Origin of the sequence: Rhizobium vallis (genome assembly GCF_003985155.1) — a bacterium.
GTDB lineage: Bacteria > Pseudomonadota > Alphaproteobacteria > Rhizobiales > Rhizobiaceae > Rhizobium > Rhizobium vallis.
Genome location: NZ_ML133700.1, coordinates 57,672 through 112,618 on the forward strand (window position 1 = coordinate 57,672; position 54,947 = coordinate 112,618).

Below are 54,947 nucleotides of genomic sequence, written 5' to 3' on the forward strand. Positions count from 1 at the left end.
CGGCGGCAGGCTGACGCGGCTGCTGGCGCGGGGCTACTGCACCTTCTTCCGCGGCACGCCGTTGCTGATCCAGCTGTGGCTTCTCTATTACGGGGTGGGCTCGTTGTTGCCTATGATCCCCGGCATCCGCCAGAGCCTGTTCTGGCCGATCCTGCGCGAGGGCTTCTTCTTTGCGGCCGTCAGCTTCACGCTGAATTATGCGGCCTACGAGGCGGAGGTGTTGCGCGGCGCGCTGCTTGCCGTGCCCAAGGGCGAGCTCGAAGCCGGGCGGGCCTTTGGCCTGTCGCCCTGGAAGCTGACCCGCCGCATCTGGCTGCCGCGCGCCATTCGCATCGCCCTGCCGACCATTGCCGGAGAGATCGTCATGCAGCTCAAGGCGACGCCGCTCGCCTTCACGGTGACGGTGATGGATCTCTACGCCGTGGCAAACAAGGTCCGCCAGGACACGCTGCTCGTCTACGAACCCTTGATCGTCGTCACTCTCTTCTATCTCGCCCTGACCGCTGTGATCGCCCGTGCTTTTCGAGGTCTCGAAGCGCAGGTGCCGGTTCGCCGCTAGGCCGGCGGATAGGGGACTGGCCATGAACTCGCTTACGCACGAACCAGGTGCATCTCGCCCACTTTGTTATGAAAAGCCCACCGCCGGCGACGGCGCGACAGACTGAATGGAGACCTCTTCATGAGCACGACCCGAATTCTCGATGGCGGCATGAGCCGCGAGCTGCTGCGGCTCGGCGCCGAACTGAAACAACCGGAATGGTCGGCATTGGCGCTGATGAACTCGCCTGACATCGTGCGCGAGGTGCACGAGGAGTTCATCGCCGCCGGCTCTCAGGTCATCACGACAAACAGCTATGCGCTCGTGCCCTTCCATATCGGCGAGGACCGGTTCCGGAAGGAGGGTGCGGAACTGATCCGTCTCGCCGGTCGCCTGGCGCGAGAGGCCGCCGATACCGTCACCGATCGGAAGGTGGTGGTCGCCGGTTCGCTGCCGCCGATCTTCGGCTCCTACGAGCCGCAGAACTTTGATCCTTCACGGGTGCAGGATTATCTCAAGGTGCTCGTCGAAAACCTCAATCCGTTCGTCGATATATGGCTCGGCGAGACGCTGAGCCTGATCGCCGAGGCAGAGGCCGTGCGCAAGGCGGTGGCGGCATCGAGCAAACCGTTCTGGATTGCCTTCACATTGGCGGATGACGAGGCAGCCATGAGAGGCGGCGAACCGAAGCTTCGCTCCGGCGAAAGCGTCGAGGATGCGGCGTCGTGGGCGGTTTCATCGGGCGCGGAGGCTTTCCTGTTCAATTGTAGCAAGCCGGAGGTCATGCAGGCGGCCGTGGAGACTGCGGCACGTGTCTTCGGGAAGGTGGACGCTCAGATCGAAATCGGCGTCTATGCCAATGCTTTCGAAGGGGAAACAGGCGAAGCGGCCGCCAATGAGGGCCTGCACGATACCCGCGACGACCTGAACGACGATGCCTATTCGCGTTATGCCTGCGCCTGGGCCGAGGCCGGCGCGACGATCATCGGCGGCTGCTGCGGCATCGGGGCTGCTCACATTCATCGCTTGAGGAACACGCTTCTGAGCTGAACGCCGGAGAGCCAGACCGTCGGCCGCTAACACAGCTCTTCACGCCCCGACTCTTCCGGTGACGGGGCTGAGGGCGCCCTATTCCGCTATTTGGGCCGATTTCTGGAGTTCGAGGAGAAGCTCGATCAGCTTCGGGGCCATGACCCTGATTTCCGAGAGGTGGACGGCGCTCAGTCGCGTCAGAAGCTCGTCCGCCTTGTCGGTCAGGAGAAGCGTCTGGCGACGCCTGTCGGCCGGATCTGCATGGCGTTCAACCAGTCCGGCATCAGACAGCCGCCCGACGAGCTCGGTCGCCGTGTGGGGCGCGATGATGAGCCGCTCGGCCAGCATGCCGATGGTCATCGCTTCGCCGCCGCGTTGTCCCTTGATCGCGAGCAGCGCCTGATGCTGCTGGACCGGCAGTCCTTCCGACTGTGCGGCAGATGCGCTGAAATCCATGAACTGGCGAAGCGCAAATCGGAGGTCGGCGAGAGCTTCGTAATCCTCTTGTCTCAGCGGCGGCATGGTTTTTTTCAAAGCTATTCTCCTCTGCCGCAACGGCTGCCAAGGTCGGGAGCCCTTCCGCCATCTCGAATAGATGGGCGGGCGCCAGCCGGTCAAGTGAGGCGTCTCCTGAGACATTTTCTCCTCCACGCTTTCATCCATTGATTTATATCGTATCACGATATATTGACGCCACTTAAGCATACCCATTTCCGCGTAGCAGAGGCTTTTATGGCGCAGCATCAACCCAGCAACCGGCCACACGATTTCACCGGCGGTCTTTCCCGGCGCGAGGCCGGAGACTTCACCACCGACCGGCGGGTCCTCCTGCTGGTCGGTATGTCCATCATCGTCGGCACTGCTGGCGCCTTTGCAGCCTGGTGTCTCGTCAGCCTCATCGCGCTCGTGACGAATGCCATCTGGTTCGGAGAGATCGGCATCCACCCCGCCTCTCTGGCCGCCGTGCCGCGCTCGCTGTGGGTGGTGTTGGTTCCGCCGCTGGGCGGCCTCGTCATCGGGCTGATGGCCCGCTTCGGGTCGGAGAAAATCCGCGGCCACGGCATTCCCGAAGCGATCGAGGCCATCCTGATCGGCGGCAGCCGCATGTCGCCGAAGGTCGCGGTTCTGAAGCCGCTGTCCTCGGCAATCTCTATCGGAACCGGCGGCCCGTTTGGCGCCGAGGGGCCGATCATCATGACGGGCGGGGCGATCGGATCGCTCTTCGCGCAATTCTTTCACATGAGCGCGGCCGAGCGGAAGACACTGCTGGTCGCCGGTGCGGCTGCGGGCATGACGGCCATCTTCGGCTCGCCGATCGCCGCGGTCATGCTGGCGGTCGAACTGCTGTTGTTCGAGTGGAAACCGCGCAGCTTCATTCCCGTTGCCGTCGCCGCCTGCGTTTCGATCTGCTGGCGTCCACTGCTGTTCGGCACCGGCCCGCTCTTTCCGACCCATTTCCAGGTAGCCCTGCCCTGGTGGGGGATTTTCGCCTGCGCTGTCATGGGCATCATTTCTGGGCTGCAATCGGGATTGCTGACGACGCTGCTCTACAAGATCGAGGACCTGTTCGAGGGCTTGCCGATCCACTGGATGTGGTGGCCGATGCTCGGCGGCCTCGTCATCGGCCTCGGCGGCCTCATCGAGCCGCGGGCCATGGGCGTCGGCTACGATATCATCGACGGCTTGCTCAACAACCGGCTGCTCGCACCGGCTGTCATGTCGATCCTGCTGGTAAAGACCGTCATCTGGCTGTTTGCTTTGTCTTCGGGCACCTCGGGCGGCGTGCTTGCTCCGCTCCTCATCTTCGGCGGCGCTCTCGGCTGGCTGGTCGGCCTCGTCATGCCGGGCAACGATCCCGGTTTCTGGGCGCTGCTCGGAATGGCGGCGATGATGGGCGGAACCATGCGCGCGCCGCTGACGGGCACCTTCTTTGCGATGGAGATCACCGGCGACGTCAGCACGCTCGTTCCGCTGCTTGCCGCAACGGTGGTCGCCTATGCCGTGACGGTGCTTCTGCTGCGCCGCTCGATCCTCACCGAGAAGATCGCGCGCCGCGGGCAGCACATCACCCGCGAATATGGCGTGGACCCGTTCGAGCTGTCCCGGGCAAGGGAGATCATGATCAGCAATGTCGACACGCTCCCCGTCACAATGACGGTCGGAGAAGCCTGCGACTTCTTCGCCTCCCGGCAGAAAACACATCGGATCTATCCGGTGGTCGATGCGGCGGGCAAGCTGACCGGCATCGTCACGAGGGCCGACGGCCTGCTCTGGCAGGGGAATTCGGAGCTTGCCGCGCAGACGCTAGCGGAACGTGTAACCGACGCTTCCGTCCCCGTGGGGCATCCGGACGATACGGTCGCATTCATCGCCGATCTGATGCTGTCGACGGGCGACGGTCGCGTTCCGATTGTCGATCCCACCTCGGGCAAACTGTGTGGCCTGATCGCCCGCAAGGACCTGCTGCGGCTGCGCAGCTCCTACAGGTCGGCGGAACTGGATCGGCGGCCCTATCTGACAGCAGGAGCGAGGGGCAAGCCATGATGGCCGCCTGCCGTTTCTTCCGCGCCGCTTGCCATCCACTCGGTCTCGCCCTATAGTCATCATAGTCATTCTGGTCACGAGGTGAGCGATGCAGTCATCACGGCAAGACGATGAAAGCTGGACCGTTGCCAGTGCAAAGGCGAAGCTTTCCGAGGTCATCGAACGCGCACAATCCGCACCTCAGACAATCACGCGAAACGGCAAGCCGAGCGTGGTTGTCGTTTCTGCCGAGGAATGGCAACGGAAGACCGCGCGCAAGGGGACGCTTGCCGAATTCCTGATGGAGTCACCGCTACGCGGCGCAGATCTGGACCTTGAGCGTCAACATGACGAACCGCGTGATCCGGCTCTGTGAGGCTTCTGCTTGATACCAATATCCTGTCCGAGGTGACGAAGCCGAACCCCAGTGCGCGCGTCTTGGAATGGCTGGATAGGCTCGACGAGGATCGCTCCTTCATCAGCATCGTGTCGATCGCAGAGATCAGGCGCGGCGTTGCCCTGATGGATAAGGGACGAAAACGCGACGTGCTGGCCGAATGGCTTGCCCAAGATCTGACGCAACGCTTCGAGCGTCGCATCATTCCAGTGGATGAACCGGTTGCTCTCGCCTGGGGAGACCTCATGGGTCTTGCAAAGCGGAGCGGCCGCGGCCTGTCGTCGATGGACGGCCTCATCGCTGCGACCGCTATTGCTCACGGTCTCACTCTCGCTACGCGCAACACCAGAGATTTCGAGGGCTTCGGGATCGAACTTGTCGATCCCTGGATCGAGTGAAACACCTTGAATCCGCAAGACTGAAATCAGCGGACAGGTTCATCGGTAAAGGCGCCCGCAACAGCAGCCTTCAATGCAAGCCGAAGAGGTTCAGCAACTCCTCACGGTGTCGGACGAATTCCGGGGCGCTGCGGTCGCGCGGGCGGGGCAGATCGATTTCGATCAGGCGCGGCTCGCCGCCCTTCTCCCGCGGCAGGATCAGGATCCGGTCGGCGAGGTAAATCGCCTCTTCGAGATCGTGGGTGACGAGAATGGTCGTCACGTCCTCGTCGCGCCAGATCCGTGCGAGTTCCTGCTGCATGCTGATCTTGGTCATCGCATCGAGTGCGCCGAGCGGTTCGTCGAGCAGCAGGATCTCCGGCTGGACCGCAAGCGCCCGGGCGATGCCGACGCGCTGCGCCATACCTCCCGAGAGCTGCCGGGGATAGGCCGCTTCGAATTGCTGCAGCCCGACGAGCTTGACATAGTGGCGTGCCCGCCCCCTCGCCTGCTCGCGCGATAGACCTCTCGTTTCCAGGCCAAAAGCCACGTTGTCGAGCACATCAAGCCAGGGAAGAAGGCGCGGCTCCTGGAAGATGACGGCGCGCTCGGCGCCGACGCCTCTTATCGCCTTGCCGTCGACCAAGACCTCTCCGGTATCGGAATCCTCAAGTCCGGCCAGAACCCTGAGGAGAGTCGTCTTGCCCGAACCGCTGGCGCCGACGATGGCGAGGCTTTCGCCGGAGCGGACGTCGAGATTGATATCCTTGAGAACCTGCAGGGGTTTCCCGTTCAGCCTGTAGGATTTGGAGAGGTGACGGATTGTCACCTCTCCGCGGCGAATGTCCTCAGCGACGCTCATTGTGGTTCCTCAGTTGCTCGCCGGCTTGGCGTCGGCCGTATAGAGGATGTCCTTGGCCGCCAGCTGGCCCTGCTTCAGCTTGCCTTCGCGGACCAGGACGTCGATCCAGAACTGGATGTCGCGCTCGACCGGCAGGCCGCCGGCGCGCACGCCATAGCCGCGGAAATACTGTGCGATATCAGCGTTCTCGCCGCGCTCGGCGAGCGCTTTGGCGAAGATCTTCTTGGTTTCCTCGGGATGTTCACGGGCATAGTCGAGGGCGCGGGCCGACTGTTCGACGAAGATCTTGGCTGCCTCGGGATGCTGCTGAATGAAATCCCGACGCAAGACCACGAAGCCCCCGGCGATGTCACCGAGCACGTCGGTATCATCGAAAACCGCGCGCAGCCCGCCATTCTTCAGCGCCGCACCTTCGAAGGTCGTCTGCCAATAGCCGAAGGCGGCAATATCAACCTGCTTGGAGCGCAGAACCTGTTCCAGCTGCGGCCCGGGAACGACGACCTGATTGGCGGAGTCGCTCGGCAGGCCGACGGAATGCAAGGCCTCGCGGATGGTGTAGTCGAGATGCGCGCCGAGCGTGTTGACCGCGATGCTCTTGCCGGCAATGTCCTTGATGCTTTTGATCGGGCTGTCTTCCAGCACGTAGAAAGTCGACTGCACCTCGTCGTTGATCCCGTTCGACGGATAAGCAGCGACGAAGTTGTTGCCGCCGATGATCGAATTCAGGACGGCGGAGGTGGCAGCGCTGCCGATCTCCACATCGCCGGATGCCAGGGCAATGAGGGAGGCCGGGCCGCCCTGGGCATAACCGACATTCTCCAGCGTGATGCCCGTATCTTTGAAATAACCGAGTTCGGCGGCGAGTTCGTGGGCGGCAAGACCGCCTTGGCTCGCAAGATAGCGCAGTTTTACCGTGTCGGTGGCTGCCGCCGGCGTGGCAAGGCCGAGAGCGATTGCGGCGGGTAGCAGAAGGTTGCGGGGATGGAATGTCATGGGGGTGTCCTTTCGGAAGAGGAAAATTGGGGGAAGCAGGTCAGGCGCTCGGCTGAGACCAGCGGCAGAGATGGCGCTGCAGGAGAACGAGCAGGGCATTGGCGGTAAGGCCGAGGAAGGCGAGCAGAAGGATCGCCGCAAACATCAGCGGGATCTGGAAATTGTACTGGGCGTTCATGACCTGGAAGCCGATGCCCTTGTTGGCGCCGATCATCTCCGCGGCGATCAACAGGAGAAGCGCTGTCGTGGCAGAGAGGCGCAGGCCGACGAAGATCGCGGGCACGGACGCCGGCAGGATGACGCGGCGGAAGATGGTCAGCGGTCCGGCGCCATAGGTCCGCGCCATTTCGATGAGCTTCTTGTCCACCTCCTTGACGCCGCTGATCGTGGCGAGCAGGACCGGAAACAGCGTCGCCCAGAAGATCATGAATATCTTGGACGTTTCGCCGAGACCCAGCAGGAGGATGAAGACCGGATAGAGTGCCAGCGCCGAGGTCTGGCGGAAGAGCTGCAGGATCGGATCGAGCGCCTGTTCGACGATGCGAAACTGGCCCATGAACAGACCAAGGGGAATGCCGATCACGACTGCGAAGGCAAAGGCGGTTCCGGCTCGTTGCAGGCTGATCGCGATATCATCGAGCAAAGCGCCATTGGCAAGGTTGGTCCAAAGAGCGGACAGGATCACGTTTAAGGGTGGGAAGACGGCGGGATTGACCCAGCCCCTGGTGCTCGACACCTGCCAGAGCACGAGGAAGGCGACGAGAAGGCCGTAGCGCGGCAAAAGCGATGCCAGCACCCCGCGCACACGGGAGGCGAGACCGGAAACATTGCTTTCGCGGCTCTTCAGGCGGCCGAAGCTTCTCGGGAGAGTCTGGTTGATTTCATAGGCCATGGTTTGCTCCTCACTCTGCTGCTTGCAGAGCTGCGCGTCCGGCAGCCCATCGGTTGGTCGGGAAAGGCAGGCCCAGGTTTTCCCGAAGCGTCTTGCCCTCGTAAGCCGTGCGGAACAGGCCGCGGCGCTGCAGTTCCGGGATGACCAGATCGACGAAGTCGTCGAGCGCCGTCGGAAGCCAGGGCGGCAGAATGTTGAAGCCGTCTGCAGCTTCGTTCTCGAACCATGTCTGCAGCGTGTCGGCGATCTGTTCGGCGGTTCCGACGATGGTGTAGTGCCCGCGGGCGGATGCGATCCACTGATAGAGCTGGCGGATGGTGAAGTTGTTTTCGTCGGCGATCTGGCGGATCAGCGCCTGGCGGCTCTTCATGCCTTCCGTCGGCGGTGCGGGCGGAAGAGGCCCGTCGAGATCATAACCGTGCAGGTCGAGCGTGCCGCCGGTCAGGCCGTTGAGCAGGCCGATCCCGTCCTCTTCGACGATGAGCGAGGTCAGGCGGTCGTATTTCTCACGCGCCTCGGCCTCAGTCCTGCCGACGAAAGCCGATACGCCGGGCATGACGAGGATGTGATCGGGGTTCCGGCCGAGGCCGCGGGCGCGCGCCTTGATATCCCGATAGAACTCCTGGGCGGTTTCGAGATGCTGATGGGCGGTGAAGATGACCTCGGCCGTCGCTGCGGCAAGGCCTCGCCCGTCGTCGGACTGCCCGGCCTGAACGATAACGGGATGTCCCTGAGGCGAGCGCGAGACGTTGAGCGGACCGCGCACGCTGAAATGCTCACCGCGGTAGTCGGTATCGTGGAGCTTCGCAGGGTCGAAGAACACGCCGGATTCCTTGTCGCGTATGAACGCGTCGTCCTCGAAGCTTTCCCAGAGTTTGCGGACGACTTCGACATGCTCGGCGGCGCGGCGATATCGCTCGGCATGCGGAAGCTGCGTTTCGCGGTTGAAATTCTGTGCCGTGAGGTCGCCGGTCGTGGTCACGACGTTCCAGCCGGCGCGGCCCTCGGAGATCAGATCCAGCGAGGCGAACTTGCGGGCGGTCGTATAGGGCTCCTCGTAGGTGGTCGAGGACGTCGCGATGAAGCCGAGATGGGTGGTGAAAGGCGCAAGGGCGGAGAACAATGTCACGGGTTCAAAGCCGGACACGCGGGCATTGCCGCCTTCGCGCGCTCCGCCGAAACCGACAGCCAGTCCGTCGGCCAGGAAATAGGCATCGAAGAGCCCACGCTCGGCTGTCAGAGCGAGTTGTTTGTGAAACTCGAAACTGGTCGCGCCGTCGACTGGCTGGTCGGGATGCCGCCAGGAAGCAACATGCTGTCCGCCACCGGGAAGAAATGCTCCAAGCCTGATTTTCCGTGTCATTCCGCATCCTCTCCATTTGCCGTCGACAGCCTGGTCTTGTTCAGGGCCAAAGTTTAATTTGGCTGCCGATTGCTAAAATACGTTTCCCATAGATTTTATAGAGAAACTTAATTTCATAGTTTCGGAGGCAGAGTGAATAGATTTGCGGGATAAGCTTGAAACTCGAAATCAACCATCGGGGCAGCCCCGGAAAATGCGCCCTGCGACCGATCCTTGAGGTCTTTCGATCGTGGATTGACGGACACGCGGACCCTGCGAGCCCGGCCAGGAGGCCGCGCCAGCGTGACACAATTTAAAGGAATATGCGGAAAAGGTCCGGTTTACGAACGAACCGGTGTGCCTGGTATCGGAGTTCAGCTGCGCTCGGAGCGTCAGCCTCGCTTTGATCGTGCCGGGGCATGGCCCAGACCGGTGGCGGCTTTTTTCAGGCAGTCTAGGTAGCGGTCGCGGTTCGCGATGCCGTCGTCGCGTGGTGTAACGAGGCAGAGCGTTGCGGCTGCATGGCCTTCTTCGTCGCGCACCGGCACGGCAAAACAGTGCGTGAAGCTGTCGACGATGCTGTTGAAGGTGAAGAGGCCTTCGCGCTCGGCCTGGCGCACTTCGGCGATGAAGGTTTGCGCGTCGAGCCATTCGCCGTTCGGCAGGCGGAAATCCTGGGGCGGAATGAAGTTCAGGATTTCCTGATCCGACAGATGCGCAACCAGCAGCCGGCCCGACGCGGTCCACGGGATCGGCACCGATTGGCCGACATCCGTCGAAATGCGGAATGGCCGCGCGCCTTCGCGCATGCGCACGACCGTATATCTGTTGCCATCGAGCATGCAGAACTGCGCCGTTTCCCGCGTCTCGTCGGCAAGCTGTTCCAGCGTCGCCTCGCATTCACGGGTGAAATCGAAATGGTTCTCGTAGGCGGCACCCAGGAAATAGAGCTTGCGGCCGAGATAGACACGCCCTTCGCCGCCGGTGAATTCGAGAATGCCGTTGCTCAGCAACAGATTGACGAGCTCGTAAACCGACGAACGGGGCGCGCCGATCTGCGCGGCGATTTCGTTCGGCTTCAAGGCCTGCCGTTTCTGGCGCAGGAAATCGAGGATTTCGAAGGCGCGGTCGAGCCCGCGGGCGCGCTTGCCGATTGCTTCGTCCTGAATTGCGTCCATTGCCATCGATCCCTGTTTTCGTCCGGCCAAGCTTTTCAAACCCTCTGCCGTATCTGTCAACCGATCCTGTCATTCCCAGCGAATGAAATTTTTCCGCCCCTCTTGCGAGGCCGAAAAAACGGCATAAGATCGCCTCGTCCGGTATTTAGATCATATGTACATTATATTGGACAAATGGGAGATGGCAAGCCGTCAGCGCTGCCACACACAAAAAAGGGGATCGACATGAAGCATATTGAAAAGAGCATTTCCGCCTCGCTGCGCCGCCGCCTTTTCGCGGGCGCTGCCGCAGCTGCGGCCCTTCTCGCCTTTTCGGCCGGCACGGCGTCCGCCGCCGCCAACTGCATCAAGGGTGACCGCAAGGCGCCTTACACGATCGGCTGGGCGAACATCTATTCGGTGCCGACCTGGATGAAGCAGACCGAAGGCACCATCAAGGCCGAAGTGGACGAGCTGAAGAAGGCGGGCCTGGTGAAGGACCTGGTGATCACGGACGCACAGGGTAACGCCCAGACGCAGATCCAGCATATCCAGTCGATGATCGATGCCAATGTCGACGCCATCGTGGTGATCGCCGGCTCCTCCACGGCGCTCGATCGGGTCATCTCAGACGCCTGCGACAAGGGCATCGCGGTGGTGAATTTCGACAGCCTCGTCGATACCGACAAGGTGACCGCCAAGATCAACACCGATTCCAATGAATGGGGCGCCACCGCTGCCAAGTGGATGGTCAGCCAGCTCGGTGGCAAAGGCAAGATCATCATCATGAACGGCCCGGCCGGCATTTCGGTGAGCGACGACCGCCGCAAGGGCGCCCAGCCGGTCCTCGATGCCAATCCCGGCCTAAAGGTGATCACCGAGACGAACACGGAATATAACGTCGCGCCGGCCCAGGAAGCGATGACCAGCCTTCTCTTCGCCAATCCCGAAATTGATGGCGTTCTGTCGCTCGGCGGCGCGCTGTCTGCCGGCTCCGTCATGGCCTTCGAACGGCAAGGCCGCGAACAGGTGCCGACGACAGGTGAAAACGCAAGGCAGTTCCTGGAGCTCTGGAAGGAGAAGGGCCTGAAGGGCTGGGCGACGATGCAGCCCAACTGGCTCGGCGCGCTTTCCGTCTACACTGCCGTGCAGGCGCTGCAGGGCAAGGACGTCCCGGCCTTCGTCAAGGTGCCGCTGCCCGTCATCGACGACAGCTCGATCGGCAGCTACCTCGCACGGGCCGACAAGTTCCCGGCCGACGGTTATATCTACTCCGATTACGACAAGGCGCTTTTCGACAAGCTGCTCGCCAAGTAATCCCGGGTTGAGGAAACCGTCATGACGGAAGAAAGACCCCTGCTGGAAGCCCGGCAGGTGTTCAAGGGATTTTTTGGCAATCCCGTTTTGAAGGGCGTCGACATCGCCCTTCGTCCGGGCAGGGTTCACGCCCTGCTCGGCGAGAACGGCGCCGGCAAATCCACATTGATCAACCTCCTGTCGGGCGCCCTCCAGCCCGACAGCGGTTCCATCCTCGTCGACGGCAAGCCCGTCGGGCGCTTCAGCCCGGCGGCTGCACGCGCGGCCGGCATCGCCGTGGTGCAGCAGGAACTGAGCCTGACGGCCAGTCTCTCGATTGCCGAAAATATCGGGATCGGCGCGTTTCCGCGCCGGTTCGGCCTCATCGATTACGGAGCGCTTCATCGCGGCGTGCGTGAGGTCTGCGACATGGTGGGCCTGACCGAACCGCTTGACATGCCGGTTGCCGATCTCGCGCTCGGCCGCCGCCAGATGGTCGAGATCGCCAAGGCGCTATTCCGCAAGCCGCGCGTGCTCATTCTGGACGAGCCAACCTCATCGCTCTCCGCGCACGAAGCCGGCATCCTTGCCCGCCTGATCGGGACGCTCAAGGGTCGCGGCACGGCGCTTCTCTATATTTCCCACCGCCTGAACGAGGTGCAGGCGCTGTGCTCGCATGTCACGGTGCTGAAGGACGGTCTGGTCACGGCCGACCAGTCGCTCTCCGGCATCGACGGCGAAGGGCTGGTGCGTCTGATGGTCGGTCGCGAAACTGGCGATCTCTTTCCGCCGCGCACCGCCGCCAAGCCCGGCGAAATGCGCATCAGCGTCGGAGGCTTTTCCGCTGGCATGGTGCGCGAGATCGGCTTTTCTGCCCGCGCCGGCGAGATCGTCGGCATCGGCGGGCTCGTCGGGCAAGGGCAGGAAGACCTGCTGCTCGGCCTCTATGGCGCCATTCCAGCCGCAGCCGCCCGGGCGGAGATTTCAGGCAAACCCGCCCTGCCCGCCAGTGTCGGCGAGGCGAATGCGGCGGGCATCGTCTACGTTCCGGCCGATCGCAAGCACGAGGGGCTGGTGCTGCCGCATTCCATCGCGTCCAATCTCACCCTGCCCTCGCTCGGACGACTGGCCCGCAGGGGCTTGCGCGACCGGCAGGCGGAAAACGGTCTGATCGCCGATCTCGCGCGGCGTCTGACAATCAAGGGCGACACGGCGCGCCCTGTGCAGGCGCTTTCCGGCGGAAACCAGCAGAAGGTGGCGCTCGCCAAATGGCTGCCGCTCGACCCTTCCGTGCTGCTCCTCAACGACCCCACACGCGGCGTCGACATCGAGACCAAGCGGGAGATCTATTTGATGTTGCGCGCCTTCGCAGCCGAAGGACGGCTCGTCATTCTGGCGAGCTCCGATACGCCGGAACTCGTGCATCTCTGCGATCGTGTCGTGGTTCTGCGCGAGGGACGTGTCGCTGCGACGCTGTCGGGAGATACGATCAGCGAAGGGGCGATCGTCGGCGCGGCGATGGGCATCGCGACCGCGACACAGGGAGCTGCGGCATGAGCACAAGTTCGTCATCCCAGCTCTATGGCTCCGTCCAGCTTCGCCGCAACCGCGGCCTCGGTGGCCTCTACCTTGTCGTCGCCGCCTTTCTCATCCTCTATGCCGTGCTCTTTCCCGGTATCCTTTCCATCGGCGGCTTCTCGAAGTTCACCCAGAACTGGTTCCCGCTCGCGCTCGTCACCATGGCGCAGGCGCTGCTGATGCTGAACGGCGGCATCACGCTGGCGATAGGACCGCTGGTCAGCCTTGGAGCGGTGATCGCCGCCACCACGATGGAAGGAGCGCTCGGCGTGCCGGGCGGCATTCTCGCGGTCGCCCTCGCCGGCCTTGCGATCGGGGCGATCATCGGTGCCATCGTCACCTATCTTCGGCTTCCGGCAATCATCGTGACACTTGCCGGCTCCTTCATCATCAGCGGGGTCGCTCTCATCCTGCTGCCGCGGCCCGGCGGCTTCATTCCCGATTGGCTGTCGACGGCGCTCGCCGGGCACACGCCCGTCGCCTTCCTGTTGCTCGTCGTCATTCTGTCGCTCTGGAAAGTCTTTCTCGCCACGCCACTCGGCCTCGGCATCTATGCGGCCGGCGATAATCCGGTCGGCGCATTCCGCTCCGGCGTCCCGGTCAAGCGGGTGAAGGTCGCAGCCTTCGCGTTCTCCGGTCTCCTCGCCGCGCTGACCGGTCTCTTCGTCGCCGCGCAGACGGGATCGGGCGATCCCGTCATCGGCACGCCCTTCACGCTGAACTCGATCGCTGCCGCCGTGCTTGGCGGCGTCGGCTTCCTCGGCGGCAAGGGCACGATGCGCGGCGCGATCTGCGGCAGCCTGCTGCTTTCGGTGATGATCAACGTCATGTTCTTCCTGGGTTTCCCGCCGGTCGCCCAATATGTCGCTCAAGGGTTGATCATCGTCGGGGCGGTCGCCGTTCCCGAACTTCTCGGCGTATGGAGGGCAAGGCGATGAACATGATCAGATCCGCGTTCCGCAATCCGCCGCTGCTGACCTTGCTTCTGGTCGCGCTCGTCTGGATCGTCGCAAGCTTCACGCTGCGCGGCTTCGGCGCCTATGGTCACCTGCGCTACCTGCTCGAACTTGCCGCGGTGATCGGCATCGTCGCGGCCGGCCAGACGCTCGTCATCCTGATGGGCGGCATCGATCTTTCCGTCGGCGCGGTCATCACGGTCACGGCGATCCTGCTGCCGCTGATTTCGCCGGCTTGGGACCCGACCGGCCTTGCCGGCATCGCGGCCGCCCTTGCCATTGCCACCGGCATCGGCCTGATGAACGGCGCGGGTGCTGCCTATCTTCGCGTGCCGCCGATCATCATGACGCTCGCCATGGCGACTTTCCTGCAAGGGCTGCTCGTCATCGTCGCCGGCGGCAGTGCGGTCACCGTCAGCAACCCGGCGGTCATTCTGCTCGGGCAGGCGCGGCCGCTCGGCATTCCCTCGGGCATCCTATTGTGGCTGGTCGTCTCGGCTGTCGTCCTGCTGCTCATCCACCGCATGCCGATCGGCGCACGTTTCCTGGCGCTTGGGGCAAACCCGCTGGCTTCGCGGCTGTCCGGCGTCAGCGTCACGCGCAACACGCTGATCGTCCATACGCTTTCAGGCTTTTTCGCAGGGCTTGCCGGCATTCTCGTGCTCGGCATGAACCGCCAAGGCTATGTCGGCATCGGCGACCCTTATCTCTTGACCTCGATCGCCGCCGTCGTGCTCGGCGGAACCTCCATCCTCGGGGGCCGCGGCACCTATGCCGGCACCATTCCGGGAGCGATCCTGCTTGTGACGGCGACGGCGCTGATTACCGTCGTCAATGCCTCGCCCGGCTGGCGGTCGATCATGTTCGGCACGCTGATCCTTGCCCTCCTCCTTGTTTCCGGCCGCGAGGCGCGCCGATGACGAAACCTTATGACGGGCCGGTGATCGATCCGCATCATCATCTCTGGGATCTTGCCCTGCAGCGTCATCCCTGGCTGGAGAAGGCGCGGGCATCCGGCGAGGAGATGGTTTTCGGAAACCTCGCGTCGATCCTGCGCGACTATGGTATCGAGGATTATCGCGCCGATGCGGCGCGCCAGAACGTGGTTGCGACCGTCCATGTCGAGGCCGGCTGGTCCGACGAGCATCCGCTGGAGGAAAGTCGCTGGCTGGATAGCCTCGACCGCAGCTCCGGGGTGGCGCATCGTTATATCGCGCGTGTTCCCCTCGACGGACCTGATGTCACGCGCCTCGTCGAGGCGGAAGCGGCGAACCCCAACGTCGTCGGCATCCGCGATATCCTGAGTTGGCATCCCGAAACGTCAAAGAGTTTTGCGCCGCGCCCCCACCGCATGAGCGACCCGGCCTGGCGGGCGGGGCTTGCCGAAGTGTCTCGGCTCGGGCTGGTCTTCGACCTGATGCTCTATCCCTGGCAGATGGACAAGGCGCTCGAGCTCGTGCAAGCCTTCCCGGAAACGCTGTTCGTGCTCAATCACGGCGGCAGTCCCACTGATCGGACCGAAGACGGCATGGCTCTTTGGCGGCGCGGCCTGCGGGCGCTCGGCAACGAGCCAAATGTCCGCCTGAAGATCTCCGACCTCGTCGCCTACGACAATGACTGGACGCTCGAAAGCCTGCGGCCGGTGATCGAGCATTGCCTCGATTGTTTCGGCCCTGAACGTTCGATGTTTGCGAGCGACTTTCCGGTGGCGGGGCTGCACGCCTCTTTCGACGAGATCTATCAGGTCTTTCGCACGATCTCCGCGCAACTGTCTTACGACGAGCAGCGCGCTTTGTTCTTTGCCACCGCCAACGACACCTATCGCCTCGGCATCGCCGATGCCGCTGAGGCCCGGAGGGCCGCTATGTCCGACCTTCATATCGCGACCGAGAACGTGCTGATCGACAACAGGGTGCGCGGTTTTCCGCCGGGCAGTCCGCCTCTGCCGCTCGCGGCAATCGGCGCGCAGGGGTGGAAACCCTATGACGGCAGGATGGCCCTGCCGCTGATCTCGCTCGACCGGCAGGCCTTCTCCGACAACACCGAAATGATGATGATCTACGTCAAAAGTCAGGGGGTCGAAATTGCTCCGCACGCCAAGACACCGATGTCGACGGTGCTGGCCGATGCGCTTGTCGCGGCAGGCGCCTGGGGCACGACGGTCGCCGATATTCGTCAGGCCGCCGTCCTGCTCAAGGCGGGGCAGCGCCGCCTGATCCTCGCCAACGAGATCGGCGGAGCGGCCGCCGCTCGCCGGCTTGCCGCGCTGCTTGGCCAATATCCCGATGCCGAGCTGCATATTTTCGTGGACTCGATAGAGCTCGTCGATGCTCTTTCCTCCGCGTGGCAGGAGCGCAGCGATTTGCCGCCTCTCGGGCTGATGGTGGAGTTTGGCGCCGGCCGCGCCGGTATTCGCAGTGCTGACGCCGCCAGCTCGATCCTCGACGCGATCATTGCCGCCGAGACGCCAGCCTTTCGGCTGAGCGGCATCGCCGCCTACGAGGGCGCGGCCGCGACCGCCAATGCTGAAGAGACGGTGTCTCGGATCGACGCGCTGATGGCGATGACATCAGATTTCCTGCCGAGGGTGCGCGCCCGCCTCGGCAACGAGCGGCCGCTCCTCGTCACAGCAGGCGGTTCGGTGTTTTTCGACATCGTGATTGCAAGGCTTTCAGCCGCCGTTGCGGCCGATCCCGCCTGTCGGCTCGTGCTACGCAGCGGCGCGATCTTCTTCCACGATCATGGCATCTACGAGCGCGGCCTTGCCAGCCTCGACGCGCGCGGCGGCTTGCGCATTCGCGGCGAAAGGATTTCCGCGGCTGCGGGTTTCCGTCCCGCATTGCGGGTCTGGGCCGAGGTGCTGTCCCGGCCGGAGCCAAGGCTTGCGATCTGTGGCTTGGGGATGCGCGACGTGGCCATGGACCAGGGCATGCCACGGCCGTTGGCGCTCTATCGCAACGGCGCCCGTCTCGCCAATCTCGACGGCGCCGAAGTGCTCCGTCTCAACGACCAGCACGCCTTCGTCGCCCTTGCTGATGGCAGCGATATCGCGGTGGGTGACGTCATAGAGTTCGGCATCTCGCATCCCTGCACCTGCCTTGACCGGCACGCCATTCTCTACGGCCTCGACCCCGACCAGTCGGTGACGGCCGCCTATCTCACCAGCTTCGGCTGAACTCTCCTTCCAAAAGCAAGAAAAGGAAAACCTGCATGATCCAGCGTTACCAAAAAGGTTCCCGCATGAGCCAGGCCGTCAGCTACGGCGGGCTCGTCTATATTGCCGGCCAGGTCGCGGAAAACCGCAAGGCTGATATCGAGGATCAGACCCGCGACGTGCTCGCCAAGATCGACGCCCTTTTGAAGGAAGCCGGCACCGACCGTTCGCGCCTCATCGCCGTCAACGTCTTCTTGCCGGCGATCGTCGATTTCGAGGCAATGAACGGCGTCTATGATAGCTGGATCGACATTGAGAATCCCCCGGCCCGCGCCTGCGTTGAAGCGCGTCTCGCCGATCCCGATCTGCGCGTCGAAATGACCGCGGTCGCCGCCCTCTGACGGTACGATCATCGCCCGCATTGGAGACATCATGCATAGCGGCCTCGTCAATCCGATCGATTTTTCGCAAGAGGGCCGGCAGGCCGGCCACCTCACCATTCCCTATTCGATTGACCGTTCGCCCTATTATCAGATCCGAATTCCGATCCTTCACCTCAGGAATGGCGAGGGGCCGTCGCTGCTGCTGGTGGCGGGAAACCACGGCGACGAATATGAGGGCGAACTCCAACTCGGGCGGCTGATGCGGCTGCTGAAGGCTGATGAAATCCGCGGCGCCGTCACCATCCTGCCGATGGCGAACCTGCCGGCGGTGATGGCGGCCAAGCGCAGCTCGCCTTTCGACGGCGGCAATCTCAACCGCGCCTTTCCCGGTGATCCCACGGGGTCACCGACGGCGCGCATGGCACATTTCCTGGAGCATGAACTCTTTCCCCGCCATGACGCCGTGCTCGACCTGCATTCCGGCGGTACGTCCATGGCCCACCTCCCCTGCACCCTAATCGAGCGGCAGGCAGATGCTATCCGCTTCGAGCGCTCCATTTCGCTGATGCGCGCCATGGGCGCTTCGCATGCCTTCATCGCCGACAACGGACCGGCCGCGCCGACCTCGATGGGCGCTGCCGGACGGGCGAAAACCATCGGCCTTTCCGGCGAGTTCGGCGGCGGCGGAACCGTGACGCCGGAGACCATGGCCTTCACGGCTGCGGCAATCGACCGGCTTCTCATCGCGCTCGGCATCGTCGAGCGGCCCATTCTGTCACGCGCGCCGCCCGCAGAACCTGGGCCGCTGCAGCTTCTTTCGCTCTCCCGCCACAGCCAAGGCATCTATGCGGATCGCAGAGGCTGGTTCGAGCCGGCTGCGGCACTCGGCGCAACCGTGTCCGCCGGCGACCTCGCCGGATGGTATCATGATCTCGAGTGTCTTCAGCAGCCGGAGGAAGAGTTGCGCTTTGCCGAAAGCGGCATCGTCATCTCCCACAGGCTGCATTGCGACAGCCAGGCCGGCGACTGCTTGATCCAGGTCGCCGAACCCATCGCATCCTGAGAGTTTGGACGAAACGCCGATCCCGCATCCCTCGCGGAACCGGCGCGATCCTCAGGTGATGGTGTCGACCGCCGCCTTGACCCAGTCCAGCCGCTTTGCCGGTATGAGGCCGTAATTGTAGAAATTCACGCCATCGGCGCCGGCATCGACGGCCGCCTTGGCGCGTGCGGCCAGGATCGCCGGTCCGCCGACCTCGGGATAGAAGACGCGCAAGCCAACGCCGAGGAACTTTTCTGGTCCGATCGCCGCCCGGCCGGTGCGGATGACGTCGGCGACGGCAGTCGGTTCCATGTCGTAGCAGCAGAGGATCGCCCCGTCGCAGAGCTTGCCGACCGCGGCGAGATCAACGCCGCCGAGCCAGCCGTCCTTCAAATCGATGAGCACGATGCGGCTCGCGGGATCCGCCGCAGCCTTGATTTCGCCGATCAGGCTGGTCACCGGTTCGCTGCGCCAGGCGAGATAGGCATGCAGGTCGGGATAGTCGCGGAATGTGTCGATGCCGGCGGCGGGAAAGTCGGGGAACTGCCGTTCCGGAACGACACGTTCGCAAAGTTCAGCGATGAAGCGTGCGACCGTCCTGCGCGCGCCTTCGGCCGGCACGCCGGCCTTTGCAGCGCGCACCGTGCAATGGTCGCAAAAGCAGAGCGACAGCAGGAAATCGTCTTCGGCATTCAGGCCGACGCCGTCTTTCTCGTGATGGTACTCGTGCGCGAAGCCCATGAAGTTCGGGCTTTCCAGCTCCACCATATCAGGCCGGTAGTTCGTGGTGATATCGCGGACAAGGGTGACAACATAGTCCCTCGCCGCCGGGCTGGAGGGGCAAAGATTGTAGTAGTTCGGATTGCCGAAGGCGTTCCGCGTCACGTCAGCCGGATGCAGCATACCGAGACGGCTATTGTGAAGACAGACAGTCCAGCAGGAAACCTTGAGGCCGGTCATCTCTCGCCCCCTGACCAGTGCGTCCAGCATATCGCCGCGCTCGGCGACATTCGCAGCCATCAGCGGCCAGATCACCTTGTCCTGCCACAGGCTTTCATCCGGCCGGAAATACACCGTTCCGTCCTCGGGAAAATAGGCCTTCTGTTTGGGACTCCGCGGCTGAAGGAACCGGCCGGCATGATAGGAAGTCGCCAGGCTGACCGTGCCGAGGCCCGCCCGCCCGCGAAGCTCGTCTGCAAAGGCGCTAAGCCCTTGGTCCTGGATGTCCCAGGGATAAGTCCACATGGAAAGATGCATGGCGCGCTCCCGTCAGCTCTGTCCGCTTTATAGAACACGCGTCCATAATAGTGTCCAGATCGATCTTTGAGGCGATGCGCCGGGAGCAGCGGGTTCTGGATATGGCGGCTGGCCGGAAGGCTCACCGCCATAGAAGAGGCAAGCTGGAAGCAATTGACGTATCGCCTCAGATGTCGACGACGAGGCCCTTGGCCTTCAGCACCGGTTCCAGCTTGCTGACCTCGATGACCGACTTGCCCTCTTTATACGCCGCGATATAGCCGGCTTCGGCGTCTTCGCGGGCCTGCGACAGCCTGGCGACCTCTTGTGCCTCTTGCCTGCGCACGACCACCAGTCCGTCGGCGTCTCCGACGATGATGTCGCCGGGATTGATGATCTGGCCGCCGACGATGATCTGGTCGTTCACCGCCGCAATGGTTTCCTTCACCGTCCCCTTGATGCAGACGCTGAGCGAGAAGACCGGGAAACCAAGTTCCCTCAGCTGAAGCGTGTCGCGCACGCCGGTGTCGGTCACGAGACCGCCGACGCCCTTTGCGAGGCAGGCATTGGCGAGGACGTCGCCGAAGGAGCCGGCCTCCTCGTATTCGCCCGCCGATACGACGATGATGTCGCCCGGCTTTGCGTAGTTGATGGCGAGCTGCAGCATGATGTTGTCGCGCGGCGCGCATTTCACGGTGAATGCCGGGCCGCACAATTTCATGCGGTAATCGACAGGCTTGAGGCGGGAGGAAAGCGCGCCGCGGCGCCCTTGGGCTTCGTGGATGGTCGCGGGTGAAAATTTGGAAACGGCCTCGATGTCAGCTTTGCTGGGCCGTTCAGCGATATCTTTTATATGGATCATGGTGCCTCACATCGTTGGCAGACGGCGGGCATATCCCGCCGCCTTATCTCGGTTGAATTGTCATCGGGAGGTTCCGAGACCGGTCGGTCTACGGGATCGGGTCGAACTTCAGCTGCGTGAGCGGCACCACCTTGTCGGTGCGGGTCATCTTGTACTCGGTGTTCGGGCCGAGCCACTTGTCCCAGATCTTGTTGATCTCGCCGGACTCGTCGAGCTTATGCAGGATCTCGTTGACCTTGGCGGTCAGCGCCGGCTGGTCCTTGGCCATGCCGATGCCGATCGGCTGGAACAGCATCGGCTCCTCGATCATCCGCATTTCCTTGCCCTTGCTCTTCGAATCATTGACGAACTTGGTCGTCGTCATGGTGTTGGCCACCATGCCGCGCGCCTTGCCCTGCTGGACGGCGAGATAGGCGGAAGCCGTATCCTGGAATGTCAGCGGATCGGATTTGTTGAGCTTGATCGACATTTCGGACGTCGAGCCCTTGGTCGAAGCGAGGCGCTGGCCTGCGTAATCGGCCTTCGTCTTGCCGGCGTCGTCGGCCGGCACGATCAGCATTTCCTTGGCGAGATAATAGGGATCGCTGAACTGGATCTGTTCGGCGCGGCTCTGGGTATAGGCAAGATTGGCAACGGTGATATCGACGCGCCCGAGCTTGACTTCAGGGACGCGCGCCTCGACCGAGACCGGCTTGATTTCGGCTTTGACGCCCATTTCCTTGGCGATGGCGCCGCAGAGATCGACGTCGAAGCCGGCCATTTCGCGGGTCTTCGGGTCGGGCGAAGCGAAGGGAGGAACATCGGCGAAAGTCGCGCAGCGCAGGGTCTTTGCTGACATGATATTGTCAAGCTGATCGGCTTTGGCGGGCACGGCGGCGGCCATGCCGGCAAATGCGACGGTGAGGCTTAGGCATTTCCAGTTCATTGCTGTTCTCCTTTGTTTTTGGTGATTGGTATCAATGCCTGAGATCAGCGAGAAAGCGCTGAGCCCTGGGATGGCGTGGATTGTTGAAGAATTCTTCGGGGGTCGCCATTTCGATGATCTGGCCGGCATCGATGAACCAGATCCGATCCGCGACGTCGCGCGCAAAACCCATTTCGTGGGTGACGCAGAGCATGGTCATGCCCTCGGCCGCGAGGCTCTTCATGACGGCCAGCACTTCCCCGACCATCTCGGGATCGAGCGCGCTCGTCGGTTCGTCGAACAGCATCACCGGCGGTTCCATGGCAAGAGCGCGGGCGATCGCCACACGCTGCTGCTGGCCGCCGGAGAGCTGGCCGGGATAAGCCCGCGCCTTGTCGGCGAGGCCGACCCGATCGAGAAGCTTGAGCGCCTTGTCATGGGCGACGTCAGGCGCCACGCCCTTCACGCGGATCGGCGACATCGATACGTTTTCGGCGACCGAAAGATGCGGAAACAGATTGAAGTTCTGAAAGACGAAGCCGATCCGGCTGCGCAGCGCGTTCAGTTCCCTTGCCCGCATCGAGGCGTGAATATCTTGCCCGTCCAGCGTGATCGATCCGCTGTTGATCTCCTCGAGGCGGTTGATCGTGCGAATCAGCGTGGATTTTCCCGAACCTGACGGTCCGCAGATGACCACGACCTCTCCGCGCGCGACTTGCGCATCGATGTCCTTCAGAACCGGATAATCGCCGTAACTCTTGCAGACCTGTGAAAGCCTGATCGTCTGCGATTCCTGCGCGGAAACTGACATGCTCATAGCTGCTCCGATATGATTTTCGCCGGCGAGACCGGGGAGGCGGCAGGCTGGCTGGAAAGCCCCGCACGCCGCCGCGTGATGCGTCGCTCGAGGCGATTTGCGAAGTAGGTGAGCGTCCAGCAGATGATGAAGTAGACGATCGCCAGGATGAGGAAGACCTGGAAAGGCTGCGTCAGGAGCTGGTTGTTGACCTGGCTTGCCGCAAAGGTGAGGTCCGGCACGTTGATCACATAACCGAGCGTCGTGTCCTTGATCGTCGAGACGAACGTGGAAAGGATGCTCGGGATCATGTTGTAGAGCGCCTGCGGCAGGATGACGAAGCGCATCGCCCCGAAATAGCCGTGGCCCAGCGCCCGCGCCGCATCCATCTGTCCGGGTCCGAGCGCGACAATGCCGGCACGGACGACCTCGCTCAGGAACGCGCTCTGATAGACCACCAGCGTCGTCAGCATCGTGATGAAGCTCGGCACATCGGCGCCGGTCAGCAGCGGAACGAGGAAATAGCTCCACAGGATGAGCATCAGCAGCGGCACGCCCCTGGTGAAATAGACCAGGGCGGTGACCGGCCAGCGCAGCAGCGGCGACTTGGAGAGCCGGGCCAATGCGAACAGGATGCTGGCCGGAAAGGCGAGAGCGATGCTGAGCGCCGAAAGGATCAGCGTATTGGCGAGCCCGCCGAGCGGTCCGTTCGGATATTGGCCGATCAAGAGCAGCAGCCAGTAGTCCTGGATGATGACGATCATGTCGTGGATCATGCGCGCGCACTCCGGGCAGGATCTGCGCGCATCGACAGATAGGCGCCGATGCTCATGATCACGAGTGAGAAGAAAAGGTAGAGGACCGTACCGATCAGGTAGATCTCGAAGGTCCGGAAGCTGAGGTTTTCGATTTCCTTGACCGCATGCGTCAGTTCCGATGCGCCGATGACGACGGCGAGGCTGCTGTTCTTGAACAGGGAAACGCTGTGATTGATGAGCGGTGGCAGCGCGTTGCGCACGCCTTGCGGCATGATGACGAAACGCATGGCCGAGAGATAACCGTGGCCGAGGGCACGCGCCGCCTGCATCTGGCCGGGGCCGACCGAGCGCACGCCCGAACGAAGATCTTCGCTGAAATAGGCGGCCTGACAGAGCCCAAGCCCGATCACCGCGAAGATCGCCTCCGCATTATGGCTTGCGAGCCATGTCGCAACCCCGCTCGGCATCAGCGTGAAAATCCCGAAGTACCACAGCATTAGCTGCACGAGCGTCGGCACGTTGCGGTGATAGGATACGTAAGCGGCGACGATCGGATCGCCGAAGCGAAAGGGCGACAGACGCAAAGCCAGCAGCAGAAGTGCGAGCCCCATCGCCAGCAACCAGGAACCGGCATAGATGATGAAGGTCATCTCGATGCCCTGCAGCAGCATGGCAACGAAGTCGGGATTGTCCAGGATTGCCGACAGGTCGAAGCCGCTCACGGGTTTGGCTCCCCGGATCGATCGGTCTTTACAGGAGCTTGCGGCTTTGCCGTCTGCAAGCCGCCCATGACCTGAAGCGTCGGCGTGATCTCCATGTGTCCGATGTTGACGGCGACGGGGGCTGCTATGGCGAAGGCGATCGCATCGGCGATATCGGCTGCCTGCGGCAATTCGAAGCCGTCGATGAAGCGTTCGCGGATGCTGGGATCATCGCCGTGGACGTGATTGAAAATGTCTGTGGCGACCCGGCCCGGGCAGATTTCCGTGACCCGCACGCGCTTGCCGAAAGCGTCGATACGCAGCTGGTTGGACAGCATGCTCACCCCTGCCTTGGTGGCGTGATAGGATGAGTTGCCGCCGAAATTATAGGCGCCGGCGATCGACGAGATGTTGATGACGTGGCCGCGGTCCCGCGCCACCATGCCAGGCACGACAAGGCGGCAGATATGCAGGACCGCCCGGAGATTGACGTCGACGAGGAGATCGATGTCGCCCTCGTCGGCTTCCAGGAACTTCTTCGGCCGGTCGACGCCGGCATTGTTGACCAGAATATCGAAGTCCACGCGACCCGTGAGCTCGACCAATGCCTTGCGGTCGGTGACATCGATGACGTGGGCGATACAGCCGGTCCGCTCGGCCAGCTGCTGCAGCGCTTCGGCGCTGCGTGCAATCGCGTGGACTTCGATGTTCTCCCGGCGGAGCCGTTCAACCACGGCTGCGCCGATACCGGAGGATGCGCCGGTGACCAGTGCGGTCTTGTAGTCGGAGAATGGCATGGTCGTTCCCTTGTTGTTGATCGAGACAGTAGCGAAGCTTTAAACCCTTGCCTAAGACCGATTATCTCTGGAGCAATAAGCAACGGTTATGGAGCCGGGACCGGGCTGGCGAAGAAGAGAAAGAGGTAGCGCCGGCGTCACTTCATAGTGTCCTTGCCTCGCTCAAGCTGCGAACGAGCAACGGCGTCGCGTTGCAAAAGCAATGCGCGTCTGCAAACATGTTATGACGCAGACCAGAACGGTACCCCGATCCTCATGGACATCAGACGCCTCAAATCCTTCATCGTGATCGTCGACAGCGGCAGCATCACGCGAGCGGCGGACCTATTGCATATCGCCCAGCCGGCCCTCAGCCAGCAGCTTGCCGCACTCGAGGAGCATTTCGGCCACAAGCTTTTGATCCGAAGCCAGCAGGGCGTCAGCATGACCGATGCCGGCCATGCGGTGTATCGCCATGCCCAGATTATCCTCCGGCAGATGGAGCAGGCGCAAGCGGATGCTTCCGCCGCAGGCAATTCGCTGGCCGGGCGCGTTTCCGTCGGCCTCGTGCCCTTCAGCAGTGCCGCCACGCTCTCGGTCGACCTCCTGGCGGAGACCAGGAAACGGCATCCCGGCATCCTTCTGCATCTGACCGAAAGCGTCGGACAGACCTATAGCCAGATGATCATGAACGGCCGGCTGGAGATGGCGCTTCTGCATGGAACCGGGCCGATCAAAGGTGTGCGGTTCGAGCCGATCCTGAGCGAAGAGTTTTTCCTGGTCGCCCATCGGGACTTTGCCATCGAAGCGGATGCGAAGCCAGTTGCGGTTAGCGGTCTCGACGGGATCCCGATGCTGTTGCCGCCGGCTTATAATTTCGTACGCCGAGCGGTCGATACAGCCTTCACGCGCACCCGCAGCAATCTGAAGGTCGTTGCGGAAGTCGAAATCGTGCGCACGCTTGCCCGCGCCGTGGGCAGCGGCCTCGGCGCGACGATCATGCCGAAGGCCATCGCCGATCGCATCGTATCGGAATCGAGCGAGCCGCTGATCTGCCGGCTCGTCTCGCCGCGGATAGAGGAAACGCTGTCGCTTTGCGTTTCCGACCAGAATCCCCTGTCGGAACCGGCTCTTGCCGTCCGAGACATCCTTCTTGAGCTGACGGCCCGGCTGAAAACGTAAGGCGCGTCGCTCGTCAGCGCATGTCCCGGCAGAACTGCGCTATGCGCGCGCAGCCCTCATCGAGTTTCTCCATGCTGGTAGCGTAGGAAATGCGGAAGAACGGGCTCATTCCGTAAGCCGCTCCTTGCACTGTCGCGACATGATGCTCCTCCACGAGACCCATGACGAAATCGACATCGGTCTCGATCTTTCGCCCTCCCTTGCTGGTCTTGCCGATCAGCTCCGATATGTTGGGATAGATGTAGAAGGCGCCTTCCGGCTTGTGGCAGCGCAGCCCTTCGATCTCAGACAATTTTTCGAGCACGAAGTCGCGTCTCTGCTTGTAGATCGCGGCACGCTCCTTCAGCAGATCCTGAGGCCCGTCGAGAGCCGTAGTGGCGGCAGCCTGGGTGAGCGTCGCGATGCCGCCGCCATTCTGGCCGTTGACGTTGCTGACGGCAGAGATCAGGTCTTTCGGCCCGGCGCAGAAGCCGAGCCGCCAGCCGGTCATGGCGTAAGCCTTGGAGACGCCATTCATCGTCAGCACGCGGTCATAGAGCCTCGGCTCGACCTCGGCGATCGTGCAGAACTGGAAGTCGTCATAGACCAGGTGTTCGTAGATATCGTCGGTCATGATCCAGACATTGGGATGGCGCAGCATGACCTCGGCGATGGCGGCCATCTCCGCCCGGGAGCAGGCGGCACCGGTTGGGTTGTTCGGGAAATTCAGGAAGAGCCATTTGGTGCGCGGCGTGATCGCCGCCTCCAGATCCTCCGCGCGCAGTTTGAAGCCGGTCTGCTCGTGGCAGGGGACCGCCACCGGAATGCCGCCCGCGAATTTGACGATGTCGGCATAACTGACCCAGGACGGTGTCGGAATGACGACCTCGTCGCCCGGATTGCAGGTTGCCAGCATGGCATTGAAGATCACCTGCTTGCCGCCGCCCGAGACGACGATCTGGCTGGCATCGTAGTCGAGATTATTGTCGCGCTTGAACTTCCGGATGATGGCGGCCTTCAGCGCCGGCGTGCCGTCCATCGGCGGGTATTTCGTATCGCCGGCAAGCGCTGCCGCATGGGCCGCTTCGATCGCATGCGCCGGGGTGGGGAAATCCGGTTCGCCTGAGGAAAGACTGACGACCTTGATGCCCTTGGCGGCCAGTTCCCGGGCGCGCTGGGTCATGGCGGCGGATGCGGATATGGAGACGTTTTTCAAGCGGTCTGCGATGACGGCCATCGACATGGTCCTTCGATGAGAGATTGAAATGGGAAGACCGCCGCAGGCGATCAGGATTGCGTCAGTCGGCGAGTTCGGCGGCGGGAGCGAGCGTCGCACCCGTGGCTTCGATCTCGCCGCGCACGATGCCGGCAAGCGCCAAAGCACCGGGCGTATCGCTATGGACCAGAATCGAGCGTGCCGGCATCTCGATCACGGCGCCATCGATCGTCTCGACCGTGCCTTCGAGAAGGAATTTTCGAACGCGTGCACGCACCGCGGCTTCGTCCTTGACGAGGGCTCCTGCAAGCCCGCGAGCGACAAGTCTGCCCTCGGCGTCATAGGCCCGGTCCGCAAGGAAAAGCGCCAGCGTCTTCAAGCGCGCGCGTTTGGCCGCCTGCTGGATCTCGCTGCCTGACGTGACGAAGACGACGAGACTGGCATCCACGGTGGCGATCGCATCCATCATCAAGTCGGCGATAACAGGATCGCGATTGACCATATTGCCCATGGCCCCGTGGAAGCTGATATGGGAGACGGTGACGCGCTCGGCTTTGGCGATCGCCATCAGCGCGCCGAGCTGGTAGAGCATCTGCTGGCGAAGCTCGTCTGCCGGAAACGGTATTTCGCGCCGGCCGAATCCCAGCCGGTCGGGCAGGCCGGGATGCGCGCCGATACCGACGCCGTTCAGCTTTGCCAGCCGGACCATGCGGCCCATCGTATCCGGGTCGCCGCCGTGGAAACCGCAGGCGATATTGGCCGACGAGACCAGTTTCATCATCGCTTCGTCGTCGCAGAGCCGGTAGGGACCAAATCCTTCGCCCATGTCGGAATTCAGATCGATCTTCATCAGTTCCTCCTTTTGAGGGGTGCGACTAGGCCATCGCCTTCAGGGCACGCTTGACCATCCGGGATGTCTGCCTGACGTCCTCGACATAGCGGGCGACAGCCTGTTCCACCCTGCGCGCCTCCGCATGCGTCGAGCGAACGAACTGAAGGCGAGTGCCGATGCGGGCTTGGCCGAGTCTCCAGAGATCGCATTCGATCACGCCGGCGATCTTCGGATATCCGCCCGCCGTGTTCGCATCACTCATCTGCACGATCGGTTCGCCGCCGGGCGGCACCTGGATCACCCCGGGCACGACGCCGTGGGAGCGCATCTCGATGGACGTCGTCGGCGTGATGGGTTCGCCGGAGAGGCGATAGCCCGTCCGGTCGCTGCGGGAGGAGATCCTCCAGGTCTGGTTCCAGAAGGCCTCGCCGTCCCCTGCGAAAAGGTCATGCTCGCCGGCCGGAAGCGCGCGGATAGACAGTGTGCCGTCAACGGGAGCCGGGAAGATATCGCGCAACGCTGCCGCCGGCTCGACGACAGCCAGGCCGGCTGCGGGCATCAGAGCGATATCCGCGTCCTCGCCGAGCGCGATCCTGTCGCACTTTGCCAACGGCCGTCCGTCATTGCCGCCGAAGTTGCCGCGCAGCGACGTGCTTCGCGATCCCATGACGACAGGGATATCGAGCCCTCCGCCGAACGAAATATAGGATCGCGCAAGCCGCGGCGGCTGTAACAGATCGAGAACCTGTCCGGGCTCCGCGACATAGGCGCACCAGGCAGGCAGTTCCGATCCGTCCAGATGAGGATTGCCGTCGGCGCCGGTCACGGCAAAGGCCGTGCGCCGCTCGAACCGTAGGCGGAACGGGAAAGTCTGCACCTCGATCACGGCCGCATTTTCGTCATTACCGACGAGAATGTTCCCGATCCGCACTGCAAGCGGATCCATCGCGCCGCTCGCCGACACGCCGATGTCGCGATAGCCGGGGCGTCCCAGATCCTGCACCGTGTTGAACGACCCGCTTTCCAGGATCTCGATCATAGCTCGACCCTCGCCGGCAGGAACCGCACCGTATCTCCGGGCGCCATCATCGCCGGGTTCGGCGATGCAGGGTCGAACATTTCGAGCGTCGCGAAGCCGATGGAATTCCAGCCGTTCGGGCCTGTGAGCATGGCGACGCCGGTCTGCATGCCGCCGATGGTCACGCAACCCTTCGGCATATTCAGCGATGGCACGGTCTTTCGCGGCATGTAGATGCGTGGGTCGAGGCCATGCAGATAGCCGAAGCCGGGCGCGCTGCCGACGGCAAAGACACGGTAAGTCGCTTCATGATGGATGCGGACGACCTCGTGGTCGCTGAGACCCGAGAGATCGCAAAGAGCGGGAAGATCTGTCGCATATTCGCCGCCATAGGAGACCGGAATCTGGATGGTCTTGCCTGCGAGATCGATGCTGCGCGCATTCTCCCACGCCTCCAGCAGTCGGGCGGTTACGGCGTCGGGGTCCTCAGGCGTTTCCTTGAAGATCACCAGCAGGTTGGTCATCCCGGGAATGTTTTCGGCGAGGTCGGCCCACCCTTTCACGGCCTGGGAGAGAGCCCAGATCCGCCGCTGCGCGGCGAGATCGAAATCCCCCGGCGCCTCGAGCAGGAAAGATCTGGCGCCGATCGAGGAAACCCGCGCCCGGCCTTTGGTGGCCGGAAGGATCTCGCGTTGTGATGCATGTCTGTTCGTCGTGACGGTCATGATGGAAGCTCGATTTCGAACAGGGGATCACCGAAGCCGACCAGTGTGCCGGGTTCGACGAGCAGCCTGGTCAGGAGACCGGAACCGCTGGCGCGAAGAGGAAGCAGCACCTGCCCTACCCTGATGAAGCCGACGATATCCGCGTCGGATACGGACCGCGGCACGGTTTTGGCTGAGTCAGAGCCGGCCGGATGCTCAATACAGAAATGGCCTGCCATCGGCGCCTTCACGACTGACGATGCGGTGCCCGCAGTGCGCAGCAGCGTTTCGGCCGAATTGATCCGGGCATGGCCTTGTCCGGCGACGACGATGCGGAGTTGTCCGCCCGGGCGGGAGATTTCGAGGCCATCCACGCCGGCGGCGGTCAGCGCGTCGGTGAGAAATGCGATGGTCGCCGGATCGCTGAAATCGATCGCGCTCATGCCGCCGCCCTCCGCAGCTTCAGCCATTGCTCGAGATAGTGAATATCCGTCTCGCCGCGCGCGAATGCGTGGTCCTCGAACAAAGCGCGCAGGAAGGGAATGTTGGTGGCGATTCCCTCGATCTCAGTGCCGGCGAGCGCTTCGCACATTCTTGCCATGGCATGCGCCCGCGTCGGCGCATGCACGATCAGCTTGGCAATCAGCGAGTCGTAATAGGGCGAGACCTTGTAGCCGGGATGAATATGCGTATCGACGCGGATGCCAGGTCCCGCAGGCAGGGCTAGATGGGTGATGACGCCCGCCGATGGCAGGAAGCTATCGGGATCCTCGGCATTGATACGGCATTCGAAGGCATGGCCTTCGCATGTCACATCGCCTTGGACGATCTCCAGAACGTGACCTTGGGCCGCCTTGATCTGTGCCTGAACGATGTCGATCCCGCTCGTCATTTCGGTGACGGGATGCTCGACCTGAAGCCGCGTGTTCATCTCGATGAAATAGAAAGCGCCGTCCTCATAGAGGAATTCGAAGGTTCCTACGCCCCGATAGCCGATCTGAAGGCAGGCCTGCACGCAGGCCATGCCGACCGGCCGGATAATATGGGGCGCAATCCCCGGGGCCGGCGCCTCCTCGACCACCTTCTGATGGCGCCGCTGCATCGAGCAGTCCCGGTGCCCCAGCCACACGGCATTGCCGTGGGCGTCGCAGATGACCTGGATCTCGATATGGCGGGGGTGCTGGAGGAATTTCTCCATATAGAGCGACGGCGAGCCGAACGCCTTGCGGGCTTCTTCCCGCGTCAGCGCGATCGCTTCATGCAATTGGTCGGCTTTGGGCACGACGCGCATGCCGCGCCCGCCACCGCCGCCGGCCGCCTTGATGATGACGGGATACCCGATCTCCAGCGCTATCCGCTCGATCGATGCGGGATCATCGGGCAACGCGCTATCGGGGCCGGGAACGCAGGGAACGCCGGCCGCCATCATCGCCCGCTTCGCGGCGATCTTGTCGCCCATGGTCGCAATCGATGACGAGGTCGGGCCGATGAAGGTCAGTCCGGCTTTTTCGACGGCGTCGGCGAAGGCGGCATTTTCCGACAGAAAACCGTAGCCCGGATGAATGGCGCCCGCACCTGTTAGCCGTGCCGCCAGAAGAATGGCATCCTGATTGAGGTAGCTCTTGGCAGCACTCGACGGACCGATGCAGAGAAAACTATCTGCGGTCTTGCCATAGGGCGCTTCCCTGTCCGCCTCGGAACAGATGGCGACGGTCTCGAGGCCGAGCTCACGACAGGCGCGTTGGATCCGGGCGGCGATTTCGCCGCGGTTGGCGATAAGGACAGTATCGAAGCGACCGGCCGCAGATTGTTCGGACGTTTCCGGCATCAGACAATCTCCGCGAGCAGAGCGCCGGTCTCGACCTCGCCGTCATCGATTTCGGTGAGATGTGTGATGCGCCCTGGTCGCGGCGCGGTAATCGTGTTGAAGACCTTCATCGCTTCGATGATGAAGAGGGTCTGCCCTTCCTCCACCACGTCGCCGATTGCGACGAATGGCGGCTCCCCGGGCGCCGGGGTCCGGTGCAGAACGCCGAAGACAGGCGCTTTCACGGCATAGGAGGTGTTCTCGATGCTTGTTGGCGCATCCAAACCGGCATCCAAAGCGGGGATCACCGACTCCTTCGCTGTTGGTTCGGCAGCAGCCTCCTGACCTGATGGCGTCCGAAAAATCCGAACCATCACGTCCTTTTCCGTCACGGTCAGCTCGGTAATGTTCGATCGTCCGACAAAGTCGATCAGCGTCTTGATCTTCGAGAGGTCCATGTGCGTGCTCGGAATTTCAGAATTCGACCGTGCGTGGCTGATGTTTCAGATCGCCCGGTGTTCTGATTTTCGTAGCACGACGCTTGGGTTGATGGGGTCAGACGAAGTTTTGATGGAGCGCAATCCGCGCCCTATGGGAACATGTCGCCGGACGCTTGCGCTTTTGAGGTCTTCGATCCCGAGGATGAATTTAACGGAGCTAGGACGCTTGTTCTCACGATTGGCGGTGTTATATGTAGGTAAATACCTACATGGGGCATGTCATGACCATTACGACCCTTTCCAGCCGTGAACTCAATCACGACGTCAGCAATGCGAAGAAAGCTGCCAGAAAAGGGCCTGTGATTATCACTGATCGCGGCAAGCCTTCCCATGTCCTTCTCACATATGAGGAATTTCAGCGTCTCACTGGCAGACGCCAAAGCTTGGTCGATGGGCTATCCATGCCGGGCCTATCGGAAATCGATTTCATGCCGTCGCGGATCGAGATCAAAACCCGCGAAGTGGATCTGTCTTGAGCTATCTGCTGGATACGAATGTCATTTCCGAGCTGCGCAAGGTTGGGGACGGCAAGGCTGATGCACAAGTCGTGGCATGGATCGCAGCTGCAAATGCTTCAGACTTTTATCTCTCTGCAATTACCATTCTCGAATTGGAACGGGGCGTGCTTGCCGTCCAACGACGAGATGCCCGGCAAGGTTCACGCCTGCGGACATGGCTTGATGACCATGTGCGACCGCAGTTCGCCGGCCGGATACTGCCGATCGATGACGCCATCGCGACGCGCTGCGCGCATTTGCATATTCCCGACCGACGCAACGAGGCGGATGCTTTGATTGCTGCCACAGCACTCGTTCATAACATAACCGTGGTCACGCGAAACGTGAGAGATTTCGACGGCACCGGCGTCATCATTGTCGATCCTTGGCAAGGTTAAGGATCGCGGGCGCCTTGAAAGGATGTCAAAATTGAAGGCGACGCTGTTTCCGCATGCATCCGCGGCCGGCCCGTCATAGTCAGTTCTTCGGAGCGGCGATACTTTCCCGCAGGATAAATCTGCTGGGAATAACGGTGCGCGCCGTCGGATTTTGCGTCTGGCCAAGGGCATCGAGCAGCAGATCGACCGCCGCGCGTCCCATCTCCTCGACAGGCTGCTCGATCGTCGAGAGCGGCGGGGACGAGAATTCGCAGACGGGCGACCCGTCGAAGGAGACGACGGACAGATCCCCGGGAATGCTCAAGCCCGCACGCTGGATACGGCTGACAAATGAGATGGCCATGTCATCGCTGGTGGCGATGACTGCCGTCGGTCTTTCCCTCAATGTCGCAAAATCATCTGCCGCCTGGACACCGATGTCGAAGCCGTGCTGATAATCGAGATGACCGCCTGAGCGACGCACCCGTTCCTCGGACAATCCCGCCGCTTCTAGCGCCTCGATGACGCCGCCATAACGCTCAACATCGTGATAATTGCCTTCGGGCCCTGCAATATAGAAGAACCGTCGGTGACCCAGTCGGATGAGTTCGGCCGTGACGTCTCGCACGGCCTCGCGATCGTTGGTCACGACGCTCAACAGGCCCGCATCGCTCATGTCGAGCAGCATCGAAACGATCGGCAGGCCGGAATTTGCCAGTGAGCGCCCGTCCACTTCAGGAAGCTTCGACGACAGGATGATGACCCCGCGCACGCTACCGCCAAAGGCAAGGTCGAGAATGTGCCGTTCGGAAAGCTCGTCACGATCGAGATTGGCGATCATCAGATTGTAGCCACCCTGGATCAGCGACTTGTTGATGCTCTGCAGGACCTGCGGAATGATCTGGGAGACGCCATAATAGAGTGATCCCGGCAGGATGATCATGATGATGTTGGATTTGCCGACTCTCAGGCCACGCGCCATCGCGTTCGGCGTATAGCCGAGCTGCCGGGCCGCGGCATTGATCTTGGCGCGCGTCTTCTCGTTGACCCGTCCGGGATTGGCGAGCGCGCGGCTGACCGTCGATATTGCCACGCCGGCGAGCCGTGCAACATCCGCCATCAAGGCACCCGATTGCTCCTCTCCCGCCACATCCTTGTTTTTATTCACGTTTTTTATTTCTCCCGGATGCTTCGATTTGCAACTCTAAGGCAGGCGGCGATTTATAGCAAACGTTTGCCAAAAATCGCTTGCTTAAAAAACCAGCTTGATTATCATCTGGGCATGGCAAACGATTGCCATTCCTTAATGCGTTGAAAATCCTTGGCTTATTGGATGTGGGAACTCTCGTTCCGCACGCGGGTAGGTCATGCCTCGAGAAATGGACAGGTTATGGCTGGCGACAAGCTACGCTTCGGCGTCGATCTCGTGACATTCTTTCATCCCGGCTTCTGGGGCGTCGACAGCCATGATGCGATCGTCGATCACGCGCGCGCCGAGCCGCGCGCTTTCTGGGACAAGATCCTCGACAGCGTCCAGGCCTCCGGCGTGACCGGCGTCGAACTGACCTTTTCTCCCTTCAACTGGCAAGATGCCATCAAGACCTATGGTTCCATCGGTGCCTTTGCAGCCGAACTGACAAGGCGCCGCCTGACGCTGTGCAGCGGCTTCTTTGCGGAGCTTGAGGCGGCCGGCGATTTCGCCGAGCCCGAGGCCCAGCGCGCGCTGATCGACAAGGCAGAACGCTATGCTGATTTCCTGAAGGCCTGCGGCAGCGACATCATGGTGATCGGCGCGCCGCTTCGCCAGACGCTCGGCGCCCAGCCGGTGCAATTCCATGATTTCGACCGCGCCAAGGTGATCGCCGATTTCCTCAACCGGCTCGGAGCGACCCTTTATGCCAGGGGCGTACGGCTTGCGCTGCACACCGAGGCGCATTCGGTCTTTGCTGGCGCGCGCGATGTCGACCTGATGATGCTTTTGACCGACCCGGCCTATGTGCATATGTGCCCGGACACGGCTCATATCATCGTTGCCGGTTCCGATCCCATCCAGCTCGTCGATCGCCATCACGAGCGCATGATCATCGCCCATTGGAAGGACGCGATCGGTCCGATGCCTGCCGACACACCGATCGACAAGCACATCCATGAACGCCACCAGCCCTATTTCTGCGGCTTCGGCCTCGGACGCGTCGACTGGCCGGCCTGGATCCGGCTGCTGCGCGACCGGGCCTATGAAGGCTGGGCAATCCTTGAACTCGATGCCGCGCCGGATCCCGTCCGCGACATCGCCAACGGGCTCACGCTCGTCCGGCAGGCGCTCCTGCCGACCTATCGCTGACAACATTCCGAAGACGACAAACGCCCCGCCAAGAGGGCATTTTCAAGAGGTGGAACTATGAAGACCATGATGAAGCTTTTTCTTGCCGGCGCGGCATTCGCCGGTCTCTTCGCCTCGGCGCATGCCGAGGACAAGCCGACGATCGAGATCATGTCGTCCTGGACGTCGGGCGGCGAAGCGGCGGCCTTGAACGTCATCAAGACCGAATTCGAAAAGCGCGGCGGCGTCTGGATGGATTCCTCGATTGCCGGTTTCGGCGCGGCCGATGCCGCCTTCCAGAACCGTATCGTTGCCGGTGACGCGCCGGGCGCCAAGCAGGGTGTCATCGGCCTCGCTGCCGCCGATTTCGTCAGCCAGGGCCTGTTCAATCCGATCGACGACGTGGCCGCCGCCGGCAAATGGGCGGATGCCCTGCCGAAATCGATCCATGATCTCATTTCCTATGACGGGAAGGTCTATCTCGCTCCAACCGGCGCCCATGGCGAAAGCTGGGTCTTCTATTCCAAGGAAGCCTTCGGCAAGGCCGGTATCGCGCAGGAACCAAAAACCTGGGACGAGTTCTTCGCCGATCTCGACAAGCTGAAGGCCGCCGGCATCGTCCCGGTCGCCTGGGGCGGCCAGCCCTGGCAGCAAACCAAGGTCTTCAACATGGTCCTGCTCTCGCAGGTCGGGATCGACGGCTTCCTGAAGATCTATGCCGACAAGGATAAGAGCGAGGCATCCGTCGAGGGTGTGAAAAAAACGCTGGCGATCCTCGGCAAGTTGCGCGGCTATGTCGATGCGGGCGCGGCCGGCCGCAACTGGAACGATGCGACCGCCATGCTGATCACCGCCAAAGCCGGCGTGCAGTTCATGGGCGACTGGGCCAAGGGCGAATTCACCGTCGCCGGCAAGGCGCCGGGCAAGGACTATGGCTGCATGATCGTGCCGGGCTCGGCCGGCATGGTCTATATCGCCGACTCCCTCTGGTTCCCCAAAACAGGCAATGCAGCGACCGACAAGGCCCAGAAGCTGCTCGCCGAAGTCGTCATGGACCCCACCGTCCAGGTCGAATTCTCCCTCAAGAAGGGCTCCGTTCCGATGCGCTCCGACGTCGATAAGTCGAAGCTTGATGTCTGCGCCCAGAAGGGCCTCGAACTGATGAGCGCCGGCGCGATCGTGCCGGATCAGGCGATCGTGCTCACGCCCCAGCAAGTCGGCGCGCTCGACGATTTCGTCGATGAATATTGGAGCGGCGGCTCGAATGACGCGGCGTCTGCAGCCAAGAACTTCTTCGCCATCTTCGAGTAGGATCATGCCCGTGGCGTTGGATTGATTCCGACGCCACGGCTGCCGGCCGCCGTCCTATGCGGCGGCGCGTGTTCCGCTTCACCGTCAAAGAGCTGGCCGATGTCCGTCAAACGCAAGCGCAATCTTTCCGCGACCATAGCCCTCTTGCCGACATGGTTCGCCGCGGTCGTGGTGTTCATTGGCACCATGGCCTGGTCGATCCGGCTCTCCTTCACCAATTCCACACTCTTTCCGTCTTCGACCTATGTCGGCTTGGCGCAATATTCGAAGCTCTTCTCTTCCGCCAAATGGCTGGCATCTCTGCAAAACGTCTTGATCTTCGGCGTTCTCTATGTGGCGGGCTGCCTGGTGCTCGGCTTCCTGCTGGCCGCTGCACTCGACCGCAAGATCCGCTTCGAAAGCGCCTTCAGGACGATCTTCCTCTATCCATACGCCATGTCCTTCGTGGTGACGGGGCTGATCTGGCAGTGGATGCTCAATCCGACGCTCGGCATCCAGGCGAGCGTGCGTTCGCTCGGCTGGGAAAGCTTCGTGCTCGATTGGGTGGTCAATCGCGACATGGCGATCTATGCGCTGGTGCTCGCCGGCGTCTGGCAGGGCGCAGGACTCGTCATGGTGATTGCGCTTGCCGGCATACGCGGCATCGAGGCCGAACAATGGAAGGCAGCGCGCATCGACGGCATTCCGGTCTGGCGCATCTATGTCTCGATCATCCTGCCCCAACTCGGTCCGGCATTGGCCGCCGCCGGAATGCTGCTCGCCATGGGCGTGATCAAGACCTACGACATCGTCGTCGCCATGACCAATGGCGGCCCCGGTAATGCGACCGAAGTACCGGCGAAATTCATCATGGACAATCTGTTCGGACGCCAGAATCTCGGCCTCGCCACAGCAGGCGCGACAGTGCTGGTCCTGGGCGTCATCATCGCAGTCGCGCCGTTCCGTTACGCGATGCATATGCGCAATCGGGCAAAGGGAGCGTCGTGATGACCCAGCCTCACCCGAATGGGCCGAAGCCGGCGCGGATCACGGCCGGACGCATCGGTCTCTATGCCTTCCTAATCGCCGCCGCACTTTTCTTCCTTCTTCCCCTCTATACGATGGTCGTCACTTCGCTGAAATCAATGGACGAAATCCGGCTTGGGCAGATCTTCGCGCTGCCCGCCATGCTCGATTTCTCCGCCTGGGTGACCGCCTGGTCGGGCGCCTGCATGGGAACCGTCTGCGTCGGCATTCGCAGCGGCTTCTGGAATTCGGTGGCGATCACCGTTCCCGCGGTCGTGATCTCGGTCTTCGCAGGCGCCGTCAACGGCTATGCGCTGTCGCTCTGGCGCCCGCGCGGGGCAAATGCGCTCTTTGGCCTGCTGATGGCCGGCGGCCTCATCCCCTACCAGATCTTCCTTTATCCGATGGTCCGGACGATGGCGAATATCGGTCTCTACAATTCGCTCGCCGGCATCATTCTCGTCCATGTCATCTTCGGCCTGCCGCTGGTGACGCTGCTTTTCCGCAACTATTTCGTCAGCGTGCCGGAGGAGCTCTGCAAGGCCGCACGTGTCGACGGCGCGGGCTTCTGGCGCATCTTCTTCGAGATCATGCTGCCGATTGCCGTGCCGATGGTCGTGGTAGTCTCCATGCTGCAATTCACCGGCATCTGGAACGACTTCCTGCTCGGTCTCGTCTTTGCCGGGCGCGACAATCTGCCGATGACCGTGCAGCTCAACAACATCGTCAACACCACCATGGGCGAGCGCACCTACAACGTGAACATGGCGGCGACGATCCTGACCGCCATCGTCCCTCTCGCCATCTATTTCCTGTCCGGCCGCTGGTTCGTGCGCGGCATCGCCGCCGGCGCAGTCAAGGGGTAACGCTTCCATGCAATCCGCCGTCTCCGTCAAGGACCTGAAGATCGCCTATGGCGACCACACCGTGATCGAGAAGATGTCGATCGACATCGCGCCACGCGAGTTCCTGGTTCTGCTCGGCCCTTCCGGCTGCGGCAAGTCCACCCTTCTGAATGCCATCGCCGGCCTGCAGGACATTACGGCAGGCGAGGTTTGGATCTCGGGCAAGAACGTTAGCTGGGAGGAGCCGAAGGACCGTGGCATCGGCATGGTCTTCCAGTCCTATGCGCTCTACCCGCGCATGTCGGTCCGCAAGAACCTCTCCTTCGGACTTCGCGTCGCCGGGCTGCCGAAGACCGAAATCGAGGCGCGCGTCGCCCGCACGGCCGCCCTTCTCCATCTCGACAAATTGCTCGACCGGCGACCGGCTGAGCTTTCCGGTGGGCAGCGCCAGCGCGTCGCGATCGGCCGGGCGCTGGTGCGGGAAGTGGATGTGTTCCTTTTTGACGAACCGCTGTCGAACCTCGACGCCAAGCTGCGCAACGAATTGCGCGTCGAGATCAAGAAGCTGCATCAGCGCCTCGGCAACACCATGATCTATGTGACGCACGATCAGGTCGAGGCGCTGACGCTTGCCGACCGGATCGCCATCATGCGCGACGGCGTGATCCAGCAGCTCGCCTCCCCGGCCGAGATCTACCGCCGCCCGGCCAATCTCTTCGTCGCCGGCTTCATCGGCGCTCCGGCGATGAACTTCATCGAGGGCCGAATCGAGCGCGACGGCGAGGCGCGTCTCTTCCGAAGCAACGGCTTGGCCTGCGATCTCTCCGGCTACTCTTTCCGCGCGGCCGCGACAGAAGGACCAGCCACACTCGGTTTTCGCCCTGAGCATCTTGTCCTCGACGGAACTGCAAGCGGCCTGCCCATCATTCCGGGCCGCGTTTCCGTCGTCGAGCCGATGGGTTCGGACGCCGTCGTCTGGTTTGATTGGGGAGACCAAAGCCTCTCGCTCCGGCTCATGGGCGACGTCACTCTCGAGCCCGGCGATGCGCTGACGCCCGGCCTCGATATTGCCAAGGCCTCCCTCTTCGGCGCCGACGGATCGCGGCTGTGAGGCGCCATCCCTTTGTTTTCCCGCAATTGCGGACGCGCCTCGCGCCCCTTTGAGGAATTGCTCCAGGACAGGATTTGGAAAGACATGTCTGAGATCGTCTATGATGCGCTGGTGATCGGCTCCGGCGCGGCGGGTTCCTTCGCGGTCAAGGAACTGACGGCGCAGGGATTGTCGGTGCTGCTGCTCGAGGCCGGCCCGGCCGTCGGGCCTGGGGATTTCGATCCCGCCCGCAAGAAGGAGCCCGCCAGCAGCATCAATATCTGGGAACGCGCGCGCGCCACGCTCAAGGGACAGCCGATCCAGGCACGCGCGGCCTTTTTTACCGAGCGCTTCAGCCATTTCTTCGTCAACGACCGCAAGAACCCCTATACGACACCGAAAGGCGAGCCCTTCCTCTGGATCCGCGGACGCCAGGGCGGCGGGCGTCTCCACAGTTTCGGCCGGGTGCTACTGCGCTGGACCGACGAGGATTTCAAGATCCGGTCGCGCTCTGGAAAGGGCGTGGACTGGCCGGTTTCCTATGACGAGCTGGCGCCATTCTACGACGAGGTGGAAGCCTATCTCGGGCTCTACGGCAACAAGGACAATGTGGCGACCCTGCCGGACGGCATCTATGCGAAGCCGGCAGGCCTGACGCCCGCCGAACAGCTGTTCAAGCAGGCTGTGGAAAGCCGCTGGCCGGAACGGCACGTCGTCTCATGGCGCTACATCGCGCCCGATGCAGACCGCATGCCGCGGCCGCTGCGCGAAGCGAACGCCAGTGGCGGTCTGACCGTTCGCTACGACGCCGTCGTTCGCCGCATCACCACGGACGAGAAAACCGGCCGCGCCACCGGCGCGGAATACATCGATCGCAACACCGGCGAGGTATCGACCGCTCGCGCGGCGACAGTGGTGTTGTCTGCCTCGCCGATCGAGAGCGTGCGACTGCTCCTCAATTCGGCTTCGGCGAAGCATCCGGACGGACTTGGAAACAGCTCCGGTGTTCTCGGCCGCTACTTCATGGATCAGCTCCCATGCCTTGCCTTCGGCTCCTTCTCGAAGGCGAAGGGCTGGGCGCCCGACCGCTCCGCCCCCACCGACCCATTCTACAATCCCTCGGGCGGGATCGTCATTCCCCGCTTCGGCGAGGGGGATGCCGGCCGCGGTGATTTCGATTACCAGGGCAGCGTGGGCCGGGCACCGGTCTCCGGGGAGGTCGATGCCCGCCTCGCCTTCTTCGGCTTCGGCCGCATGCTGCCCTATGCCGATAATCGAATTACGCTGGATGTCAGGCGTAGGGATGCCTGGAGCATTCCCGTTCCGCATATCCGCTGCGTCATGCGGGAAGAAGAACAGGCGCTCTTGCGCCGGCAGGAGGAAACGCTGATCGCCATGGTCAGAGAGGTTGGAGGCGATCTCGAATTCATCGGCTCGCCCACCGGCCTCAAGGAGATGGGCAAGGGTGCGTTCCCTGAAGCCGACGCCTTCAGCCGCTTCATGTTCCGCACATGGTTTCGCAAGACCATGTGCATGGGCGCGGCGATCCATGAGACGGGCGGTGCCCGCATGGGCGAAACCCCGGAAGCTTCGGTGCTCAATCCCTATAATCAGGTCTGGGATGCCCCGAACCTTGTCGTCACCGACGCCAGCGCCTTCCCGGGCAGCGGCATCGCCGGCACCACGCTGACCGTCATGGCCCTGACGATCCGCGCCTGCCGCAACCTTGTCGACCGATACCGGGCGGGGCAGCTTTAGGCGTGGTTTCGGCGGGTGGAATGCGCCCATTGCGTGCCGCGCCGCTTCCGCCAGGCCCGGGAACGACAGAGGCGCTTAGCCGTTTCAGCTTTTGATGGATGGTCGTCACAAAAATTTTGCAAGGACATGCTCCTGTCAAAAAAAGCAGAAGGAAAAAGGCCATGTCGCAATCACATCAGGATCAGCTCAGCCGAATAAAAGCCGAAATCGCCGACAGCTTCGATGAGGAGCTGGAAATGCAGATGGAGGAAGACCGGCTGGACGATCTGGTCGCCGAAGGAATGTCGGAACCGGCCGAGCAGACGCTCGAGCGAAAGATCTATTTCCGGGAGCTTTTCCGGCTGCAGCACGAACTGGTGCGGCTGCAGGATTGGGTTCAGCACAAGCAGCTGAAGGTCGTGGTACTTTTCGAAGGCCGGGATTCGGCCGGCAAGGGAGGCGCGATCAAGCGCGTGACGCAGCGGCTCAATCCGCGCGTCTGCCGGACGGTCGCGCTGCCCGCCCCGACTGAGCGGGAACGCCATCAATGGTATTTCCAACGATATGTCCCGCATCTTCCCACAGCCGGCGAAATGGTGCTCTTCGACCGCAGCTGGTACAATCGCGCCGGTGTCGAGCGCGTGATGGGGTTCTGCACGCCTGATGAACTCGAGGAATTCTTCCGCTCGGTGCCTGAATTCGAGCGCATGCTGGTCCGTTCCGGAATCGTGCTGATCAAGTACTGGTTTTCGATCACCGACGAAGAGCAGGAATTCCGCTTCAAGATGCGTATCCACGATCCGCTGAAGCAATGGAAGCTTTCACCGATGGATATGGAAAGCCGTGTCCACTGGGAGGAATACACCAAGGCCAAGGAAGAAATGCTGGCGCGCACGCACACCAAGGAAGCGCCCTGGTGGGTGGTACAGGCCGTGGACAAGAAACGGGCGCGGTTGAACTGCATCGCCCATCTTCTCGAGCAGATCCCTTATGAGGATGTTCCGAAGCCGGAGATTGAGCTACCGGACCGCATCCGTCATGCCGATTACAACAGGGCGCCGGTTCCGCCTGAAATGCACGTGCCCGAGCGCTATTGAACGTATAGTCGCAACCGGCGGCAAGCTCGGGGGAAATAGCCGCAGCATGCGGCAATTCATCCCGGAGTGCTCTGCTATGCCACGCGAGAGCGTGGCGTAGCAACGCGATCCGCTGCACGATTCGGATACCGTCAGGCGGCGATATCAGCCATGCGGTTCAATTCTCCGACAGCGTCGTCCGGGAGCGCCAGCCCGGCGGCGGCGAGGTTCTCCCTGAGATGGCCGACCGATGAGGTGCCGGGGATCAGCAGGATGTTCGGAGCACGACGCAGCAGCCAGGCGAGCGCCACCTGCATAGGCGTGGCGTTCAGGCGTGCGGCGACGTTGGAGAGTGTGGACGATTGCAGCGGGGTAAAGCCGCCGAGCGGGAAGAACGGTACATAGGCGATGCCGTCGCCGGCAAGCTCGTCGATCAGGGCATCATCTGCCCGATGCGCCAGATTGTACTGGTTCTGTACGCAGACGATCTCGGTGATCCCGCGGCCTTCGGCGACCTGCTTCGATGTGGCGTTGCTTAAGCCCACGTGACGGACCAGACCTTGCCGCTGAAGATCGGCAAGGACCGCAAGCGGCTGTTCTATCGATCCTTCGGCGGGGCTATGCAGGTCGAAGGCGATCCTGAGGTTGACCACGTCGAGCACATCCAGGCCGAGATTGCGCAGGTTGTCGTGGACTGCCTGCGTCAACTCCTGGCGCGAGAAGGCTGGAATCCATGATCCATCCGCACCGCGCCGTGCGCCGATCTTGGTGACGATGACGAGATCGTCGCGATAAGGATGCAGTGCTTCGCGGATGATCCGGTTGGTGACGTGGGGGCCGTAGAAGTCGCTTGTATCGATGTGATTGACGCCTGACGCAACGGCTTCGCGCAACACCGCCAAGGCTGCGTCATGATCCCTGGGCGGGCCGAACACGCCTGGACCCGCAAGCTGCATGGCGCCATAGCCGAGCCGTTTGACGCGACGGTCGCCGATGGTGAACGTACCGGACTGATCGATAATGGACATGATCCAACTCCTTTCAAGAGATGGCGCCAAGTTAGGCGTTGTCCGATCGCGTGAAAACCGGGTACAATCCGCACGGGCTGTGCGGGGTGGCGAACAATGAAAGTCGACTTGGGTGATTTGAATGCCTTCGTGGCGGTGGCGCAAGCCGGCGGTTTTCGCGAAGGCGCGCGCGCAAGCGGCGGCAGCGCCTCTTTCCTTAGCGAGGCGGTTCGTCGCCTGGAGGCGCAGCTCGGTGTCAGGCTGCTCAACCGCACGACGCGCAGCGTCGTCCCGACCGAAGCGGGCAAAGGCTTGCTGGAGCGGCTCGGTCCCGCATTGACGGAGGTCGAGTCGGCTCTCGACGTCGTCAACGGTTTTCGCGACAGGCCGGCCGGTTCGTTGCGGCTCAACGTGCCGGTCAGCGCGGCGCGGTTGGTGCTGCCGGCCATCGTTCCACCATTCCTCGCCGCCTATCCCGACATTCGGCTGGAGGTGGTCGCTGAAGAGAGCTTCGTCGATGTGATTGCCGCCGGCTGCGACGCCGGCATCCGTTATGATGAGCGGCTGGAGCAGGATATGATCGCCGTGCCGATCGGGCCACGCGTGCAGCGCTTTGCCACTGCGGCGTCCCCCGATTATCTCGATCGTCACGGCCGGCCGCAGCACCCGAGCGAATTGCTCGGCCATGCCTGTCTGCTCGGCCGTTTTGCCAGCGGCGCGCTGACGACGCCGTGGGAATTCGAGCGAGATGGCGAGGTGGTTCGGGTCGAACCGAGCGGCCCCTTGATCGTCAGGATCGGCGGGGCGACCGACCTTAAGGTGGACGCTGCGATATCGGGTACGGGGATCGTCTACGTTTTCGAGGACTGGCTGCGCCCGCATCTCGACAGCGGCGCCCTCGAGCCGATCCTCGAACCATGGTGGCAGTGCTTTTCCGGGCCGTTCCTCTATTATCCCGGGCGGCGCTTGGTGCCTGCGCCGCTGCGTGCCTTCATCGACTTCGTAAAAGCATCGGCCAACCAGCATTGAGCGGCGTCAAAGCTTGACCTCGGCACTGTCGCGATAATTCCCTGATCTTCTCGCGGTCGTCCTCAATGGACGCTCGGCGTTTTCATGACCACCGCGAAATCTTCGGCGACCAGTTCGCTGACGGCGATGAGGATTTCTTCCCGGGAAAAGCCGGATGTCAGGGCGCGTTGGATCAGATCCTGCAGATCCGGCTCCACGACGTCGCGGCAATCTTCGAGGCGTTCCTCCGAAACGGTGAGGCTATTGAGTTCGTCCATTGTCTGTCCTTTCCGGATATAATTGCGGTGGCCTGGGATGGTTCGAGGCGGTTAACGGGCAGCCGTCCGCGTCCGTCCGGCAAGCAGGCCCTCGCGTTGCATCTTCTTGCGGGCAGCCTTGCGCTGCCGGCTGATTGCCTGCGCCTTTTCCCTGACACGGCGTTCGGATGGCTTCTCGTAGGCGCGCCGTTCCTTCATTTCGCGGAACAGGCCTTCGCGCTGCATTTTCTTCTTCAAAACCCTGAGCGCCTGATCGACGTTGTTGTCTCTGACAAGTACCTGCATTTCGAATTCTCCTTATGGCTGTTTGCACCGATCGCCGTTCAGCCGAGCTGCTTGGCAATCAGCGCCTGCAGTTCGCGGCGGGTGAGAAGGCAGGGAGACGGCTTCCAGGTCCCGGCAGCACGGCGGACTGCCTCATCACCCTCACGCGGTTTGGCCGCCGCAACCGCGGTGGCTTTATTTGTGTCGGTCAAAAAAATCCTTTGCCGGCCATGGCCGGGGTCATCGCTTGTGTGTGGGATTGCTTATCGTGCGGCCTCTGGCCGCATGGCCGGTGCGCAAGCGTGTCGTCCAAGAGCCGTACGGTTTGGTTCCGCTTCGATCGGTCGCAGCTGTAAAATAGGTGTCGGAGACCGCGATTGCAACGGGCGAGCCAGCAGCGTCATAAAACTCCACCGGAGGTGTCCGTCTCCGGCATTTTACTCAAGTTATCCGCGTATTAGTTCGCCAAATTTTCTTCAAATTTGCGTGAAAATGGAATTATTCCATCGCAAATGAAGCAACGGGAAAATCGGCGGCGAAATTAACCTTCTGTTAAATAGGTTATTGACTTATAGTATTAATCAGTTGTTAAAGGAGCCGCTCGCTAAGGTCAAAATTGACCCGTCGATAAACAATTTTAGGAGAGAGCAATGGCTTCGCCGATACACGCAACTGATGATAGTGCAACATTTAATGAAACAGACGTAATTTCCGGAAATCTGCTTTCCAACGATTCTTCCGACAACGGCCACCTGTACCTGCGCGCCTTCGACGGCGAAAGCGTTGGTGCCAAGCAGGGCAACAACCAGATCACCGAGATCCATGGCGACTTCGGTACCTTCTTCGTCAAGCCGGACGGCAGCTATACCTACGTCCTGAGCGACGCTGCCAAGATCGGCTTCACCAATGGTGAAACGCTGACTGAACGCGTCACCTACAAGATCTCCGACGGCGCCGGTCACACCGACGTCGGCGTGTTCTCCCTGAACATCCAGGGCGTAACCCAGGTCAAGCCGGTCGCTGTCGATGACCACTTCAGCTTCTCTGAAGGCGACGTCATGGGTGGCAACGTTCTCAGCAACGACATCAAGGGCGACAACGGCAAGCTCTTCCTCCGTCAGTTCGACGGCACGAACGTCAGCGCCAAGAGCGGCCTCGACGCCGTTACCGACATCGCCGGCGACCATGGCGTCTTCCACGTCAAGCCGAATGGCGAATTCACCTACACGCTGACGGAAGACCTGACTGCCGGCCAGCAGGTCATGGAAACCGTCCAGTACTACAAGATCTCCGACGGCGAAGGCCACACGGATGTCGGTGTCCTGACGCTCAACATCACGGGCACAGATGCTCATCTCGTGTAATCAGCGGTGATACATCGCTGAGACACGACGCCCGCCGTGCCAACGGCGGGCGTCTTCGTTTATTCGCCTGGCCTTTCGCCTGACCCGGCGGGACGCTTATACATAATTCTTTTTAGCTAGTTCTTATAAAAGCTGGGGAAGCGTAGTCTTCATGTTCGGAGGACACGCCCTTGACCGAACACATCGAACCCAAGCAAATCGAAACGGACGATCTGACGAAAGTCTGGTCCGTCACCGAATATTGCGCTCGCCATCGGATAGATGCCGAGGAACAGGCGCTGCTGCTCAGACTTTTCGGGCCATTCGCGACAGCCTGTGAACTGCTCCACAATGCCAAGCGCGCGCCGCGATTTAGATGATGGGCACTTCACCTCGTCGCCTCAAATCATCCATCCTCTCATCGGTCGCAACCTTCCCTTCCCCCGAACGGGCATGAGAATCACCTGATCGGGTGACGCTCGTCATCTCGGCGGACCCGTCATCGTGAAAGCGAGAGGCGCTGACATGGATCATGTCGACATCATTGATGCGGTCTACCAGGCAGCGGCGCGGTCCGAGCTATGGCCGGATACGCTGTGCTCGATCGTCGATTACGTCGGCGCCGTCGGCGGAAATATCGTCTATCAGGCGCCTGACGGCCGCGGCAGCTTTCTGATCCCCGGCCGCATGCGCGACGATTTGAACAGGCTTTATCTCCGGCAGTACACGGGCAACCCCTATGCCCGCGCATTCGAGAAGGTAAAGCCGGGCGAGGTTGTAATCGGCAACGAGCTGATCGATGCCGAGGCCGTACGGCATTCGGCCTTTTATGCCGATATCTGTGAACCTCAGAACATCTTCAATCAGCTCTTCCTGCCGCATGCCAGCCTGCATGAACGCGGAGGCATCGGCGGGGTCGCCCTTTTCCTGTCCCGCCGACAGGACGAACATGCCGCCGATGCGGCGGCTCGGTTGAAGCTGCTGAGCCCGCATATGGCGCGCGCGATCGATCTTTCTTTTCAGATGAGCCGGATCGCCCGCGCACCCGAATTGTCGCAACGATTGATCGACGCGATAGCCGACGCGGCTGTGCTGATCGACGGGCGCGGTGCGATCCTTCTCGTGAATACGGCGGCCGAGGCATTGCTTCAGCGCGCCGATGGTATTTTCCTCAGCCGCTCCGAGAGGCCGTCCCTTGCAGCCCACATCTCCGAAAGCTCTCTGCGCCTGACGAACGCCATTCGCCAGGCTCTGCTGATCGCCGCTGGCGAAGACACGCCTTTCGAAGGGGCATTTTCGATCTCTCGGCCATCGGGTTTGCCACCTTATCTGGTGATGGTCACGCCGCTTGCACCGACGGCGGTTTCCATTTGGGATGCGGTCGACAGCGGCGCACGCGTCCTCGTCCATATCGTCGATCCGGAAGCGAAAACACGCCGGCAAGCGCAGCAGCTGCAGCGCATCTTCGGCCTGACGGAAGCCGAAACCCGGGTCGCCGCGCTGATCGGCAGCGGCATGAACCTGCCAGAGATTGCCCGGGTTCTGGGGATTTCGTCTAACACGGTGAAAACACATACCGGCCGATGCTTCGGCAAGACGGGAATGCGATCCCAGGCAGCTCTTGCCAGGCTGATCGCCTCGACCCCGATTGCCGAAAAAAGAGCGGCGGCGCCGGCCAGGACGAGCGGAAAGAGCATTCCGCGGGAATTGTGATTCTTAAGCGCTCACCGCGATCCCGTTGGGTCGGAGCGATTTCCTGAATTGTTCCTCACCCTCTGCACAAAAACTGCAATCCGGCGCGGCATGTTCCCGCCATGAGCAAGAACGACATCCCGCCCCACATCACCCTGCCCGCCGTGCCGGATAGCCTTCGCAATGACGGATGGTGGCTGGCAGAGGCAAGCGGGCGTCAAGGCATACCTGCCGAGGCGAACCCCGTCGACATGTTCATCCCAACCGAAAAGCGGCATCTGCGAGAGGAGCAGCAATGGATACAACCGATACCTTGACGGAGCCGATGCGGATCAAATATGGCAGCGTCCCGATCGCTGCCCTGTTTGCGCTCGTTGCGCTGGCAGATTTTCTGATCTTTGATTACGCGCCCGGGATAAATCTCGTCCTCTTTGCCTTCGCCGTCTGTGTCGGCATTTTGCTCTCGGCTTCGAAGAGGCCATCGCCACTGACGACGGTTTTCCTGCTGGTTTTTTTGATCCTGGCTTCTGCGCCCTTGCTGGAAGCGCCCTCGCTAACGGGCGTTGTCCTTTGCTTCGGCGCTCTGATGTCGGTTGCTCTCGTCAGCGCCAGGCTCATGCCAGGTCGCCTCGCCGGCGTGCCTCTGGTGTTTTTCCGTTTCGCTGTCGTCGTTCCGCTGCGGCTTGTGGAGGATTGCTGGAAATATCATGCGACGCCGGCCAAACATTTCTCCTTTGCCGGGGCCCGGCAAAGCGTCGGCCTTTGGGTCATGCCCCTTGTTCTCGCAGCGGTCTTCGTGTCTCTCTTTGCGGCTGCGAACCCGCTTATCGAGATCGCGCTGCGCAGCATTGATTTTGCCGTCCTGCTGCAGTTCCTCGATCTTTGGCGAATCGGCTTCTGGGTGACGATCGCGATCGTGGTCTGGGCGATGCTGCAGCCGCGCCTGAAACGTCGCTCTGCGCGGTTGCAGGAGGGCAGGACGTTCATGATCGTGCCCACCAGAAACGCACCGCTCGGCCATGCCTCGCTGTTGCGGTCGCTGCTTCTGTTCAACGCGGTTTTTGCGGTGCAGACGCTTCTCGATCTCGTCTATCTCTGGGGCGGCGCCGATCTGCCCGATCACATGAGCCATGCCGAATATGCCCATCGCGGCGCCTATCCCCTGATTGCGACGGCGCTTCTTGCCGCCGGCTTTGTCCTCCTCGCCATGCGGCGCGGCGGGCCCGGCGATCACAGTGCGCTGATCCGCGGCCTCGTTCACGCCTGGATCGGCCAGAACATCCTTCTCTGCCTGTCGTCGATGCTGCGGCTCGACCTTTATGTCGAGGTCTACTCGCTGACGGAACTGCGTATCGCCGCAGGCATCTGGATGGGCCTTGTTGCCATCGGCCTTGTCTTGATCCTGCTGCGCATTCTGCTCAATCGATCCAACGAGTGGCTGATCGCCGCCAACTTCGTCTCTCTGATCTCGGTTCTCTATGTCAGCGCTTTCGTCGATTTTCCTGGTGTCATTGCCCGCTTCAACGTCGCTCACAGCCAGGAGGTCAGTCACGAAGGCCCGCCGCTTGATATTTATTATCTCTCCACTCTCGGCCCTTCCGCCATTCCGGCCCTTGATCTCCATATCCGCGCGCTGCCGCAATACAGGACCGACAAGATCAGCGAAGCACAGCTCATCCGCGGCTCGCTCGTCTGGAAATTCGAGCATCGCCCGCGCGACTGGCGGAGCTGGAGTTTTCGTTCTTCGCGGCTGGAGGCCTATCTTCTGTCTCCCGCAGCCATTGCAAGATAGAACGAGAACGATAACAACAAGCACGACAAACCAACCCAGGACCGATTATGGCGCCGCGCATTCTCGTCGTCGACGACGAACCTCACATCCGCGATGTGATCTGTTTTGCCCTCGAGCGCGCCAGCCTCACATCGACGGCAGCCCGCAACGGCGCCGAGGCGATGGCGGCCTTCCGCCGGGGCAACGTCGATCTCATCATTCTCGATATCGGCATGCCCGATATGGACGGTCTGGAAGTCTGTCGCCAGATTCGCAAGACGTCGGGCCTGCCGATCCTGTTTCTTTCGGCTCGAGACGAGGAGATCGACAGGGTATTGGGTCTCGAAATTGGCGGGGACGACTATGTTATCAAACCTTTCAGCCCGCGCGAACTCGTCGCGCGGGTGAAGGTGATCCTGAAGCGCAGCGCCGGTGAAACCGGGCCTGACAGACGCCACGCCACCCTGGTTGCCGGCGAACTCAGCCTGGACCGTCGCGGCAGGACGGTCTCTTTCGGCGAGAGCGCCATCGCGATGACGGCGCTCGAATTCGCAATCCTGGACGCGTTGCTGTCACACCAGGATATGGTCTTCAGCCGCGAACAGCTGATGGAAGCGGCCTATGGCCCGAACACCTATGTCTCCGACCGGACGATCGACAGTCATATCCGCAACATCAGGGCCAAATTCGCCGGCGCCGGCGGCTCCGGGATCATCGCTACCGTTCACGGCATAGGCTTCAAGCTCGGCGGCGAAATCGGAAGGAAGGCCTGATGCCGGCGCCGAAAGTCCGCTCGAAGTGGCGGCCCAACCTGGCGCTGATCGTCTATGCCGTGCTTTTGACCGTCATGACGCTGCCAATCCTGATCGTCATTTGGTTTCGCACCGTCGAGGCGAGGTCGAACGGCATGGCGCCGATGGAAATCGGCGCCCTCGTCGTCGTCCTCATGTTGACGCTCACCGTTGCCTATGTGCTGACGCGCACGATTACCGGGCCGATCGAAGCGTTGATTGCCCGCGCGGACGAGATTGCCCGCGGCGGCAAGGCAGCGATCCGGCCGCTCGAAAGCCATGGAACGCGAGAGATCGCGGTGCTGTCGCAAAGCTTCCTCGATCTCGCCGGGAAACTGGTCGATCGCACCGAATATGTCCGCTCCTTTGCCGCCCATGTCTCTCATGAGCTGAAATCGCCGCTAACAGCCATCCGGGGAGCGGCGGAACTTTTACGCGACGATGACGGCGAGCGGCAGATGACGAAAGCGCAGCGCCTGCATTTTCTCGACAACATCGTCGCCGATGCGGTCCGGCTGGATGCCTTGCTGCAGCGGCTGAGGGAGCTTGCGCAAGCGGAAACGCCTATGGCGCAAGGCCAGATCAGCGTCGCAGACATCATATCCTTGCTGCGCGGGCGATTTCCCGCGCTCAGCATCTCGGGCGCAGGTGATGCGGCAATATCAATTGCTCTTCCCCAGGAAGCAGCCGGCATCGTCTTTGCCAACCTTGCCGAAAACGCCCTGCAGCACGGCGCCACGATGTTGGAACTCGCGGTGTCGGCCGATGCTCGAACGGCCGTCATTCTTGTCCGCGATGACGGCAGCGGCATTTCCGAGGCAAATGGCGAGCGTGTCTTTCAGCCGTTCTTCTCGACCCGCCGCGAGCAGGGCGGCACGGGCATGGGCCTCGGCATCGTTCGCGCCATGCTGAGTTCTCACGGCGGCACGGTCCGCCTGCTGCAGACGGCAGGCGGCGGCGCCGAATTCGAGATCACCCTGCCCGCCCAATCCGCGCGCGGCTGACGGAGCTTGCCCCAGGCGCGATCAAGCTGCCCCCGGCGCCATCGCCACCGATTTCAGCGGCGGCATGACGCTTTAAAGCGGCACGATCTCACGCCGAGCTTCGCAGCATGAGTTCGGCATTCAAGAGGATACGGCCTGCCGGCGTAGCAGGCCTCTCGCCTTCGCCGAGCCTGTCGAGCAGGAGTTCGATCGCCAGCCGGCCGATCTCGTTATAGTTCTGCGCGACCGTCGTGATCGGGGGGCAGGCATAGCGGGAGAGCGGGTGGTCGTCATGTCCGGCGACGCGCAGATCATAGTTGGCGCCGTGGCCGACCTTAAGTCCCTGCTGATAGGCGGCGGCGATGACGCCGAAGGCGACGCGATCGTTGGCGCAGAGTACGGTGCGCGTCGGGAATCCCTGCCCCGAAGTCAGGATACGGGTCGCTTCCTCGAAGCCGAAGCGCTCGAAATCCCAGCTCTTGCTATCGGCAAGCTCGACAATGCTGGGCGCCATCCGGAATTGCTCCATCGCCTCCAGATAGGCGGTCTGGCGCGTCAATGCATTGGTGTTGACATGCGGCATGCCGAAATAGCAGGGCGGTTCGCCCGAGCGGCAGAGATAGTCGACGATCAGGTTAAAGCTCTGGCGATTGTTGGTGCCGACGAAGGAGGATGTCTCGTCGAGCGGCGAATCCACATAGATAAGCGGCACGCTGCGGCCGAGCTCATCAAGTATGGCGTGGTGGGACTCCACGCCGAGCGGGGCGATGATCGCGCCGGCGACATTCATCGATTTCAGCGTCTTGATCGCCCGGTCCTCCATCTCCGCCTTGCCGTCCGACGAGAGCACGAAGGCCAGGAACCCCTTTTCGTTGGCGATCATCTCGATGCGTCGGGTGAGCGCCATGTAAAATGGATCAGTAGAATTGGGAATGATGACGCCGAGAATGTTGCTGCGCCGGCGGTTGAGGTTGACGGCGAAGATATTCGGCCGGAATCCTGATTTCTTCAGGGCCTGCTCGATCGTCTCCCGCGTCTTCTGCCGCACAGACATCGGATCGCTGAAATATTTCGAGACGGTGGGACGCGACAGGCCGACGAACTCCGAAAAGTCCTCCATGGTTTTGATCGTCTTTCCCACCATCTGCTCTCCTGACACGGCGTCTCTGACGGTTTTCTAGATGACTCACCGCCGAACGAAAAGCGATCTGTCGACCGCTCGATGACGATGAGGATCGATCTAGTCGATGGAGAACTGCACCATCATCGTTGCCGGATCGGCGGATTTCCTGGTGATGAAAGGAAGAACCTCGCCAAGCGGCAGTCGATTGGAGACCAACTGCGCCATTGCGCCGGTATCCCGTCTCAGGATGGCAAGCGCCTCGGGAATGTTGCGGTTCAGCGAATGCGAGCCGGCAAATCGGATCTGGCGCCGGAAGATCTCGAAGGGCGCGATGGAAATGCGTGCATCAGGCGCGCAGACGCCGAAGACGAGAACGGTGCCGCCATCGGCAGTGAAGTCGATCATGCCTTCGACGACGCGGGCGATGCCGGTCGCATCGGCGACGAAATCGAAGTCACGGCTGCGGCTGGCAAGCGCCTCTGATCCCGAGACGGCCGTCTCCAGCCCCAGCTTTTCGGCAAAGGCAAGGCGACCCTCGTTGATGTCGGCGACCGTCACCGACGGAACGCCTTCGGCCTTGAGGGAAAGCGCAAGCAGCAGCCCGATCGGCCCGGCGCCGAAGACCAATGCGTTCTCCGTTCCTGTCGGACCGGCCCGCAGGCCGGCACTGCCGAGGCCGTTCAAGACGCAGGCAAGCGGCTCGGCGAGTGCGGCGAGGTTGAAGTCGAGATCGCCGATCCCGTAGAGGTGATCGGTCCTGACCAGGCTGTATTCGGCGAAACCGCCGTTCTCCGTCACGCCATAGGCCTTGAGGTCGCGGCAAAGATTGCTCAGTCCCTTCCGGCAGGCCCGGCATTCTCCGCAGGGAAGATTGGGATCGATGACAACCCGGGCGCCGATCGCAAGGCCGGAGACATTGCCGGCTACGGCTTCGACCACGCCGGCATATTCGTGGCAGGGCACCAACGGAAAGCGCCCCTCCCCGTAGCGGCCATGCAGGACGTCGATATCGGTGTGGCAAAGGCCGGCGGCTCGCACGCGTACCAGCGCATGGCCGGGCCTCAGCTCCGGCACCGGGAGCGCCTTGGTGACCGCGACGCCCTTTTCGATATAGCAGATGGCTTCCATCCCTCTGGCTCCTGGCTTCATGATTGCGGCAGGCGATCAGCTCATCCAGTTGCCGCCATCGACATTGTAGGTCTGGGCAAGAATGTAGTCGCTGTCGGCGGATGCGAGGAAGACTGCCAGGCCCTTGATGTCGTCAGGCGTCGCGAAGCGGCCGATCGGAACGGATTTGGCGACTGCAGCCTTCTTCTCCCCAGGCTTCAGCCCTTCCCATTTGGCAAAATGCGCGTCCACGACATCCCAATGCTCGCCGTCCACAACGCCGGGTGCGATGGCATTGACGTTGATGCCGTACTTCACGAGCGCGAGTGCCGCCGATTGCGTCGCCGAGATGATGGCCGCTTTAGAGGCGCAATAGAGCAGCACCAGCGCCTCGCCGCGACGACCGGCCTGGCTTGCCATGTTGATGATCTTGCCACCCCTGCCCCGCTTGATCATGACGTTCGACACGGCCTTCATCATGAAGAGCGGCCCCTTCAGATTGATGGAGAAGACGCGGTCATAACTTTCCTCGGTGATCTCGTTGACGGGCGCCATGTCGAAGATGGCGGCGTTGTTGATCAGGATATCGATGCCGCCGAACTCCTCGTCGACCGCTTTGACGAGCGTGTCGATGGCCGAGAGATCGGTGACATCGAGCTTTATCGCCTTGGCGGCAGGACCGATTGCGTCAGCGGATTTCGTCGCCCGTTCGATGTCGATATCGGCGATGATAACCTTGGCGCCTTCCCCGACGAAAGCTTCGGCAAAGCCGAGGCCGATGCCGCGCGCGCCGCCGGTGATCAGGGCGACCTTGTCTTTCAGTCTCATATCGTTCTCCAATTCAGCCGGCAGAGAAGCCGGAATGGTAAAGAATGGCGGTCGCTCAGACCAGAAGGTTCCGGCAGCTTCACTGCCGGAACCTTTCCGGGAGGACTCGCGGAAAACCGCGAGGATAGAAGCCCTATTTCGGATAACCCGCCCGTTTCATGTCGCGCTCGACCTGCTTCTGGGCGCTATCGAGAGCCGCAGCGACCGTTTGCTGGCCTGATAAGGCGGCCGCGATCTGCTGACCGACCAGCGTGCCGATACCTTGGAATTCAGGAATGGCGACGAACTGGACGCCGGTATAAGGAACAGGATCCTTGGTCGGCTTTGACGGGTCGGCTGAAAGGATGGCTTTCAGCACGGTATCGGCAAAGGGAGCGGCCTTCTGATATTCCGGCAGGGCATAGGTCGACTTGCGCGTGCCGGGCGGCACGGCCACCCATCCCTCCGTTTCACCAACCTTCTTGACGTAGTCCTTTGAGGTCGCCCATTTCAGGAAGGACTTGGCGGCGTCGAGCTTTTTCGACGTCGCCGGAATTGCCAGGTTCCAGGACCAAGACCAGCTCGATCCGTTTGCCGTGACGGCGATGGGAGCGCGGGTGAAGGCGATCTTGTCGGCGACCTTGCTCTGCTTCGGGTCATAGACTCGGCCGGCGGCCGACGTCGCATCGATCCACATCGCGCAGTGGCCGGTCGAAAACAGC

At 62.0% G+C, this 54,947-nt stretch carries 59 protein-coding genes and 1 pseudogene (2 of these 60 cut by a window edge); 31 read left to right on the forward strand and 29 right to left on the reverse strand.

All coding sequences use genetic code 11. The features are described from left to right. Both EFQ99_RS30005 and EFQ99_RS30010 read left to right on the forward strand, forming a co-directional pair. Nucleotides 1–559: the 3' portion of an ABC transporter permease gene (locus tag EFQ99_RS30005; protein WP_126924792.1), read on the forward strand. It extends 131 nt beyond the left edge of the window; the window shows 559 of its 690 coding nt (coding positions 132–690); the start codon falls outside the window, past its left edge; its stop codon occupies nt 557–559. 120 nt (nt 560–679) lie between these two features. Next, nucleotides 680–1,588: a homocysteine S-methyltransferase family protein gene (locus EFQ99_RS30010; protein WP_126924793.1), complete on the forward strand. Its 909-nt coding sequence runs from the start codon at nt 680–682 to the stop codon at nt 1,586–1,588. Nucleotides 1,589–1,666: 78 nt separating this feature from the next. Here EFQ99_RS30010 and EFQ99_RS30015 read toward each other — a convergent pair whose 3' ends face one another. Next, nucleotides 1,667–2,104, reverse strand: a complete 438-nt coding sequence (locus EFQ99_RS30015) for a MarR family winged helix-turn-helix transcriptional regulator (protein ID WP_126924794.1) — start codon at nt 2,102–2,104, stop codon at nt 1,667–1,669. Nucleotides 2,105–2,302: 198 nt separating this feature from the next. Between EFQ99_RS30015 and EFQ99_RS30020 the strand changes: the two genes are divergently transcribed. From EFQ99_RS30020 to EFQ99_RS30030, 3 genes are all read left to right on the forward strand, one after another. Beyond that, nucleotides 2,303–4,114, forward strand: a complete 1,812-nt coding sequence (locus EFQ99_RS30020; RefSeq protein WP_126924795.1) for a chloride channel protein — start codon at nt 2,303–2,305, stop codon at nt 4,112–4,114. Nucleotides 4,115–4,202: 88 nt separating this feature from the next. Further along, nucleotides 4,203–4,469 (forward strand): type II toxin-antitoxin system Phd/YefM family antitoxin, encoded by a 267-nt coding sequence (locus EFQ99_RS30025; protein WP_126924796.1) that lies wholly within the window; start codon nt 4,203–4,205, stop codon nt 4,467–4,469. Further along, complete coding sequence (locus tag EFQ99_RS30030) at nt 4,466–4,888, forward strand: type II toxin-antitoxin system VapC family toxin (protein WP_126924797.1); 423 nt, start codon at nt 4,466–4,468, stop codon at nt 4,886–4,888. The genes EFQ99_RS30025 and EFQ99_RS30030 overlap by 4 nt, the downstream gene beginning before the upstream one ends. 70 nt (nt 4,889–4,958) lie before the next feature. Here the strand turns inward: EFQ99_RS30030 and EFQ99_RS30035 are convergent, their stop codons facing one another. The 5 genes from EFQ99_RS30035 to EFQ99_RS30055 all read right to left on the reverse strand — a co-directional run bounded on the left by EFQ99_RS30035 (nt 4,959) and on the right by EFQ99_RS30055 (nt 10,134). Then, nucleotides 4,959–5,729 (reverse strand): ABC transporter ATP-binding protein, encoded by a 771-nt coding sequence (locus EFQ99_RS30035; RefSeq protein WP_126924798.1) that lies wholly within the window; start codon nt 5,727–5,729, stop codon nt 4,959–4,961. A 9-nt stretch (nt 5,730–5,738) separates the two neighbouring features. Then, the gene (locus tag EFQ99_RS30040; RefSeq protein ID WP_126924799.1) at nt 5,739–6,722 is read right to left on the reverse strand and encodes an ABC transporter substrate-binding protein; all 984 of its coding nucleotides are present in this window, start codon (nt 6,720–6,722) and stop codon (nt 5,739–5,741) included. Between the two features lie 40 nt (nt 6,723–6,762). Continuing rightward, entirely contained in the window at nt 6,763–7,614 is an 852-nt protein-coding gene (locus EFQ99_RS30045; protein WP_126924800.1) for an ABC transporter permease, read from the reverse strand. Nucleotides 7,615–7,624: 10 nt separating this feature from the next. Next, entirely contained in the window at nt 7,625–8,977 is a 1,353-nt protein-coding gene (locus EFQ99_RS30050; RefSeq protein ID WP_126924801.1) for an LLM class flavin-dependent oxidoreductase, read from the reverse strand. Nucleotides 8,978–9,348: 371 nt separating this feature from the next. Then, nucleotides 9,349–10,134, reverse strand: a complete 786-nt coding sequence (locus EFQ99_RS30055; RefSeq protein ID WP_126924802.1) for an IclR family transcriptional regulator — start codon at nt 10,132–10,134, stop codon at nt 9,349–9,351. 225 nt (nt 10,135–10,359) lie between these two features. Between EFQ99_RS30055 and EFQ99_RS30060 the strand changes: the two genes are divergently transcribed. From EFQ99_RS30060 to EFQ99_RS30095, 8 genes and pseudogenes are all read left to right on the forward strand, one after another. Further along, the gene (locus EFQ99_RS30060; RefSeq protein WP_126924803.1) at nt 10,360–11,430 is read left to right on the forward strand and encodes an ABC transporter substrate-binding protein; all 1,071 of its coding nucleotides are present in this window, start codon (nt 10,360–10,362) and stop codon (nt 11,428–11,430) included. Nucleotides 11,431–11,451: 21 nt separating this feature from the next. Beyond that, entirely contained in the window at nt 11,452–12,966 is a 1,515-nt protein-coding gene (locus EFQ99_RS30065) for a sugar ABC transporter ATP-binding protein (protein WP_126924804.1), read from the forward strand. Beyond that, nucleotides 12,963–13,925 carry an ABC transporter permease gene (locus EFQ99_RS30070; RefSeq protein ID WP_126924805.1) on the forward strand — a complete coding sequence of 321 codons (963 nt, stop codon included), beginning with the start codon at nt 12,963–12,965 and terminating at the stop codon, nt 13,923–13,925. The genes EFQ99_RS30065 and EFQ99_RS30070 overlap by 4 nt, the downstream gene beginning before the upstream one ends. Further along, entirely contained in the window at nt 13,922–14,863 is a 942-nt protein-coding gene (locus EFQ99_RS30075) for an ABC transporter permease (protein ID WP_126924806.1), read from the forward strand. Before EFQ99_RS30070 ends, EFQ99_RS30075 begins: the two co-directional genes overlap by 4 nt. Then, nucleotides 14,860–15,798 (forward strand): annotated as a pseudogene (locus EFQ99_RS30080) (amidohydrolase family protein); the annotation flags it as partial. The gene EFQ99_RS30075 and the pseudogene EFQ99_RS30080, both read left to right, overlap by 4 nt. A 9-nt stretch (nt 15,799–15,807) precedes the next feature. Continuing rightward, nucleotides 15,808–17,118: an alanine racemase gene (locus EFQ99_RS30085; protein WP_126924873.1), complete on the forward strand. Its 1,311-nt coding sequence runs from the start codon at nt 15,808–15,810 to the stop codon at nt 17,116–17,118. A 35-nt stretch (nt 17,119–17,153) separates the two neighbouring features. Next, nucleotides 17,154–17,498 carry a RidA family protein gene (locus EFQ99_RS30090; protein WP_126924807.1) on the forward strand — a complete coding sequence of 115 codons (345 nt, stop codon included), beginning with the start codon at nt 17,154–17,156 and terminating at the stop codon, nt 17,496–17,498. Between the two features lie 31 nt (nt 17,499–17,529). Beyond that, on the forward strand, nt 17,530–18,543 hold the full coding sequence (locus tag EFQ99_RS30095; RefSeq protein WP_126924808.1) for a succinylglutamate desuccinylase/aspartoacylase family protein: 1,014 nt from the start codon (nt 17,530–17,532) through the stop codon (nt 18,541–18,543). Nucleotides 18,544–18,594: 51 nt separating this feature from the next. On the opposite strand, the gene EFQ99_RS30100 is transcribed toward EFQ99_RS30095, so the two are convergent. From EFQ99_RS30100 to EFQ99_RS30130, 7 genes are all read right to left on the reverse strand, one after another. Then, nucleotides 18,595–19,779 carry a hypothetical protein gene (locus EFQ99_RS30100; RefSeq protein WP_126924809.1) on the reverse strand — a complete coding sequence of 395 codons (1,185 nt, stop codon included), beginning with the start codon at nt 19,777–19,779 and terminating at the stop codon, nt 18,595–18,597. Between the two features lie 166 nt (nt 19,780–19,945). Further along, nucleotides 19,946–20,620, reverse strand: coding sequence for a 4-carboxy-4-hydroxy-2-oxoadipate aldolase/oxaloacetate decarboxylase (locus tag EFQ99_RS30105; protein WP_126924810.1), 675 nt, complete (start codon nt 20,618–20,620; stop codon nt 19,946–19,948). A gap of 88 nt (nt 20,621–20,708) precedes the next feature. Then, nucleotides 20,709–21,545, reverse strand: coding sequence for an ABC transporter substrate-binding protein (locus tag EFQ99_RS30110; protein ID WP_126924811.1), 837 nt, complete (start codon nt 21,543–21,545; stop codon nt 20,709–20,711). 31 nt (nt 21,546–21,576) lie between these two features. Continuing rightward, nucleotides 21,577–22,341 (reverse strand): amino acid ABC transporter ATP-binding protein, encoded by a 765-nt coding sequence (locus EFQ99_RS30115; RefSeq protein ID WP_126924812.1) that lies wholly within the window; start codon nt 22,339–22,341, stop codon nt 21,577–21,579. Then, complete coding sequence (locus tag EFQ99_RS30120; protein WP_126924813.1) at nt 22,338–23,096, reverse strand: amino acid ABC transporter permease; 759 nt, start codon at nt 23,094–23,096, stop codon at nt 22,338–22,340. Before EFQ99_RS30120 ends, EFQ99_RS30115 begins: the two co-directional genes overlap by 4 nt. Continuing rightward, nucleotides 23,093–23,800 (reverse strand): amino acid ABC transporter permease, encoded by a 708-nt coding sequence (locus tag EFQ99_RS30125; protein WP_126924814.1) that lies wholly within the window; start codon nt 23,798–23,800, stop codon nt 23,093–23,095. Before EFQ99_RS30125 ends, EFQ99_RS30120 begins: the two co-directional genes overlap by 4 nt. Continuing rightward, nucleotides 23,797–24,576, reverse strand: coding sequence for an SDR family oxidoreductase (locus EFQ99_RS30130; RefSeq protein ID WP_126924815.1), 780 nt, complete (start codon nt 24,574–24,576; stop codon nt 23,797–23,799). Before EFQ99_RS30130 ends, EFQ99_RS30125 begins: the two co-directional genes overlap by 4 nt. Before the next feature lie 255 nt (nt 24,577–24,831). Here EFQ99_RS30130 and nac point away from each other — a divergent pair, with 255 nt between their 5' ends. Next, nucleotides 24,832–25,737 (forward strand): nitrogen assimilation transcriptional regulator NAC, encoded by a 906-nt coding sequence (gene nac, locus EFQ99_RS30135; RefSeq protein WP_126924816.1) that lies wholly within the window; start codon nt 24,832–24,834, stop codon nt 25,735–25,737. Between the two features lie 13 nt (nt 25,738–25,750). Here the strand turns inward: nac and EFQ99_RS30140 are convergent, their stop codons facing one another. The 7 genes from EFQ99_RS30140 to EFQ99_RS30170 form a co-directional block, all read right to left on the reverse strand. Next, a complete protein-coding gene (locus EFQ99_RS30140; protein WP_126924817.1) occupies nt 25,751–26,953 on the reverse strand; it encodes a pyridoxal phosphate-dependent aminotransferase in 1,203 nt (400 codons plus the stop codon). A 61-nt stretch (nt 26,954–27,014) separates the two neighbouring features. Continuing rightward, nucleotides 27,015–27,782, reverse strand: a complete 768-nt coding sequence (locus EFQ99_RS30145; RefSeq protein ID WP_126924818.1) for a 5-oxoprolinase subunit PxpA — start codon at nt 27,780–27,782, stop codon at nt 27,015–27,017. Between the two features lie 25 nt (nt 27,783–27,807). Beyond that, the gene (locus EFQ99_RS30150; protein WP_126924819.1) at nt 27,808–28,803 is read right to left on the reverse strand and encodes a 5-oxoprolinase subunit C family protein; all 996 of its coding nucleotides are present in this window, start codon (nt 28,801–28,803) and stop codon (nt 27,808–27,810) included. Beyond that, a complete protein-coding gene (pxpB, locus tag EFQ99_RS30155) occupies nt 28,800–29,507 on the reverse strand; it encodes a 5-oxoprolinase subunit PxpB (RefSeq protein ID WP_126924820.1) in 708 nt (235 codons plus the stop codon). The genes EFQ99_RS30150 and pxpB overlap by 4 nt, the downstream gene beginning before the upstream one ends. Further along, complete coding sequence (locus EFQ99_RS30160; protein ID WP_126924821.1) at nt 29,504–29,929, reverse strand: acetyl-CoA carboxylase biotin carboxyl carrier protein; 426 nt, start codon at nt 29,927–29,929, stop codon at nt 29,504–29,506. Before EFQ99_RS30160 ends, pxpB begins: the two co-directional genes overlap by 4 nt. Then, nucleotides 29,926–31,314, reverse strand: a complete 1,389-nt coding sequence (accC, locus tag EFQ99_RS30165; protein ID WP_126924822.1) for an acetyl-CoA carboxylase biotin carboxylase subunit — start codon at nt 31,312–31,314, stop codon at nt 29,926–29,928. The genes EFQ99_RS30160 and accC overlap by 4 nt, the downstream gene beginning before the upstream one ends. After that, a complete protein-coding gene (locus EFQ99_RS30170) occupies nt 31,314–31,751 on the reverse strand; it encodes an acetyl-CoA carboxylase biotin carboxyl carrier protein (protein WP_126924823.1) in 438 nt (145 codons plus the stop codon). The genes accC and EFQ99_RS30170 overlap by 1 nt, the downstream gene beginning before the upstream one ends. A gap of 263 nt (nt 31,752–32,014) precedes the next feature. Here EFQ99_RS30170 and EFQ99_RS30175 point away from each other — a divergent pair, with 263 nt between their 5' ends. After that, complete coding sequence (locus tag EFQ99_RS30175) at nt 32,015–32,269, forward strand: type II toxin-antitoxin system Phd/YefM family antitoxin (protein WP_126924824.1); 255 nt, start codon at nt 32,015–32,017, stop codon at nt 32,267–32,269. Beyond that, the gene (locus EFQ99_RS30180) at nt 32,266–32,688 is read left to right on the forward strand and encodes a type II toxin-antitoxin system VapC family toxin (RefSeq protein WP_126924825.1); all 423 of its coding nucleotides are present in this window, start codon (nt 32,266–32,268) and stop codon (nt 32,686–32,688) included. The genes EFQ99_RS30175 and EFQ99_RS30180 overlap by 4 nt, the downstream gene beginning before the upstream one ends. Before the next feature lie 79 nt (nt 32,689–32,767). Here the strand turns inward: EFQ99_RS30180 and EFQ99_RS30185 are convergent, their stop codons facing one another. Next, entirely contained in the window at nt 32,768–33,835 is a 1,068-nt protein-coding gene (locus EFQ99_RS30185) for a LacI family DNA-binding transcriptional regulator (RefSeq protein ID WP_126924826.1), read from the reverse strand. A gap of 222 nt (nt 33,836–34,057) precedes the next feature. Here EFQ99_RS30185 and EFQ99_RS30190 point away from each other — a divergent pair, with 222 nt between their 5' ends. The 7 genes from EFQ99_RS30190 to ppk2 all read left to right on the forward strand — a co-directional run bounded on the left by EFQ99_RS30190 (nt 34,058) and on the right by ppk2 (nt 42,072). Continuing rightward, nucleotides 34,058–35,008, forward strand: coding sequence for a sugar phosphate isomerase/epimerase family protein (locus EFQ99_RS30190; protein WP_126924827.1), 951 nt, complete (start codon nt 34,058–34,060; stop codon nt 35,006–35,008). A 57-nt stretch (nt 35,009–35,065) separates the two neighbouring features. Further along, a complete protein-coding gene (locus tag EFQ99_RS30195; protein ID WP_126924828.1) occupies nt 35,066–36,298 on the forward strand; it encodes an ABC transporter substrate-binding protein in 1,233 nt (410 codons plus the stop codon). Nucleotides 36,299–36,397: 99 nt separating this feature from the next. Further along, nucleotides 36,398–37,285: a carbohydrate ABC transporter permease gene (locus EFQ99_RS30200; protein WP_126924829.1), complete on the forward strand. Its 888-nt coding sequence runs from the start codon at nt 36,398–36,400 to the stop codon at nt 37,283–37,285. Beyond that, complete coding sequence (locus EFQ99_RS30205; protein ID WP_126924830.1) at nt 37,285–38,169, forward strand: carbohydrate ABC transporter permease; 885 nt, start codon at nt 37,285–37,287, stop codon at nt 38,167–38,169. Before EFQ99_RS30200 ends, EFQ99_RS30205 begins: the two co-directional genes overlap by 1 nt. A gap of 7 nt (nt 38,170–38,176) precedes the next feature. Further along, nucleotides 38,177–39,259, forward strand: coding sequence for an ABC transporter ATP-binding protein (locus EFQ99_RS30210; protein ID WP_126924831.1), 1,083 nt, complete (start codon nt 38,177–38,179; stop codon nt 39,257–39,259). A gap of 84 nt (nt 39,260–39,343) precedes the next feature. Beyond that, nucleotides 39,344–40,996, forward strand: coding sequence for a GMC oxidoreductase (locus EFQ99_RS30215; protein WP_126924832.1), 1,653 nt, complete (start codon nt 39,344–39,346; stop codon nt 40,994–40,996). A gap of 161 nt (nt 40,997–41,157) precedes the next feature. Continuing rightward, nucleotides 41,158–42,072, forward strand: coding sequence for a polyphosphate kinase 2 (gene ppk2 / locus EFQ99_RS30220; protein WP_126924833.1), 915 nt, complete (start codon nt 41,158–41,160; stop codon nt 42,070–42,072). A gap of 131 nt (nt 42,073–42,203) precedes the next feature. Here ppk2 and EFQ99_RS30225 read toward each other — a convergent pair whose 3' ends face one another. Continuing rightward, nucleotides 42,204–43,079: an aldo/keto reductase family oxidoreductase gene (locus tag EFQ99_RS30225; protein WP_126924834.1), complete on the reverse strand. Its 876-nt coding sequence runs from the start codon at nt 43,077–43,079 to the stop codon at nt 42,204–42,206. 96 nt (nt 43,080–43,175) lie between these two features. On the opposite strand from EFQ99_RS30225, the gene EFQ99_RS30230 reads away from it, so the two are divergent. Further along, nucleotides 43,176–44,087, forward strand: a complete 912-nt coding sequence (locus tag EFQ99_RS30230) for a LysR family transcriptional regulator (RefSeq protein ID WP_126924835.1) — start codon at nt 43,176–43,178, stop codon at nt 44,085–44,087. A 62-nt stretch (nt 44,088–44,149) separates the two neighbouring features. Here the strand turns inward: EFQ99_RS30230 and EFQ99_RS30235 are convergent, their stop codons facing one another. From EFQ99_RS30235 to EFQ99_RS35205, 3 genes are read right to left on the reverse strand one after another with little or no spacing between them, the layout of a single operon-like run. Then, a complete protein-coding gene (locus EFQ99_RS30235) occupies nt 44,150–44,344 on the reverse strand; it encodes a hypothetical protein (RefSeq protein ID WP_125843194.1) in 195 nt (64 codons plus the stop codon). A gap of 51 nt (nt 44,345–44,395) precedes the next feature. Continuing rightward, entirely contained in the window at nt 44,396–44,629 is a 234-nt protein-coding gene (rpsU, locus tag EFQ99_RS30240; RefSeq protein WP_126924836.1) for a 30S ribosomal protein S21, read from the reverse strand. A gap of 38 nt (nt 44,630–44,667) precedes the next feature. Beyond that, on the reverse strand, nt 44,668–44,820 hold the full coding sequence (locus tag EFQ99_RS35205; RefSeq protein ID WP_164736465.1) for a hypothetical protein: 153 nt from the start codon (nt 44,818–44,820) through the stop codon (nt 44,668–44,670). A gap of 438 nt (nt 44,821–45,258) precedes the next feature. On the opposite strand from EFQ99_RS35205, the gene rapA2 reads away from it, so the two are divergent. The 7 genes from rapA2 (at nt 45,259) to EFQ99_RS30275 (ending at nt 51,209) form a co-directional block, all read left to right on the forward strand. Beyond that, nucleotides 45,259–45,972, forward strand: a complete 714-nt coding sequence (gene rapA2 / locus EFQ99_RS30245) for a calcium-binding lectin RapA2 (protein ID WP_126924837.1) — start codon at nt 45,259–45,261, stop codon at nt 45,970–45,972. 170 nt (nt 45,973–46,142) lie between these two features. Next, nucleotides 46,143–46,331: a hypothetical protein gene (locus EFQ99_RS30250; RefSeq protein ID WP_126924838.1), complete on the forward strand. Its 189-nt coding sequence runs from the start codon at nt 46,143–46,145 to the stop codon at nt 46,329–46,331. Between the two features lie 145 nt (nt 46,332–46,476). Further along, nucleotides 46,477–47,664, forward strand: coding sequence for a helix-turn-helix transcriptional regulator (locus EFQ99_RS30255; RefSeq protein ID WP_126924839.1), 1,188 nt, complete (start codon nt 46,477–46,479; stop codon nt 47,662–47,664). Nucleotides 47,665–47,765: 101 nt separating this feature from the next. Next, entirely contained in the window at nt 47,766–47,960 is a 195-nt protein-coding gene (locus EFQ99_RS30260) for a hypothetical protein (RefSeq protein ID WP_126924840.1), read from the forward strand. Then, complete coding sequence (locus EFQ99_RS30265) at nt 47,939–49,435, forward strand: DUF4153 domain-containing protein (protein WP_126924841.1); 1,497 nt, start codon at nt 47,939–47,941, stop codon at nt 49,433–49,435. The genes EFQ99_RS30260 and EFQ99_RS30265 overlap by 22 nt, the downstream gene beginning before the upstream one ends. 47 nt (nt 49,436–49,482) lie before the next feature. Beyond that, nucleotides 49,483–50,187 (forward strand): response regulator transcription factor, encoded by a 705-nt coding sequence (locus EFQ99_RS30270; protein WP_126924842.1) that lies wholly within the window; start codon nt 49,483–49,485, stop codon nt 50,185–50,187. Then, nucleotides 50,187–51,209: a HAMP domain-containing sensor histidine kinase gene (locus EFQ99_RS30275; protein WP_126924843.1), complete on the forward strand. Its 1,023-nt coding sequence runs from the start codon at nt 50,187–50,189 to the stop codon at nt 51,207–51,209. The genes EFQ99_RS30270 and EFQ99_RS30275 overlap by 1 nt, the downstream gene beginning before the upstream one ends. Before the next feature lie 88 nt (nt 51,210–51,297). Here the strand turns inward: EFQ99_RS30275 and EFQ99_RS30280 are convergent, their stop codons facing one another. The 4 genes from EFQ99_RS30280 to EFQ99_RS30295 form a co-directional block, all read right to left on the reverse strand. Further along, nucleotides 51,298–52,308 carry a LacI family DNA-binding transcriptional regulator gene (locus EFQ99_RS30280; RefSeq protein ID WP_126924874.1) on the reverse strand — a complete coding sequence of 337 codons (1,011 nt, stop codon included), beginning with the start codon at nt 52,306–52,308 and terminating at the stop codon, nt 51,298–51,300. Between the two features lie 120 nt (nt 52,309–52,428). Continuing rightward, on the reverse strand, nt 52,429–53,439 hold the full coding sequence (locus tag EFQ99_RS30285) for a zinc-dependent alcohol dehydrogenase family protein (RefSeq protein WP_126924844.1): 1,011 nt from the start codon (nt 53,437–53,439) through the stop codon (nt 52,429–52,431). A 36-nt stretch (nt 53,440–53,475) separates the two neighbouring features. Next, a complete protein-coding gene (locus tag EFQ99_RS30290; RefSeq protein ID WP_126924845.1) occupies nt 53,476–54,246 on the reverse strand; it encodes an L-iditol 2-dehydrogenase in 771 nt (256 codons plus the stop codon). Between the two features lie 133 nt (nt 54,247–54,379). Further along, a protein-coding gene (locus EFQ99_RS30295) for an ABC transporter substrate-binding protein (protein ID WP_164736466.1) crosses the window boundary here: on the reverse strand, nt 54,380–54,947 show its end. Its footprint extends 746 nt past the window's final position; the window shows 568 of its 1,314 coding nt (coding positions 747–1,314); its start codon lies off the right edge, out of view — the gene reads right to left on this strand; it ends in the stop codon at nt 54,380–54,382.

Excerpts from the sequence above, each read along its gene's own strand:
- EFQ99_RS30060 (WP_126924803.1), top strand. The coding sequence starts at position 10,360 with ATGAAGCATATTGAAAAGAGCATTTCCGCCTCGCTGCGCCGCCGCCTT.
- EFQ99_RS30100 (WP_126924809.1), bottom strand. The coding sequence starts at position 19,779 with ATGCATCTTTCCATGTGGACTTATCCCTGGGACATCCAGGACCAAGGG.
- EFQ99_RS30260 (WP_126924840.1), top strand. The coding sequence starts at position 47,766 with ATGAGCAAGAACGACATCCCGCCCCACATCACCCTGCCCGCCGTGCCG.
- EFQ99_RS30280 (WP_126924874.1), bottom strand. The coding sequence starts at position 52,308 with ATGGAGGACTTTTCGGAGTTCGTCGGCCTGTCGCGTCCCACCGTCTCG.
- EFQ99_RS30035 (WP_126924798.1), bottom strand. The coding sequence starts at position 5,729 with ATGAGCGTCGCTGAGGACATTCGCCGCGGAGAGGTGACAATCCGTCAC.
- EFQ99_RS30175 (WP_126924824.1), top strand. The coding sequence starts at position 32,015 with ATGACCATTACGACCCTTTCCAGCCGTGAACTCAATCACGACGTCAGC.
- EFQ99_RS30210 (WP_126924831.1), top strand. The coding sequence starts at position 38,177 with ATGCAATCCGCCGTCTCCGTCAAGGACCTGAAGATCGCCTATGGCGAC.
- EFQ99_RS30020 (WP_126924795.1), top strand. The coding sequence starts at position 2,303 with ATGGCGCAGCATCAACCCAGCAACCGGCCACACGATTTCACCGGCGGT.
- EFQ99_RS30200 (WP_126924829.1), top strand. The coding sequence starts at position 36,398 with ATGTCCGTCAAACGCAAGCGCAATCTTTCCGCGACCATAGCCCTCTTG.
- EFQ99_RS30110 (WP_126924811.1), bottom strand. The coding sequence starts at position 21,545 with ATGAACTGGAAATGCCTAAGCCTCACCGTCGCATTTGCCGGCATGGCC.
- rpsU (WP_126924836.1), bottom strand. The coding sequence starts at position 44,629 with ATGCAGGTACTTGTCAGAGACAACAACGTCGATCAGGCGCTCAGGGTT.
- EFQ99_RS30120 (WP_126924813.1), bottom strand. The coding sequence starts at position 23,096 with ATGATCCACGACATGATCGTCATCATCCAGGACTACTGGCTGCTGCTC.
- EFQ99_RS30265 (WP_126924841.1), top strand. The coding sequence starts at position 47,939 with ATGGATACAACCGATACCTTGACGGAGCCGATGCGGATCAAATATGGC.
- EFQ99_RS30235 (WP_125843194.1), bottom strand. The coding sequence starts at position 44,344 with ATGGACGAACTCAATAGCCTCACCGTTTCGGAGGAACGCCTCGAAGAT.
- pxpB (WP_126924820.1), bottom strand. The coding sequence starts at position 29,507 with ATGACCGTCACGACGAACAGACATGCATCACAACGCGAGATCCTTCCG.
- EFQ99_RS30055 (WP_126924802.1), bottom strand. The coding sequence starts at position 10,134 with ATGGACGCAATTCAGGACGAAGCAATCGGCAAGCGCGCCCGCGGGCTC.
- EFQ99_RS30285 (WP_126924844.1), bottom strand. The coding sequence starts at position 53,439 with ATGGAAGCCATCTGCTATATCGAAAAGGGCGTCGCGGTCACCAAGGCG.
- EFQ99_RS30290 (WP_126924845.1), bottom strand. The coding sequence starts at position 54,246 with ATGAGACTGAAAGACAAGGTCGCCCTGATCACCGGCGGCGCGCGCGGC.
- EFQ99_RS30090 (WP_126924807.1), top strand. The coding sequence starts at position 17,154 with ATGATCCAGCGTTACCAAAAAGGTTCCCGCATGAGCCAGGCCGTCAGC.
- EFQ99_RS30215 (WP_126924832.1), top strand. The coding sequence starts at position 39,344 with ATGTCTGAGATCGTCTATGATGCGCTGGTGATCGGCTCCGGCGCGGCG.
- EFQ99_RS30070 (WP_126924805.1), top strand. The coding sequence starts at position 12,963 with ATGAGCACAAGTTCGTCATCCCAGCTCTATGGCTCCGTCCAGCTTCGC.
- EFQ99_RS30025 (WP_126924796.1), top strand. The coding sequence starts at position 4,203 with ATGCAGTCATCACGGCAAGACGATGAAAGCTGGACCGTTGCCAGTGCA.
- EFQ99_RS30225 (WP_126924834.1), bottom strand. The coding sequence starts at position 43,079 with ATGTCCATTATCGATCAGTCCGGTACGTTCACCATCGGCGACCGTCGC.
- EFQ99_RS30230 (WP_126924835.1), top strand. The coding sequence starts at position 43,176 with ATGAAAGTCGACTTGGGTGATTTGAATGCCTTCGTGGCGGTGGCGCAA.
- rapA2 (WP_126924837.1), top strand. The coding sequence starts at position 45,259 with ATGGCTTCGCCGATACACGCAACTGATGATAGTGCAACATTTAATGAA.
- EFQ99_RS30010 (WP_126924793.1), top strand. The coding sequence starts at position 680 with ATGAGCACGACCCGAATTCTCGATGGCGGCATGAGCCGCGAGCTGCTG.
- EFQ99_RS30170 (WP_126924823.1), bottom strand. The coding sequence starts at position 31,751 with ATGGACCTCTCGAAGATCAAGACGCTGATCGACTTTGTCGGACGATCG.
- EFQ99_RS30040 (WP_126924799.1), bottom strand. The coding sequence starts at position 6,722 with ATGACATTCCATCCCCGCAACCTTCTGCTACCCGCCGCAATCGCTCTC.
- ppk2 (WP_126924833.1), top strand. The coding sequence starts at position 41,158 with ATGTCGCAATCACATCAGGATCAGCTCAGCCGAATAAAAGCCGAAATC.
- EFQ99_RS30275 (WP_126924843.1), top strand. The coding sequence starts at position 50,187 with ATGCCGGCGCCGAAAGTCCGCTCGAAGTGGCGGCCCAACCTGGCGCTG.
- EFQ99_RS30050 (WP_126924801.1), bottom strand. The coding sequence starts at position 8,977 with ATGACACGGAAAATCAGGCTTGGAGCATTTCTTCCCGGTGGCGGACAG.
- nac (WP_126924816.1), top strand. The coding sequence starts at position 24,832 with ATGGACATCAGACGCCTCAAATCCTTCATCGTGATCGTCGACAGCGGC.
- EFQ99_RS30160 (WP_126924821.1), bottom strand. The coding sequence starts at position 29,929 with ATGAGCGCGATCGATTTCAGCGATCCGGCGACCATCGCATTTCTCACC.
- EFQ99_RS30075 (WP_126924806.1), top strand. The coding sequence starts at position 13,922 with ATGAACATGATCAGATCCGCGTTCCGCAATCCGCCGCTGCTGACCTTG.
- EFQ99_RS30255 (WP_126924839.1), top strand. The coding sequence starts at position 46,477 with ATGGATCATGTCGACATCATTGATGCGGTCTACCAGGCAGCGGCGCGG.
- EFQ99_RS30150 (WP_126924819.1), bottom strand. The coding sequence starts at position 28,803 with ATGATCGAGATCCTGGAAAGCGGGTCGTTCAACACGGTGCAGGATCTG.
- EFQ99_RS30195 (WP_126924828.1), top strand. The coding sequence starts at position 35,066 with ATGAAGACCATGATGAAGCTTTTTCTTGCCGGCGCGGCATTCGCCGGT.
- EFQ99_RS30130 (WP_126924815.1), bottom strand. The coding sequence starts at position 24,576 with ATGCCATTCTCCGACTACAAGACCGCACTGGTCACCGGCGCATCCTCC.
- EFQ99_RS30205 (WP_126924830.1), top strand. The coding sequence starts at position 37,285 with ATGACCCAGCCTCACCCGAATGGGCCGAAGCCGGCGCGGATCACGGCC.
- EFQ99_RS30095 (WP_126924808.1), top strand. The coding sequence starts at position 17,530 with ATGCATAGCGGCCTCGTCAATCCGATCGATTTTTCGCAAGAGGGCCGG.
- EFQ99_RS30190 (WP_126924827.1), top strand. The coding sequence starts at position 34,058 with ATGGCTGGCGACAAGCTACGCTTCGGCGTCGATCTCGTGACATTCTTT.
- EFQ99_RS30085 (WP_126924873.1), top strand. The coding sequence starts at position 15,808 with ATGTCCGACCTTCATATCGCGACCGAGAACGTGCTGATCGACAACAGG.
- accC (WP_126924822.1), bottom strand. The coding sequence starts at position 31,314 with ATGCCGGAAACGTCCGAACAATCTGCGGCCGGTCGCTTCGATACTGTC.
- EFQ99_RS30145 (WP_126924818.1), bottom strand. The coding sequence starts at position 27,782 with ATGAAGATCGATCTGAATTCCGACATGGGCGAAGGATTTGGTCCCTAC.
- EFQ99_RS30115 (WP_126924812.1), bottom strand. The coding sequence starts at position 22,341 with ATGAGCATGTCAGTTTCCGCGCAGGAATCGCAGACGATCAGGCTTTCA.
- EFQ99_RS30270 (WP_126924842.1), top strand. The coding sequence starts at position 49,483 with ATGGCGCCGCGCATTCTCGTCGTCGACGACGAACCTCACATCCGCGAT.
- EFQ99_RS30045 (WP_126924800.1), bottom strand. The coding sequence starts at position 7,614 with ATGGCCTATGAAATCAACCAGACTCTCCCGAGAAGCTTCGGCCGCCTG.
- EFQ99_RS30140 (WP_126924817.1), bottom strand. The coding sequence starts at position 26,953 with ATGGCCGTCATCGCAGACCGCTTGAAAAACGTCTCCATATCCGCATCC.
- EFQ99_RS30105 (WP_126924810.1), bottom strand. The coding sequence starts at position 20,620 with ATGATCCATATAAAAGATATCGCTGAACGGCCCAGCAAAGCTGACATC.
- EFQ99_RS30065 (WP_126924804.1), top strand. The coding sequence starts at position 11,452 with ATGACGGAAGAAAGACCCCTGCTGGAAGCCCGGCAGGTGTTCAAGGGA.